Genomic DNA, 57,671 nt, shown 5'->3' with positions numbered 1-57,671 from the left:
AATCTAACCAGCTCTGACGACGATTTTCTTCGCTATCATCAGTATTATTAAAATTAAATCCTGTCAAACCCATATCTTCTGCCACGGCTCGCAATGCAGTTAAACTCGCTGTCAACGGATGTATACCCACGAAGTCCATAAAAGCATCGACATAGCGATAATGACTCATCACAACAGAATGACCATAAAGCGCTTCTAACAACTCATTAAGTTCAGTTGCCATCTCGTCCAGACTATAATTAGGTTGATACCATTCAAGCATCGTAAATTCAATATTATGACGCGCGCCTATTTCGTTATCACGAAAGACAGGACAAATCTGATAAATAGGTACTTGCCAGCTGGCTAATAAACGCTTCATCGCAAATTCAGGCGAGGTATGCAAATAATAAGTGCGTGGACGGTCTTGATAGGTCACATGAGCTGCTACAGACTGCAAAAAAGTGTCTGTATTGCCTGCTTGGGATAATAGCGGTGTCTGCACTTCCAGTACTTGTCGACTGGTAAAAAACTGCCGAATACTACTGATAAATTGCGCGCGCTGTTGTGCCATTGCAAGTGTCATGGTTGGTGCGTAGCTAGGCTTAGAAGTAATAAGCTGCGAAAAAATGTTATTTGTTTGAGTCATTGGGCTCTACTGCGACTGATGAATAATTGGTTGCTCAGTATCTTGTTTAATTAAAACTGCCACTCACGGCGCAAGTTATAATCACGTCTCAGACCGTCGAAGTCAGCACCACTTACTTGCCCATCAACTGCTTTATTTCGTAACGAGGTATCATCTTGCATGATGTCATAAAACTTTGGCAGTCTGTCTGGATATGATTTTAATTCAGACCATAAGAACATATTTAGCGGTAGCAGATTGGACATAGATTGAGCTGGAGGTATCGCTAATTTTTCACACAGTGCATCATAAATAATTTGTGTGCCACGTAGCTTACCTTCTAGTGTATAGCCAGCGATATGCGGTGTGGCAATAGCGAGTTTGGATAATAAGCTTACTGCGACTTCTGGCTCATGCTCAAACACATCTAGCACCACTTGTCGTCCAGTACACTCAATATCTGCTTCAAGCGCGCTTTCCTCAATCACAGGCCCGCGCGCACTATTAATCAATATCGTATCCGCAGGCATCATTGCCAATGCAGCTGCATTAATCAGATGACGTGTTGGGTAATCACTACCTTTAGGATTCGTCGCATTCTTCTCATTAGTCAAAGGCACATGCAGACTGATCACGTCACTTTGGCTAAGCACCTGCTCCAAGCTAGCATTATTAGTTTTAGAGGCTGGTAACAAGGGATCATAACCTAGCACCTGCCAACCCAGATCATAGGCATATTGAGCAAGCGTACTGCCGATATTGCCAAGGCCAATGATACCTAATGTTAATGACGCCGACTGCTGCCAATACTGCGGACACAAAGTAAAAACAGCCGTCAACACATACTGAGCCACAGAATGCTTGCTACAACCGGCCGCATTGGCGAAAGTGATATTACGAGACGCTAGATAATCTTGATCTACATGGTCGGTACCAATAGTCGCAGACCCGACAAACTGCACGCTGTTATTATCAATCAATAGCGTTTCGTCTACTTTCGTCACCGACCGTATCAGCAATACATCTGACTGTACATCGGCAAGTAACGCTGCATCGATATCTCGACCAGCGACAGTAATGATATCAACCGTATGCTCAGTCAGCTGACCAAGCATAGAATCATTAAAAAAATCATTCAGACTGGCGATGTTACTGTCCGCTAAAATAGTGATATTTTTAATTGTGCTTAATTTATCGATCTTATTATTCGTCGATTCTGCCATATTCTCATTTGTCATTATTCATCGTCTCTATCGATAATTTTTTACATCGTATTTTCTAGGGCGTGTCTTCATTTCAAAAATGGAGATAAAAATGAGATAAATTGCCGTCAAACAAGAAAAATAGCGTAGATAATATCAGGATATTAAATAGCTATTTGACGATGTTTGGCAAAATTTAGCCATTTTTAGCCCATTTAGATGGCCATCGGGTGAATTGAAGACACGCCCTAATGACTCGTTATTCTGGTCCATGCACAGGATCTATCGCACGAGGGTCAGAAAGCATCACCTCCTGTTGAGCAAATATCTCATTCTTATGCTGCGATATCCACTCGCGCCATACTGCAAGCCCGATAGCCAGCACGACAGGCCCAATAAACAAACCAACAAAACCAAATGCTGTAAGACCACCTAATACCCCAATAAAAATAATGATAAAAGGAATTTTGGTCGCGCCGCTAATGACGATAGGACGAATCAAGTTATCCACCCAGCTAATCACCAATACACCCCATAGTGCCAAGCCAATACCTTCTGCAGTATGGCCTTGGCTCAATAGCCAAATCGATACACTGCCCCAAACGAATGGCGTGCCAAACGGAATCAAGGCAATAATAAAAGTAACAATGGTCAATAAAATAGGACTTGGTGCACCAGCGAAGTAATAGCCGATACCTGCCAGTGTCGCCTGTGCCAACGCTGTTAAACCAATACCGTAGACTACGGCACGTGTGGTTGTACCTACAGAATCGATGTAACCGTCGATGCGATTGCCGATGATGTTACGCAGCGCTTGACGAATCTGCCGAACCAGACTGGTGCCATCTCGGTAAAAGAAGAAGAGCGTCATTAATGCCATACCGAGTTTGGCCAAACTACTGAACACCACATCAAAGGCTATTTTGCCATAATATAAATGCGACTGAACCCAAATGCGAAAAGCTTCTAGCGTTCCTTCTGGGTTTTTATTGATACGCCACAGTACGTCTTTGACTTGCTGACCGATGATAGGCAAATCTTTGAGGGAGTCAGGCACATCTAAGTAGCCCACCTTAATACGGTAAATCAAGTTACTAATTAAACTCAAAGCTTCTTGCTGCAAGATAAACACACCGATGACCACTGGCACGCCAATTATCAGTGAAATGCTCACCGTCATAATAGCGGCACTAAAATCTGGGCTTAGCTTCACCTTTTCATGGAAGAAATTATAAATAGGAAAAGTCACATAGGCCAAAATCGCTGCCCACAGCGCTGGTACAATAAAAAACTGCACCACTTGAAAACACAATACGAATAGCACCACTAGCAACGTAATTGCCAATAAGCGCTGAATAATAAATTCTTTTGTCCAGTTTTCAATCATAGCGTATAAACCAAAAGCGGACAGCAAACGATAGTTTTGCTGGCGAGTTTATAAATGTGTGATGAATATCAGCTCTTAGACACTGTCTGTAAGCCATATCCATTAGCGAGAATTGCGAATCATACAAAAAAGCATTGGGTCGGACTTATGAAGTCATATGAGGATTAAGTAACATGACCATTAAATAGTATGACTATGTCCAGTTCTATACTACAAATTCATAGCCATTTATTATTGTAGATAAAATAATAAAAATGCAGCTAGCACACTTTATTATGCAATAAAGCGTGTGAATTATATAACGCGTTGTTGTAATCTTTACTTACAACTTTGTCTATGCAAGCTTACTAGATGGCGACGATAATGACTAGCGCATAATGCATGAATTTAGTGTGTAAAAATGATGTATTGAAAACTGCTTTTATGTTCAGCTTTTAAACTGTTATCTTATAAGGGAATCCACTGGTGCGTTCTATTCGTCGCGACAATTGATGTTATACTAAAGCAATTATTTTAAGCTTTTCAGTGTAGTTAAGTTTATTTGCACATGTTTATTTACATCGTCGTACAGACATTGAATCCTTTGAGCCAGATTTCAACACCTGCTTATATCGTCTTCTTTTAGACTATCATAAGTTCTCATTTTAGGGTGTCGCTATCACTTAGAGTGAGTTACTTGAGCAAAATCATAAGTCTTTTATAAAGGCTTATATAAGATTTAGACTCAGCATATCAGCTCAATATTTGAGCTTGGTATGCCAGAGCGCAGTTTTGAGTTAATTTCGGATTTACTTTGATTTTATTTGAAATCAATGCAGACACACCAAATTTTAATAATATATCGATAGGAACAATAACAATGTCAAAAGACACTGATAACCCCAACTCTAACACCTCAAACGAAGCCAGTAAGACCAATAAACCACAAGATACTGTCACTTTTGCCTTAGCTCAATCACATTTTTTGGTCGGCGATATCTCAACCAACGTCGAAAAAATGCGTACCCTAGCATTACAAGCACGCGAACAGGGTGCTGACGTAATCGTATTCCCAGAGTTAGCGCTACTAGGCTACCCTCCACAAGATTTATTGCTACGCCCAAGCTTATCAGGCCGTGTGAAAAGCGCTTTATCTACTTTGAGTGATATTGATGATATCGTCATGATCGTCGGCTATCCGCATGTCGACCATCACGGTACTTTTAACTCTGCTGCCATCCTGCATAATGGTCATCAAAAAGGCTTTTATCATAAGCAAATTTTGCCAAATTATGGCGTGTTTGATGAGCGTCGCTACTTCGATAAAGGTCGTAATCAAGTTTTATTTGACTATAAAGGCATTACTATTGGTCTGCTTATCTGTGAAGATTTGTGGGAAAAAGGGCCTATCTCTGAGCTTAAAAAGCAAGGTGCTGATCTAATCGTAAGCTTAAATGCCTCACCTTTTGAGATTGAAAAGCAAGACAATCGCAAAACCATGCTTGCCAAGCGTAGCCGTGAAAACAAACTACCTATCGTCTATGTCAACGCAGTGGGCGGGCAAGACGATCTAGTGTTTGATGGTGGCTCTATGGCTGTACAAGCTGACGGTAGCATTGCTCATGAAGCGCCGCGCTTTATGAACCAGTTGCTACTGGCTACGTTAGACGTCAAAACTGCTAAATTCAACGAGCAGACCAAAGCGCCTCTAACCTTGAGCCGTGAATCTGAAATGTATCAAGCGTTAGTCGTCGGTCTACGCGACTATGTTAACCATTCAGGGTTCTCTGGCATTATTGTCGGGTTGTCAGGTGGTATTGACTCGGCATTGACGCTTTGTATTGCTGTTGACGCTCTAGGCGCTGATAAGGTATATGCGGTCATGATGCCATACGAGTATACCTCTCAAATCAGTCTAGAAGATGCTCAAGCACAGGCGCGCCGCTTAAATGTTTCTTACACCGTCTGCCCTATTTTTGACGCTGTCGAAGGCATCCGTCATACGCTAGCGCCGTTATTCAATAAGTCGCCAGCGGATACGACAGAAGAAAACATCCAAGCGCGCGCTCGCGGTGTGATTTTGATGGCATTGTCCAATAAATTCGGTCATTTAGTTATCACGACTGGTAACAAGTCAGAATTGGCTGTTGGTTACTCAACGCTATATGGCGACATGGCTGGCGGCTTTGACGTACTAAAAGACGTATATAAGTCTCAAGTCTATAAATTGGCGAGCTATCGTAACCGTTTAGAAGATACGCCGGTTATTCCTGAGCGCGTTATTACTCGTCCGCCATCGGCTGAACTACGTCCAGATCAAAAAGATCAAGACAGCTTGCCAGACTACGATGTGTTAGATGGTATCTTGACGTCATATATCGATGAAGATATGGGCTATCAAGAGATTATTGATAAAGGCTTTGATGCTGAGATGGTCGCCAAAGTCATCAAGATGGTAGACAACAGCGAATACAAACGCTTGCAATCTCCTATCGGTACTAAGATTAGCCACAAAGCTTTTGGACGTGAGCGCCGTTATCCATTAGTCAATAAGTGGTCAATCAAAGGTTAATTACTACACACCTTTCAACTTTCACTATCTATAAGTCGAGAGGTACTAGTTAACCAGTTTTACAAGATATCGAATTTTTTACTATTAGCTGGGTGCTTGCCCAGCTTTTTTGGTTTTTATCCACCAAAAATTTTTACATCTAACCCGATTCTTTTCCACACAGTTTCACCAACTATTTTGCCTCAATTATCTTTATTTCTTTTTCGAGTACGTCATGAGTTTGCTAACCGCTAGTGTTTTTCTTCTTTTACTGCTTGCCTTAAGCACCTTTGTCTCTGCTGCTGAGATTGCCATCGCCGCAGGACGCAAAATCAAGCTCCAAATTATGGCAAAAGAAGGCGATGTTCGCGCGCTTGATGTCCTTAATATGCAAGAGCACCCTGGTAGTTTTATCACCGTCGTACAAATAGTGCTAAATGCGGTCGCTATTTCAGCTGGTGCCGTGGGTGAATCAGCCATCAGCCCTTATCTCGAGCACTTATTGAATAGTGAAACGATAGCATCAGTTATATCGTTTGTACTTATCACGAGTTTGTTTTCACTACTTGCCGACCTAATGCCCAGACGTTTGGCCATGTCAAATGCAGAGACGATAGCGGTACGGCTCGTACGCCCGATGATGTTGTTAATATTTATACTAAAGCCCATTATATGGGTGTTCGATGGGGCTGCAAATATCCTGTTTAAGCTTTTTGGTATTTCAACCATACGTCAAGATGATATGACACCAGAAGATATTTATGCAGTGATGGATGCTGGTGCCGAAGCGGGTGTACTAAAGAAGCAAGAGCATCACTTGATTGAAAATATCTTTGATATGCAGGAGCGTACCGTCACCTCAGTGATGAATCCTCGAGAAAATATCGTTTACTTTGATACCAAGACAAGTACCGAAGAAGTCGTGAATATCATGATTGAGCAGCCACATAATAAGTTTTTGGTCTGCAATGATGACGATTTAGAGCATATCATTGGCTATGTGGAATCTCGTAGCTTTTTAGCTTTGGTTTTGAACCAACAAGAAGTTGGCCTGACAAACAAAACTCTATTAAAACCAGCACTTTTCGTGCCTGATACGTTGTCTTTGTTTGAAGTATTAGAGATGTTTAAATCTACTGGCGCTGATTTTGCAGTCATCGTGAATGAATATGCCCTAGTCGTTGGTGTTATCACCTTAAAGGACGTGATGAGTATTGTGATGGGTGAGTTGGTAACGCTAGAAGAACAACCTATTGTCCAGCGCACTGACAACTCGTGGTTAATCGATGGCATGACCCCTATCGAAGATGTGATTCGTGCATTAGATATCGTCGACTTACCACGAAGTCAAAATTACGAGACTATCAGTGGATTTATGATGTATATGCTTCGAAAAATCCCTAAAAAGACTGACACGATTGAGTATGCCAATTATCGATTTGAGATTATCGCAACTGATAATCTTAAAATCACACAGATGCTAGTCACCAAATTAGAAGATGTCATTTAATTTACTAGCTAGTTAAAGAATGCTTAATTAGCCTATTCACATTGTTTCAAGCACGTTGACCAAAGATAGCAGTACCGACACGTACCATCGTTGTACCTTTTTCTATCGCTTCTGCCATATCACTACTCATACCCATACTAAGCGTATCCCAACCACTTAACTCTGGATAGTCAGCTTTAATCTCTTCAAACAACTGCTTAGTTCGAGCAAAAGCATCCGTATTTGCTTTAGCAGGAATAATCATCAGACCACGTAGCTGCAAACGCTCATACCCTTTGATCGCTGTTATCAGCTCTGGCAACTGGGCTGGCAAACATCCGGATTTGCTATCTTCGTTATCGATATTTAATTGGATCAGCACATTCAATGGTGGCAGGTCAGCTGGTCGCTGGTCATTCAATCGTTTGGCGATGATATCGCGCTCAACCGTTTGCACCCAATCAAAGTGCTCTGCAATGTCACGTGTTTTATTACGTTGAATACTACCGATATAATGCCAAACGATGCTCTTGCCTACAGGTTGAGTTTTAAGTTCAGTAATTTTTTCGATGGCTTCTTGTAGATAGTTTTCACCAAAATCACGCTGTCCCTGCTTCGCTAAAATTGCAATCATATCGGCAGGTTTCGTTTTCGAAACAGCCAGCAGCATAACATTATCAGCCTGTCTGTCAGCATGATCACACGCTTGCTTCATCTGCTTACTAACTTGTTGCCAGTTATCGATAAGTGTCACTTCATCAATATTGCCATTCATTTCCTTCATGCTTTGTCCTTATTGCTTGATTAATTTTTTAAAGTTTTTTTCTGCAATTTTTATTATAAAAAAAACATAACTATCCGATTTTTAAAGTAAATCAGAAATAACTTCTATAAGAATTATTTTAAAACGATACAGTTCTGGTTTTTCTTAATTTAGTAGATGGTTAAATACTCACAGTCTTGTTATGATATTGTTACATGCTTTAACATATGCTGCTGAATATGCTAGTGATGGTAAAGACCTGTACTAGTGAGCTTCTTGCCATTTCTTATTATACTAAGGCTATCGATGAATAGTTTACCACGTACTTTTATAGTGTTTTGTCTTACCTAGACTAAGTGATAGGAATATCAAATTATGGCTGAAAAAAATAATCTTAATATCGAAGACTTGCTGCGCTTTACCGTTAAGCATAAGGCGTCAGATTTACATATTTCAGCGGGTATGCCGGCAATGATACGTGTTGATGGTGAAATGACCCGTATCAATATGCCAGAGATGACCCATCAGGTCGTGCATCAGCTTATTTATGACATCATGAATGATAAGCAACGTGCCGATTTTGAAGAGTTTTTTGAAACGGATTTTTCTTTTGAAATTCCTAATCTAGCACGCTTCCGTGTCAACGCTTTTAATCAAAATCGCGGTGCAGGCGCTGTATTTCGTACCATTCCTTCTAAAGTATTAACGATGGAAGACTTAGGTATGGGCGATGTCTTTAGACGCGTTTCAGACTTTAAGCGTGGTGTGGTATTGGTCACGGGCCCAACAGGCTCAGGTAAGTCAACAACACTTGCGGCGATGATTGACTATATTAACGAAAGCCGAAAAGAGCATATTTTAACTATCGAAGACCCGATTGAATTTGTGCATCAATCTAAGAAAAGCTTGATCAACCAGCGTGAAGTACACCGTGATACTTTGGGTTTTGAGCCAGCATTACGCTCTGCCCTACGTGAGGATCCTGATGTTATTTTGGTCGGTGAGCTGCGTGACCTTGAGACCATCCGCTTAGCACTTACAGCGGCAGAGACCGGTCACTTAGTGTTCGGTACCTTGCATACCAGCTCAGCGGCTAAGACAATTGACCGTGTTATTGATGTATTCCCTGCTGCTGAAAAAGACATGATCCGCGCGATGCTGTCAGAATCATTGCAAGCTGTTATTTCACAGACATTGCTACGTCGTCAAGCAGGTGGACGTATAGCCGCCCATGAAATCATGATAGGTACCCCTGCTATCCGTAACTTGATACGTGAGAACAAAATCGCTCAAATGTACTCTGCCATCCAAACAGGTGCAGGCGATGGCATGATCACCCTTGATCAGACGTTAAAGAACTTGGTAAGTAAGGGAACCATTAGTAAAGATGTTGCACGTCCTTATGCCAAGCAACCCGAGGCATTTTTATAGTATTGATAGATAGTACTAACAGATACCACTAAAAATAATAAACAACTTATGGTCTCTGTAATTACTCTCTTACTTTTTACTCACGTATTTAAAATATGATTTTAACTGACTTACATCTGTTACAGGTGCGATATGGACATTGATAAACTATTACAATTAATGATCAGCAAAAATGGCTCTGACCTTTTTATTACTGCTGACGTAGCACCTTCCATAAAAGTGAATGGAAAAATTTTACCTGTCGGTAGAACACCTTTGAGTGCTGAGCAAACCATGAGATTGGTCAAAGGTGTAATGACGCCAAGCCAGCAAAAAGAGTTTGAAGAAACAAACGAGTGTCAATTTGCCATCTCTGATGAAGCGCAGCAAGCACGCTTTCGAGTCAGTGCATTTATACAGCGTGATATGGCAGGAATGATTTTACGGAAAATTGAAAACAACATTCCAACGGTCGAAGAGTTACGTTTACCGCCAGCGCTAAAAGAATTGGCCATGAAAAAACGCGGTATTATTCTATTAGTTGGCGCAACAGGTACAGGTAAATCTACTACCCTTGCAGCAATGATAGGACATCGCAATCAAAACTCTCATGGTCATATCATTACGATAGAAGACCCTATTGAGTTTGTTCATAAACATCGCGGCTGTATTATTACCCAACGTGAAGTTGGTATCGATACTCATTCATTTGAAGCAGGCCTAAAAAACACGCTACGCCAAGCACCCGATGTCATCTTAATCGGTGAGATTCGTAACCGTGAAGTCATGAGCTATGCTATTCAGTACGCAGAAACTGGCCATCTAGTGTTTGCAACGCTGCACGCAAACAACGCTAACCAAGCAATTGATCGTATCATTCACTTCTTTGAAACCAATCGCCATAATCAGTTGTTTATGGATTTGTCGTTAAACCTGCAAGCTATTATCGCGCAGCAACTTATCCCAACACCTGATGGTAAAGGGCGACGCGCTGCTATTGAGATTTTGCTAAATTCGCAGCTGATCAGTGACTATATCCGTAAAGGGGAAGTCCATGAAATCAAAGATGTGATGACACGCTCACGAGACAGTGGCATGCAAACCTTTGATCAGGCACTTTTTGATTTGTACGAACAAGGAGAAATAACGTATAAAGAAGCGATTCTACATGCTGACTCTCCTAATGATCTACGCCTAAAAATTAAGCTCAGCAGCAAAAACGGCAAGGCTAATTTAGATGAAGGTGCTGATAGTTTATCATTAGATGTAAGCTAAATTATTGTGCTTTCTACGCATAATAGACATATGAAAAGAAACCCTCGTTATAAATGACGAGGGTTTCTTTACTGTTCAATATCGTAGTAAGTACTAGCAGAAATAAGCGTTTCTACTTATACGCTAGATAATTACTTTGCGCTGTCTCTACAGGCTTGATCCGCGCAGATACCATATAGCACGAGAGAATGCCCAGACAGTTTAAAGCCATGTTTTTCTGCTACTTTCAACTGTTCTTCTTCGATGACTTCATTATGAAACTCTATAATCTTGCCACACACATCACAAACTAGGTGATCGTGATGCTCTTCTTGGGTGATCTCAAATACAGATAGATTGTTTTCAAAGTTATGACGCTCAACAATACCTGCTTGCTCAAACTGTGTTAGTACACGATAGACAGTGGCAAGACCTACGTCTTCACCTTGCTCAATAAGCGCCTTGTACACTTCTTCTGCACTCATGTGATGCAGCTCTGCGCTTTCTAATAGCTCTAAAATTTTGATACGAGGTAACGTGATCTTGAGTCCTGCTCTACGTAAATCTTGATTGGTAAAAGAAGCCATAATATCCCTTTTGACTGTGACAGTCTTAACAAATAGAAAATAGAAAATAGAAAATATGAGATAAATAATCAACAAAGATTATTTTTATTTAATATAAAGTAAATGATTAATAATAAACTGATGAAAATTACACAGACATCTCTCTTATTATTTTCTAAATATCGAGATGCAAGCCTATGAATTTAAAATATAATTAATCTAACCATTCAGATTGTGTTTGGTAAATAATGTCGTAAGTGGTAGGCAATTGCAAGTAAATGACGTATCATTTGTCCAAGATTGTCGGTCAGACTGGTACGACCTAACGCTGGCCACACCTAATTCATTTCTTATGAGTCATCTTACCATGATAAAGACATTAAATTTCCGTCCTTTAAGCCACACCAGCGCATTACGTAAGATCGTTATCACCAGTATGCTTAGCGCTACTGTTGCTATGTCTGGCTGCTCATTATTGAGTGTTTATAAGATTGATTTGCCACAAGGCACAGCGATTACGCAAACCCAAGCTCAAAAGCTAAAAGTGGGGATGAATCAAAACCAAGTGCTTTATACTCTTGGCAGCCCTGCGATTCGAGATACGCTTGAGCCTAAACGCTGGGATTATATCTATGACTACAAAGCAGGCACTGAAGGTAGCCGTAAAGGCATCGCAGATGTTAAAAACGCTAGCCAGCATTTAGTTGTTTACTTTGATGATAATGGTTTGGTCACGCGCATCGAAGGTATTGAGAGTCTGCCAGCATCATAGTTAGCAAAACCTATTAGCTTAGATAATTAACGGTTTAGCTACGAGATTTATTTTTGCGCTGAGACATAGGATCAGCGCTTAAACTGCGATATACCTCGATACGGTCAAAAGGCTGTAGCAAATAGCTTAATGGCTGTTTCTGCGCATAAATCCCTACATGCCAACGTTTCGCAGTTGGCGTGGTGATATCTATTACTTGCTCACACCACGCTGATAGTTCTGCAAATTTTTCAAGCCATCCTGCTTGCGCCAATGCTTCATGCAAACTAGTACTTTGTTTGACCTGCAAAGCTAGATAATGTTGGCGCTGCTCATCTTCAGCATACGCCAGATATACGGTCATTAGATTGGCTTGCGTAGACTGTGGCACGCTGCTGTCACGACCTTCGACTGTTAGCTCAACCACTGCATCACCCAACCTATCAATGCTAGCAGCAATGCTAATGGTACGACTAAACGTATCGCCACTCGCCACAAGTTATAAACTGCTTCATTGCTAAAATTTAACGACTTGCGTAGATGGCTAATCTTCATCTGCCAACCCGCAAATACTGATAATAATAGTACAGCAATGCTACTAATAATGACCAAGATGCCAACTAACCATGCTGTTGGTATCGCAACCACTAATAATAACGCTACAGCAAAAGTGATTATCAAACTAACTAATAATCCAAACTTATGCGTTAACTGTTGAGTACTGTAATGGAGCAAGTAACTGGCTACAAATAACACCCCGCCCCAATATAAAAGCTGTCCAATCGGCGGTAGCGACATACCACTAGTAAATAAAGCCACTACTCCTATCAGCAGTTGCAATACCCAAATCGGTAACACTAGCTTGGTTGCACGGTACTCACGAGTAGCCGCTCTGTTTTTTGCTTGCTGATTGTTTGCTTCTACCGCTGTGACGGTCTGCTTACTCACCAAGTTCTGACCGAACCAGTATAATCCTGTACCTGCACCAACACTGACTAATGCTAACGCGACTGCGCGAGCCCATTCCGTCAAACTGATATCAGTCATGGCAAAACCAGCATTTGGCACACCGTTTGCGAATCCTAGCAGCAACCCTATTACCATCAATCCTAAACCAATAGGTAGAGGCGCAACACCCAGCAAGCTTAAGAGTACTGCAATGACCATCAGACCTGCAGCAACTGCGAAGTTCGGTACATCGGGTACACTATTTAGCTCAGTTAATGCAGACAATATACCTGTACTTGCACCAGATATGACCAACGCTGCAATCACAATAGAGACTAATGCCGCTAACCAACCAAAGCTACGCCATATCGGACTGACATCTGCTTCACGAGTGAGCTTTTGCATACCCGCTAGAGGGCCTTCAACGCTACGATAGGCCAGTGCTATCTCAGCGTAAACAACTGGCAGCGCAACCAATACCATGGCTAATAGCCATAGTAACCAAAAGTCGATCTCACCAATTGACGCAGGTGCAAACCAACGAAATAGCAATAACGGTAGTAGCGCCGCGATAAAATAAGAAGCATAACGGATCATCATAATTTCAATCCAAACGATCTAATACCATTCACAAAAACTGGATTAGCAAACAAAACACGTGCAAGTACCACGCATAATAGACTGAACATGTTTGGCAAGGCTAATCGTATTTTGAAAATCGGTATAAAGTGAATAACGATAATTTATAATTATACAGAGCAACAACTGGCTTCTGTAAATGAATTCAGCTAAATACTATCTTAATATAAGGGACAAACAGTTATAAAAAAACCCCGAAATCGGGGTTTAGTCATTCAGATATCATCAATATGCGATTCAGTACTCAGTGGCTTTACTTAATGGTCTTCTATGCAACGCAAAGTATGTATCAGATATTGAATCAATGCTACTCAATTAGTGAATAGCACTTACATAATCTGACAAGATACGAATGTCACGATCTGATAGTTTCGATGCAACCGTTTGCATCATACCCATCTCGCCTTCTTTGGCTGCATCATTGACTCGTTTTTGATCATCGCTATCGATATCATCAACACGTCCAGCAGCACGGAATAGTTTTAGCTGAGTAGCAATATACTGAGCGTGCTGTCCGCCTAGCTTTGGAAATGCAGCCCAAGTATTACCTGCAGCATCTGGACCATGACAGCCGGCACAACCAATAACACCGCGTGACTTATCACCGCCCAAGAATAGCTTAGTCGCTTCTTGGTTGGTTGCAGGATTGCCGTAGCCAACGCCCCAAGGCGCTTGACTGGCGTAATAACCTGCTACGTTGGCTAGGTCTTGCTGAGATAGGTTAGCAACTTGTGACTGCATGATACCGTTTTTGCGATAACCTGCTTTAAAGTTGACTAGCTGTTTATATAGGTACTTTACGTTTTGGCCGCCAAGGTTTGGCTGTGCAGGAACAATGCTGACGCCATTAAGACCATGACAAGCGGCACAAACGGTTTCTGCAACTTTTTGACCTGCATTGACGTCATATTCAGGAACAACAATAGCAGCTTGTACGCTGAAACTTGCAACGCATAAGCTGGCAGCAGCGATTAACTTTTTCATTGATACAAATCCTACTAGCTCGGCGTAAGCATTATTTAGAGTGATTGCACTGGTAAGATACCTGATATAGCCGCCTCTTTAATCATGAGAATGGCGTATATTTTGAGGTCTTGGACACAAGCAGTCTGAAAGTACTTACTAACATCAGGGTTTATTTTCGATTATTATAGCAAGACTTTGTATCATTTGCCTACTTAATCATAGTATCCATCAGTTTTCTGGCAACACAATATACAATATACAATATACAATATGCAATATGATGCAAAAACAAAAAGCGCAGATAGGTTATTAGCCCAGCGCTTTATTTTATATGTTCAAATTATATTTATAAGTCGATTATTTGCTCATATATTCGATAAGTTTACGATAATCGTCATCACTACATTTGTCGCAAAGACCACCTGCTGGCATCTGTGGCATACCACCTTTGACGGACTTGATAAGCGTCGGCATACTTTTTTGTTTAATCAGCTGTTGCCATTTGGCACTATCACCTTTTTTAATGGCATTTAGCGCCCCACTATCGTGACAGGCTGCACATGAGTTATTATAGGTAGTGGCGATATCCGCCGCACCTGCGCTGCTAATCATAATGCCACTTAATAATAGTGCAGCACTGCTAGCCGTTATAGCGCGATAACTCGTGCTAAGAAGTTTACTGATTGAAAACATAGAGCACCTCCTCGTGATATTTCACGTGTCTCATCAATCGTTCTATTAAACGTCTCTCGTTAAACATTGTAACAATATATGTCATATAAACATAGATAATTTGGATATGGCTTTGTTAAAGCTGAGAACTTGTCTTAATGACAGGCCAACTTTAATGTTATCCTACTATTTATATGATGCTAATCGCAGTTATTTCAATAAGTAAGACGCGGAATAGTATAGAATAGCCAGTAATATTAAATAGCTACTTTTATGATTTGCACATAACTGTATTGATAAAGAACAGCCTTTTACCTTGGTTTACCTATTTCTTGACCAATTACTTGACCGCACCGATGACCTGAATCATCAGCTGACTAAAATTTTATAATCGCATCCAATTTTTTAAGATTAATGAGCCATTTATGAGTACCCCGTTTAACGATGTCGCCGCTGAACATGCCTTGTTCAATACCAAATCTCGTCAAAAAATTCAGCAAACTGAGTTTATGATGTCAGCACCTACCTTTCGTCTCTGTCCGCCTGATATGGGATTGGAAGTCGCTTTTGCAGGTCGTTCAAACGCTGGCAAATCATCAGCTATCAACGCCTTAACCAATCAGCGTCAATTGGCTCGCTCGTCTAAGACACCTGGACGCACGCAGATGATTAACTTTTTTAGTATCGGTGATACTGACAGACGTTTGGTTGATTTGCCTGGTTACGGCTATGCCGCTGTTCCCCTAGAGATGAAAAAAGAATGGCAGGTTGAGCTAGAAGAATATTTGGTATCACGTTCAAGCCTTGCAGGTCTAGTACTGATGACAGACATTCGTCATCCGCTTAAGTTTTTTGATGAGCAAATGCTGCACTGGGCAAATGATGGTGAGCTACCAGTACATATTCTGCTGACCAAAGCAGATAAACTGAAGTACGGTGCTTCTAAAAACGCCCTCCTTGAGACTCGTAAACGCCTGAAAAAACTGGGCTTAAACTGTACCATTCAGTTGTTTTCGGCTCTCAGAAAAGAAGGTCTCGATGAGTTGGCTGGAATAATGGGCAACTGGTATGAGTATCAGCTTGATGCAGACAAAATCATTGAGTCTTCTTTTGCGTTACTAGAAGGGGCTGAGTTAGAAGACGCTATTGAAAAGGAAAGCGTTGAAAAAGAGAGCATTGATAAAGAAAACAAATAAATATCGTTGTCTTTGATAAAAAGGGTTTATCGCTATTACGATAAACCCTTTTTTATTGCCTGTTTATTAACTCATTATCATCATCGGTGTGCTATTAAAACAATAAGAATTGTAAAAGTAGCTCTACCCGCATAACAAGTCTACTAGCGCTTGTGGAGTATCAACTTGATAGGTTGGGTTTTTCGCAGCAAGCTCTGCACTCGTTGCCGTACCATAGTTCACCGCTATACTGGTCATGCCTAACGCTGTTGCCATTTGAATGTCATAGATACTGTCACCGATAAACACAGCATCAGAAACCTGCTGCTGCGTATAATCTAAGATATCGGTCAACATCTGCGGATCAGGTTTTGAGCCTGACTCATCAGCACAACGCGTAATCGCAAAATAATCATGGCTATCGGAGGCATCTAGTACACGATCTAGCCCTTTTCTTTTTTTACCCGTTGCTACGGCGAGCGTTTTGCTTTGCTGTTGCAAAGTTTGCAACATATGCTCTATAGGCTCAAACAGCGGCGTACTATGACTGTTAGCAATATAGTACTCTGCATAGGTTTGCTGAATCTCAAGCAACTGCGCATCGTTTGCCTGCGGATATAAAATCTTAATGCCATTCATTAAACTCAGACCAATGATGTCTTTTACAGCTTTATCAGTCGTCTTAAACCCGTGTGTTTCCCCAGCCACATGCATAGAATCAACAATCAGGCCGATTGAATCCATTAGGGTGCCGTCCCAATCAAATATAATCAATGTCTTGTCAGACAGATTATCTTCTGCTGATGGTTGAGCATTTATGATGCGTTCTGAAGTTGTAGCTGGTTTGGTCATGAAGTTACCTTAACGAATAAAAGTAGTAAATAGCAGATACTAAAACGTCACGGTGGCTTATTCGTAAAAATAAGATATCGTGACGTTTAGGAAAATACAAAATAGTTGGGCTTAAGAATTTATTTTGAAAAACTATTTAGGCAATTTCGTTGTTTCTGGTAGCCAATCTGCCATATCGTCTGGCAATGGCGCAGTAATAGTCTTATAGCCTGGGATGTCTAAGCGCCATGCATGTAGACACAGACGATGGACGCCTGATTTATCATGAACGTTATATTTGTCATCACCTAAAATGGCATGACCGATATGCGCTAAATGCACGCGGATTTGATGCGTGCGACCCGTCAATGGCTTAGCTTCAATTAAGCTGACTGGTTGACTATTAATCGTAAAGCGATCATGAATAATAATATCAGTCTGGCTTTCTTTCGCTTGTGGGTCTTGGCTATCTACCTTCACTCGGCGCTCACCACTGGCAAGCGTATAACGTAGCAATGGTGCATTGATACGCTGCTCATTAAGCGCAGGTTGTCCTTTGGCAAGACATAGATAGTGCTTTTGAATGGTCTTGTCTACCAAATGCTGCTGCAACACTTTGAGCGTTGAGCGTTTCTTGGAAATCATCAGTAGCCCTGATGTGTCTTTATCAATGCGATGGATTAGCTCTAGGTATTTTTTACCCGTCACTTCACGCATGGCTTCGATAACCCCAAAGTCCAAGCCGCTACCGCCATGCACAGCGATACCAGAAGGTTTATTTAGCACTAGCAAACCGTCATCTTCATAGACCACGCGCGCCAGCAAGCTTTTGGCGAACTCGGTACTAATAATTGGTTTTTCGCGCGTTGCTAGCTCTACAGGGGCGATACGTACCACATCTTCACGCTGCACTCTATCGTGTGCTTTGCAGCGTTTATTGTTGACGCGTATCTCATCTGAGCGAATCATTTTATAGATATGTGATTTTGGCAAACCTTTTAAACGGTTTAACAAAAAGTTATCCAAACGCTGGTCGTGTTGATGGCGCGTTACTTCGAGGTAGTTCACCTTACCGAAGTTGCTAATCTCATCGTCAGCGCTTTGTGGGCGTGTTTTGCTATTAAAAATAGCAGGGGCTTCATGGGTAGTAGCGTCGTCATTCATTTTTGAGTTTGTCATTTTTAGTTAGGTATTTACACAAAGATTTGCTATAGTTTAGCATGTTGAGCGACAATTAAGCAGAGGTGACAGCAATAATCATTGTTGTTACAAATAGTTGACCACCATTTTATTGCTTGTCAGTTTTCCACTACTTGCCAGTAAAGAGGTTGACACTATTTATCCTGCTGACCTGACACGTTTCATCTGATTTTAGGGCGCGTTATTTATTTAGAGGTATTACTTACCAAATATAGCCCTACAAATTAAAAATACTGTACTGAATCTTATTCGGTACCATAAAATAAATAGTGACACTAAATACCATCGCGTTAATAACGCTGATAATAAATCAGCTTATTAACCGATTACAACACAACACTGACTCACTAATTGCATGACAACGACCGTATTCGATAATCAATCATTATTTAATGACTATTTATCTGATGGTTCTTTATGCCAGCATAGTTGAGCAAGTATGGGTAGTTTAGCGTTAGGATCGAAAAGTATATCGATAGCTGCCTAAGTATTGGTGGTCAAACAGATGACGATAACAATGTAAATACGATACCACGCTGACAAGCTGGTCCATTACTCTGTTTGCCAAGTACGCCCCGCTGATAACAAAAGCTGCGACACCTAACCTTGAGACACCCAAGATATTATTGACGTTATACAAAGAACGATAAACAAAGAGTAACCAATTGCTTCGCCTGAAAAACAACCGCCGAATGACGCCACTATATAGTAGCAATCATGACCGCGATATTATTGTTAGACTTTGATGGATGAATGGCAACAGCACCACGCCTTTTTAATATCAGTATTTTTTAGAACTGTAACTGACCCTCGCCCACGCTTACAACGTGCGCTGAAATCACTACCAATAGAACGTACTGAGAATAAGAGCGCTTTGACTCGCTGACCCAATCATATATGTACCAAGTTTACTGATGATAAAATATAAGTACCATAGCCTTACACCCTATATTACTGATATTAACGTGAGCACCGCTCATTACTTCAGGTAAAAAAGAAGCCATTGAAAAAGCCCATGTGCTTTATGAAACCCACGATTTACGTTCTACCGTTAATGAACATCTACACACGCTAATCACAATATTAGCCACACTTGCCACACTTGCCACTATGTCCTAAAGACTGTCTTATCGTTGTCATGCGTACTCATAGGATACAAATATGAAACGCATTTTGATCAACGCCACTCAAAACGAAGAGATTCGTGTCGCCTTATGTAAAGGCAACCACCTGTACGATTTCGACCTAGAAAACCGTACTCGCGAGCAAAAAAAATCTAACATCTATAAAGGTCATGTGACCCGTGTCGAGCCATCGCTCGAAGCAGTATTTGTCGAATATGGTTCTCAGCGCCAAGGCTTTTTACCAATTCGTGAAATCTCTGCTGAATACCTAAGCGGCAACCCACGTGACGAAAACATCAAAAAACTGATTAAAGAAGGCGACGAGCTAATCGTACAAGTCGAAAAAGAAGAGCGCGGCAATAAAGGCGCTGCCCTATCGACGTATGTGTCATTAGCCGGTCGCTATCTGGTATTGATGCCAAACAACCCTCGTGGCGGTGGTATCTCACGTCAAATCTCGGGCAAACTGCGCGAAGATATGAAGCGTATGCTGAGCAATCTTGATTTACCAAAAGGTATGAGCGTTATCATTCGTACCGCTGGTATTGGTAAAACTCAAGAAGACTTGCAACACGATTTAAACCACTTGCTCAATATTTGGCAAGCTATTCAAGAACAAAACCAAAAATACCCATCACCGCGCTTGGTTCACCAAGAAGCGGGCGTTGTCACTCGTGCTGTTCGTGATTATCTGCGTGATGATATCGCTGAGATTTGGATTGATAACGAAAACGCTTATATTGAAGCGGCTGGGTTCATCGATGCGGTAATGCCAAAACAAGCCGAAAAGCTACGCAAATATACCGATTATGAGCCGATGTTTTCGCGCTTTAATATCGAAAAGCAAATCGAAACCGCTTATCAGCGTGAAGTTCGTCTGCCATCAGGTGGTTCAATCGTTATTGACCAAACAGAAGCACTGGTCTCTATCGACATCAACTCAGCCAAATCAACCAAAGGTTCAGACGTTGCTGAGACCGCTTACCATACCAACTTAGAAGCAGCCGATGAGATTGCCCGTCAGCTTCGTTTGCGTGATATGGGTGGTTTGATCGTCATTGATTTCATTGATATGAATGACAATAAGCATCAAAAAGAAGTAGAAAAACGTCTAATCGACGCGACCAAATACGATCGTGCGCGCGTTCAGTTTGGTGATATCTCTAAGTTTGGTTTGATGGAAATGAGCCGTCAGCGTCTACGTCCTTCACTAGAAGAGTCAACTGGCTATATTTGCCCACGTTGTCACGGCAACGGTATGATTCGTGACTTGCGTTCACTGTCGCTATCTATCATGCGTCAAATTGAGCAAATCGCTCTTAAAGAACGTCAAGGTGAAGTACAAGCTGAAGTCCCGACAGACATCGCTGCATTCTTATTAAACGAAAAGCGCGATAGCTTGGTTTACCTTGAGCAAGACAGTGGCACGCGTATCACTATTTTGCCACACGCGCATTTAGAATCACCAAACTTCAAGCTCCATTTCAACCGTGATGGCTTTGCTCCATCGAGCTATGAGCGTATCACTGATACTCAGCAACAAGAGCATAGTGACCTTGGCTACAACGTTGACTGGCAGACTGCTGAAAAAGAACGTCCTGAACAGCAGCCTACTCGCCAGCCTCGTAAAACTGCAGATAATAAGCAGAGCCGCTCAAACACACAGCAGAATGCAGCCACGCAAACGCAGAATGATACGGTAAATCATAGCAATGATCGTCGTAATCATAAAAATACCAACGACGTGTCGCCTGCACCTGCACCGCAAGCTAATAAAACTGCTAGTGTTGCCGCTCCAGTAGCACCGCAGACACAGAGTGTCGAGGCTACTGCTCAACCGAAAGCCGTTGCGTGGTTATCAAATCTATTCGCTCAAGCGCCGCAAGCCACAACCACACCTAGTGTCAGTAGCCGAGATGCCGCTCAAGCAATCGAAGCGCTAGTAAACACTGGCGCGCAAAGCTTAGGCTCGTTTGGTCAAGTTGATAGCAATGCATTGAATAGTGCCGCTGTAACTAGTGAGCAGCCAACTCAACAAAACAACAGTCAGAAAAACGACGGCCAACAGTCAGATAACAATGCTAATCGTCAACAGGCGCGTCGCAATGACAGCGAGACTGACGACAGCAGCAATGAAGACAGAAGAAGACGTAAGCCGCGTAAGTCTAGATCTTCTAAGCCGCGTCAAAGAAAAGAGACAACTGACGAGACTGCTGGCAACGTAAACAGTAGCTCAGAAAGTACTGGCTCAAACAGTGCTGATGACAAGTCGTCTGATACTCAAGACCAAAGACAGCAAGACAAGCGTCAAAACGATAACAGACGCACGAACGATCGCAATCGTAATAACCGCCAAGATAGCAATCAACAGAACAGCAATCGTAACGCAAGCGAGCGCAGTGATGCTGATAACGAAAACAGCTCTAAAGCAGATGAGCAAACTCGGACTAAGCGTAAATCGCATAGCCAACGCGGCTCACGCGGTAAGCTAGAGCGCGGTGAGACACTAACGGCTGACAGCGTTAAGCACAGCAAACAGCAGAACGCTAGAAACAACGATGCTGCCAGTAGCAAAAATCAACATAGTACACGTCGCAATCAAGACCCTAACGAGGTCGTGCTACAGGTCAATGAAGCGCCAACTGAGCTAAAAGCTCCTGAAGTGGTTCATCTATCTTTAGATGATAGCAAATCTACACAGGCTAAAACTCAGCCTAGTGAGAAGCAAAGCGCGACGAATAACGTAGCAAAAGATGAGCGTTCAAACGAAACAGCTGCTCAAAAACCTACTGATAAGCATAGTAGCAATGAGCAGAACACTGATAACCAAAACACCAGTGCTCCGAATGCTAACAAGAAAAGCGATAACGAAAAAAGTACGGTGGAAGCAAATGCCAATCAGGTAAATGACGATAAGCGTGCAACTACTGAACAAGCTAAGGTGCAAAACGATACTCCTAAGCATGAGCAGGCTGCTGAAGAGAAAAAAGCACCTGTAGCTGTAGAGGCACCATCGACCTCTACGAGTAACACCGAAAGTAAAGCGGAAGTTCCAACGTCAGTAACTGCTGATGCTGAAAAAGCTACAGAAACTCCAAAACAGCAGGAAACCAAGACTGCTGAAAATGTGAGTAAGAGTGGTGAAGCTCAGAATACTCAGGCTGACAGTAATAGTGCAAGCACAAGTAATGTGAATAACTCAGCACTTGAGCTAACCCATGAAGCACTATTTGGCACACGTTACGTGACTGCTGAGAAATTTGGTCAAGCGAGTAACGATCCACGTGTAGTACTCGCTAAGCAAGCCACTCAAGCGGACAAGCCAGCTGCCACTAATGTGCCAGCAATACGTGGCACGGTTGGTGAGTTTATTCGTACCACGCTACCAGAAGCTCAAACGCGCTTAGCAGAAGAAGGCATTATCAACTGCTTTATCGCGACCATTGCGTTGCATAATGAGCAATCTCAGAATGCTAATAATAGTTCTGATGCTGCTAGCCAGAGCTTTGACTTTAGCAACTATGGCTATCAACCATTGGCTGCCGACTACCTCGCACGCTTTGAAGTGATGACCAAAGCTGTCAGTCAATTCGCAGCGGCACAAGGTAAGACAGACGTTGAACCACGTGCTATCACTAAGCGCGCTAGCAATGATCCACGCGGACAGCACCCTGATTATCAGGAACCCGCTGTATTGAGCATACCTGCTGAACAAGTAAGTGACGCGGAACCAACTATCACTGAGCAAACTGATAGCGAAGTCGATGCGCATGACGTTGAAGCAACTGCCCTCGCCAATCAGACACAGACAGAAAACGTCAGTGCTGATAGTGAGCACTTGCTAGAAGTCGAGCGTGCTCAGTCAGAAGCTAAGGATGCAGAAATCGAAACCTCTACAGAGCAAACTGTCAATAAGATAGAAGATGCTGCAGAAAACATAGCTGCAGAGACTGAGCAGACGACGGAATCGGCAGTAGAAGAAACTACTAAAGAAGCTAGCAAAGAAGACAGTCAGGCAGCTAAATCTAAGACGACTATAGCCAGCTATAAAAACATGATCGAAAATGTGGCTGAGCAATTGCTACCACAGACCGGTATGTTCAATCTGACTACGCCAAAAGTACCAAAGGCGCGCAGTCGTAAGCCTAAGACGGAGCATAAGAAGCCGACGCAAATAGAAAAAACGGAAGCTGACAATACCAGTGATGACAGCTAGAACGTTGTAATATAAAAATCGTATAGTTACAAAAGTAAAAGCCCCGATACTTATGAGTATCGGGGCTTTCTGTATTTTCTCAATTTGGTTTTTTTAGCTGTTTTTTTTAGCTTGGTAAGCAGCTAGTAATGCGATGACCTACTTAGTGCGCGGTAGAATCACCGCCACGCATTTTGCCAATAGTAGTAACAATAGCTACTACAATAGCGCCAACAATCAGTCCGACTAATCCATTTAACAATGACGCGGTTAATCCTTCAAATACCCCAGTAAGATGGGCAATGTCTTCTACACTGTGATGCAAAAAGCCGATACCGTGAACGATAATACCGCCGCCCACCAAGAACATCGCAATTGTGCCCGCTATGGATAAAAACTTCATAAGCTTTGGCGCAGCTGCAAGCATAAACTCGCCAAACTTGCGCTTACTATCACCTGCTTGTGAGTTTTCAATCAAATGCAGACCCGCATCATCAATCTTTACGATGCCTGCAACTAAGCCGTAAATACCGACAGTCACGACAGCAGCCACTATCGAAAGTACGATGCCTTTTTGGACGATATCGCCACCAGCTGCTGTAATTGCACCTAAAGAGATAACAATAATCTCAGCTGACAATATAAAATCGGTACGTATCGCACCTTTGATTTTGTCCTTTTCAAACGCGACCAAATCTACCGACTCATCTGCATTGGCTTTTAAACGGGCATTTTGCTCTTCATCATGAGGCAACAATTTCGGCCAAAACTTGTGAATGACCTTCTCAGCCCCTTCATAACTCAGGTATAACCCTCCGATCATCAATAGCGGAGTAATCAACCACGGTATAAAATAACTAATCAATAGTGCCGCTGGTACTAAAATCACTTTGTTCACGGCAGAGCCTTTGGCAACTGCCCAAATGACGGGGAGCTCACGATTTGGCTTAACCCCTGTGACCTGCTCGGCGTTGAGTGCTAAATCATCACCAACTAAGCCCGCGGTTTTTTTGGCAGCGACTTTGGTCATGACGCTTACATCATCCATTAAAACACTGATGTCATCGAGTAAGGTTAATAAACTGGCACCTGCCATGTGTGCTCCTTAAAGCAAATTTGTTAAAGTAAGTCGTTCTCAAATGGTTCATACAATGCACTTTATACAGATTTTTATAGAAACAATGCGATTAGCCATAGATTACAAGTTCAAGCAACTATGTTAAATAGCACAAATGTATCTTGTTTTTTGAATTTATGTTGATAGCTATTCTTTAAAGTTGGCTTCGTTGATACTTCTTGGCTGCCTTCCGTTCGCTATTATTTGGCGTAAATATGGTAATATGAAGGATATTACTACCTATCTTTTATTATCAATAAGTTATAAGAACTTCTTCAATGTTAGACCTTTAAAACACTGCCAAGACACATTACTATATAGAAAAGTTTATAGCGTTTTTATAACGAACTCATGATTAGGCGCGACGCCTATAGGAAACCCGTATGCCGTTCCCCACTATCAAAAATACCACCTTGCGTAATCCTCTTTCTCGTACCGTTCTATCTCATTTTATGATGAGTGCGCTGTTAGTTGGTATCGCTGCTGGCTGCTCAAACAATGCCGCTGATGCAACCAGCAATACTAGCGTTGTAAACGCTGCCCAGACAAAAGCCACTACTAACCCCTCAGCTGGTAATGATGCAACCGTGGTGAAGGCATTACAGGCAAATCTAAAGAGTTCTGGTATCGAGGAAACTATTGTCTCGGCTGTACCGACAGATATGGATGGTATTTATTGGGTGACCGCTGAAGGTCTACCTTCTTTCTTTACTGATAAAGCTGGCAAGCATATTATTCAAGGTCAGATCATTGCTATGGGTGATGCCGCTCCGGTTGATATCAGTGCCGCCCTAGTTGCTACGACAGCACAAGAAGCGCTAAAAGCCGTCGATAAAAAAGACATGGTGATTTATCCAGCAAAAGGCGAAACCAAGGCCGTCATCTATGCCTTTACCGATGCAGACTGTGGCTACTGTCGCAAACTACATTCAGAAATGGATGATATCAATGCACGCGGTATCGAGGTTCGTTATCTGGCATGGCCACGCAGTCAAGAGTCTGTACCAAAAATGGAAGCGATCTGGTGTAGTCAGGATCGTAAAGCTGCAATGGATCAAGCAAAAATCGGTGCCAACGTACAGGCCCCTAGCTGTGCCAACCCTGTCCAAGAACATATGGCTCTAGGCTCAAGACTTGGTGTGCGTGGTACGCCTGCGGTATTTACCGAGACAGGACAACAAGTAGGTGGCTACTTGCCTGCAGCAGAATTGGCACAAGCAGTAGGTGCTAACTAATCATTTGAGTTACCAGTATTAGTTACTCATATTAACAACTAATATTGGCAATCAAGCATAAATGATATATACATATGCCAAACAAGATTGAAGCTACTGCTTTTTTATAATCGTAAGCTGATATAACCTTGATGACGTTGCCTTGGTGATATTGGCTTTATGACATTAACCTTCAAGACATTGGCTTTTATGGTATTAGCCTTTAGAACAGTGGCCTTTATGACATGAGCTTTTATAGCATTGTATAGACGTCACAATGCCTTGTCGGTATGATACGATAAAGCGCGATGCAAAATGAGCAACACCCTTTTTATTTGAGCTTTTTTTATTCAACTATGATGAAGTAGATAGGCAGGCAGTACTAGGCAATGCGCACAGACGTTATGTTTGATGTCGCAGACTCATTTGACACTGTCACCGCTTATACTGACTTCATTATATTTAACCTCTTGAGGATACTGTGAGTAATTCCATCAAACTAGCGATACTTGGTCTGGGCACCGTCGGAACGGGCGTGATCAATCTGATCAATGACAATTTAAATGAGCTAAAACGCCGTAGCGGACGCGACATTATTATTACCGAAGTCGGTACGCGTCGTCAGCGTGATGATATTGATGCCAATATCATGCAAAACAGCGATCTGATGGCAATTGCCGCAAGCGATAATGTCGATATTGTTATCGAAGTGATTGGTGGTACCACCTTAGCCAAAGACGTCATTATGCAAGCCATTAAAAACGGCAAACATGTGGTTACGGCAAACAAGGCTCTACTCGCTGAACACGGTAATGAGATTTTTGCCTTCGCTGAAGAAAACAATGTACATGTTGCTTATGAAGCAGCGGTAGCAGGCGGTATTCCTATTATCAAGGTAATGCGTGAAGCATTGGCTGCCAACAAAATTGACTGGCTCGCGGGTATCATCAACGGTACTGGTAACTTTATCATGACCGAAATGCGTGATAAGGGTCGCCCATTTGCCGACGTATTAAGCGAAGCACAAGAGTTAGGTTACGCAGAAGCAGATCCTACTTTTGATGTTGAAGGTATTGATGCCGCTCATAAATTGGCGCTACTCGCCTCTATCGCTTTCGGTATTCCGCTACAGTTTGATAAAGTCTACTGCGAAGGTATCACCGGTATTACCTTGCAAGACGTCAACTACGCCGAAGAGCTTGGCTACCGTATCAAGCATTTAGGGTTTGCAGTACGCCGCGATAGTGAAAATGATGGTGATGCAGGGGTTGAATTACGCGTACATCCAACACTTATTCCACAAGATGCGCTATTGGCTAACGTCAATGGTGTGAAAAATGCAGTACTGGTTAACTCACATCCACTTGGTCAGACACTCTATTGCGGTGATGGCGCTGGTGCTGGAGCAACGGCTTCTGCAGTCATGGCGGATGTCATGGATTTGGTTCGCGTTCTTGGTAGTAAAGATAACAACAATGAAAGCACTAACGGTCACCATGTGCCGCATCTAGCGTTTATCCCAGAGCAATTATCAGACACACCCATCTTGCGTGCTGAGCAAATGATTACCGGTTATTATTTACGTGTGCATGCTTATGATAGCCCAGGCGTACTGGCAGATATCACGCGCATCCTAAGTGATGCCGGTATCAACATCGATGCAATCTTGCAAAAGCCTGCGCATAAAGTAGGTCAAGTGCCGGTGATTATTCTGACGCTACCTGTGGTTGAGAGTCAGATGAATCTTGCTATAGAAAAAATTGAAAAGTTAGAGACCATTACTGATAAAGTAGTACGCATACGATTAGATGAGCTAGCATAAACCACATACTGAAGAAGACAGATGCTTATAATATAAGCAAAAGCTAGCCAATCGGCATCTGATTTCTTGGTAGATACTTAATCAAAACGCACAACAAGGAATAATAACGATGTCAAATGATGCAATTGTAATCCTAAACGGCGCACGTACACCAATGGGTGGCTTTCAAGGCGCACTAAAAGACATGAGTGCTACCGAGCTGGGCGCCGCCGCTATCAAAGCTGCTGTCGAACGCTCAGGTGTTAGCGCTGATAGTGTTGATGAGGTCATTATGGGTTGTATCTTGACGGCAGGTCTGGGTCAAGGCCCTGCTCGTCAAGCCATGCGTAAAGCAGGTCTACCGGATGCAACTGGTGCTGTCACAATCAATAAACTTTGTGGTTCAGGCCTAAAAGCAGTCATGCAAGCGCATGATGGTATCAAAGCGGGCAGCTTCAACGTCGCTGTTGCAGGCGGCATGGAATCAATGACCAATGCACCATATATCATGCCAGGTTCACGTGGCGGCTATCGTATGGGTCACAAAGAAGTCAAAGACCATATGTTCTTAGATGGCCTAGAAGATGCTGATACTGGTAAGCTAATGGGTATGTTTGCTCAAGAAATGGCTGATGAAAAAGGCTATACACGTGAGCAAATGGATGAGTTTGCTATTGAGTCATTGAACCGTGCACTGACTGCAATTAAAGACAACCATTTCAAAGATGAGATCGAGCCTGTCACGTTTGCCACTCGCAAAGGCGAGCAAACTGTTGATACCGATGAGCAACCTGCCCTTGCTAATGCTGATCGCATTCCTACTTTGCGTCCAGCGTTTGCTAAAGACGGTACAATCACTGCCGCAAACGCTAGCTCAATCTCAGACGGTGCTGCAGCTGTCGTCGTTATGAAAGAATCTCAAGCGAATGCTGAAGGTCTTGATTATCAAGCTCGCATTGTTGCTACTGCCTCAAACTCACGTCACCCAAGCGAGTTCACCATTGCGCCAATCGGCGCCATTGAAAAAGTATTAACAGGTGCTGGCTGGTCAGTAGATGATGTAGATCTGTGGGAAATTAACGAAGCCTTTGCGATGGTTACTATGGCTGCAATGGACGAGCTGAAACTTGACCATGCTAAAGTAAATATCGAAGGCGGTGCATGTGCCCTTGGTCATCCAGTAGGCTGTTCAGGTGCTCGTATTCTAATTACGCTTATCAACTCTCTAAAACGTACTGGTGGCAAAAAAGGTATCGCAACGCTATGTATCGGTGGTGGTGAAGCGGTAGCTGTTGCTATTGAACTTGCTTAAATAAAGCAGGTCTAACTGACTTAAAGTAAGTTAGCTGAATAATACTTAGATAATTATTGTTTATTGAGAAACCGCATTGCTAATGGTAATGCGGTTTTTTTGTGTCTGCTTTCTTTCGATGAATGTTGAATATTACTCTGTGTAAAGACTCGTTAACTTCTACCCCCTCCTATGTTATGCCACTTACAGCCTATTACACGCAATTACTGCAAGTGCACACTTTGCTACCTTGCTTATATATCTCATCAAAAATCACGGTGTTAGGATAGCTACAAGTTGATAGGGAAGCTATTCATTTGGCTTACCATTAACTGTAATAAATACGGTTCTACTAAAAATTAATAACAACATCAACCATTACATTATAAAAAATAAACTCGCAAAAAAGGAATATAACAATGAGTCAACTAATCCGTTTAAAAGATATCCAAGCTACTCATCAAGACTTAATTGGTGATGACTATTATGACCCAACGCACAAAACTGCTTACGGTATCAATGAAGAAAAAATTGGTAAGATCGAAGGCGCTTTAGTAGAAGATACCACTGGTCGTATTCGTTACTTAATCGTAGATGCAGGCGGCTGGTTTAGTTCAAAAGAAGTACTGGTACCAGCAGGTTTAGCCCGTATAGTTGGTGATGATGTCTTCTTTGATAGCTTGACCAAAACACAAGTAGAAGCCATGGAAGTATACGATCACGATTATCAATACAGCTATAAAGAGCAGTACGAAAGAGATCGTCAAGCATTTACTGCTGATACACTCCCTGTAGAAGATCGCGTCGATATTGCAGACCACTCTTATGATGCACCAAATACATTAGAGTTATTAGAAGAGCGTTTAACGGTAAACAAAGACCGTATCGTTGCTGGTCTAGTAAAAGTAGGTAAGCATGTCGTTACTGAAGAGCGCAATGTCGATGTAGATCTAGAAGAAGAACATGCCAATATCCAACGTACTAGCGTAGATCGCCCAACAGATCGTCGTATTGGTGATCTCGATGCTACTGAAACAGTTGAAATTGAGCTACAGGCCGAACGTGCTCGCGTCAGCAAAGAAACCTATGTTTCTGAAGAAGTAAATGTTGGCAAGACGACCGATCATCACACTGAAACTGTGGTTGAGACCATTCAACGCGAAGAGCTAGATGTTGATGGTGACGGCAACGTGGTTGACCGTGAAGGTAACTTAGTAGACCGTGATGGTATCACAGCAGAAGATGTACGCCGTGCTCGTGGCATGTAATATGCTAATAAGTCATAGTTTAACGACGTAAATTTCCTATATCGTCAGTTAAATATGATAGTAATAATCAGCTAAACTCATATGTTTGGCCATTAAGATCAGAGCATGTCTCTGGTCTTTTTTGTATTCATAACATGAGCGAATGGTTTATAGTATTAAATGTAGCTAGTTAATATATGTAGTTGGCATATAACGTTTTAGATTGTTGAAAACTCATCATTTTATAATTATAAAGGAACAACAATGACTACTGAAAATGGAAACAGCCTTTACCAAGATGACTTGGATAAAGAACAAAATATCTCAACGAAGCAGACGAATAATACCGTCAATGTTGGACACTTAGAGCTATTAGAAGAGCGTCCTGTAATTAACAAAGAACGCTTAGATGTGGGTAAAGTAACCGTCACCAAGCATTCACGTACTAAGACTGTTGAAGTGCCAATTGAGTTGGTAGAAGAATATATCACCATTCGTACTGAGTACCACGATGCAGAGAGCCAAGACTTACTCTCTGGCAATTACGATGAAAAAGACATATTGCGCCACGTCGAGCCTTCTTTGGATAGCAAAGCTGTAGTGACCATTAATGGTAAACAAATAGAGATTGGTGATGAACCAATTGATATTGTGCTATCTCGCCAAGTGGCTACCATTACCAAAGACACCTACGCTATTCAAGATATCGAAATTAACAAAAGCACCCATGTGCATACTGATAGCATTCAAGTAGAGCTCAAGCATGAAGAGTTAGATGTGACTGAAGAAGGTCTGTTGGCTCATGGTTCTGATCCAACTCCGTTAAAATAAGCGCTGATAGTTTAGCCACTACGAAATTGTATGATTGATAAAGATTATTTCACAACATAAAAAAGCAACGCTATCTTAGCGTTGCTTTTCTGATGCTTATCACTCGTTAAGTATGGAAGACAAATTATGAGGCTTCATTACACTCAAATGTATTAACATTCGACTCATCTGCACCAGCGGTACGCATGACGCCAGTTTTACGAGCTTCGTGCCCTACGCGCCATTGTGTGAAGCCTTGACCACCATCAATTGCGGTCGCCACTTCAAACACTTCAGGATTACTACCTTCATTGGTCTGGTTTAACGTTACTGTACCCATGTCGGTTGCGACAACAACTTGATTGGCATCTTCTTTATAAGTCGCCTCAACTTTCAATTCAGGTGTACATAGATACGACATCTGCTTGATGGCGCTGTTTACTGAAGCATTGGTATCACCTTCTACTTCGTTAAGCGAAGCGTCTTCAGTATCGACGACGACATCACTAGGTTCAGCAGGCTCCGCTGACATTGGAACGGACTCTTCTGTATTAGCACCCTCTGCCATACCCGACTCTGGCTCTGCCTGTTGCTGACAAGCACTGACCGTCAAGGCACCAGCCAACAAACTTGTTAAAACCACTGAGCTGCGTACTTTTTTTAAGAATTCTACACTCATGACACTCTCCCAAATAAATATGTTAAACACTATAGCGTGTCCATAAATTCACGCCTATGCTGAATTTGTAAGTAATCAATACAAAGTGTTTGTTGGTCTTAGTCTAGCAAGTTTTAAGTTTGCATAAGTTATTTAACAGATATAAAAAAGCCCCTATCTACTTAAGATAAGGGCTTTTTCAGATAAAGGCTGTCTTTAATAGCAGTTCAATACATAGCTAATGACTTGCTATGACTAACGACTAGATTTTACCATGACACTGCTTGTACTTAAGACCTGAGCCACAAGGACACGCTGCATTACGACTGATATTCATACCTGCATATGGGTTTGGTTCATTAGCATTACTACCGTTACCTGCTATAGCAGCACCAACGCCAGCTGCCGCAGCGCCGCTGTTTATATTGCGGCTTTGTGGTTGCGGCTGAGCAGCTGAACCACTCGCATTGCTATCCAAGTTATCTACATCGTCATGCTCAAACTGCATTTGCATATGGGCAGCGTTCTCACGTTGCTGAATTTCTAATGCTTCTAGTTCTTCCTTGGTTGGGATATGAACACGTGACAAGTCTTGTACGGTCTCAGACTTAATCGCACCAAGCATCATCTGGAACAATTCAAACGACTCACGCTTATATTCTTGCTCAGGGTTTTTCTGTGCATAACCACGTAAATGAATCCCTTTACGTAGCTGATCCATCTGAGTTAAATGCTCTTTCCAATGCTTATCTAGACTCTGTAGCATGAAATGACGCTCAAGCTGAGCGGCGTCTTTTTCACCCATCTGCTCACGGCGACTGTGATAACGATCTATCGCCGTTTGAACGATTTTCTCACGCAGCCCTTCTTCATCCAGACGGCGATCTTCATCTAACCAATCATTAATCGGCATCGAGATTTTGAATTCGTCTTCTAACTCGTCTTCTAAGCCGTCAATATTCCACTGATCATCAATGGAGCCAGGCGGAATAAACTGATTTATCATCGCGTTATATACTTCATGATGCATCACTTCGATGGCTTCTAATAAGTCCATCTCTGCTAATAAATCATCACGCTGACCATAGATAACTTTACGCTGCTCATTGGCAACATCATCGTATTTCAGTAGGTTTTTACGAGCATCAAAATCGCGACTCTCAACTTTACCTTGCGCGTTTTCGATCGATTTAGAGACCATTTTATGTTCGATGGCCTCATCTTCTTTGAGGCCCATCGCACGCATCATATTGACCACGCGATCGCCTGCGAAGATACGCATGAGATCATCTTCGAGCGATAAGAAAAAGCGTGACATACCAGGGTCACCCTGACGACCAGCACGACCACGTAGCTGGTTATCGATACGGCGTGACTCATGACGTTCAGAGCCGATGATATGTAAACCACCAGCTGCTACGACTTGGTCATGTTTGACTTGCCATTGAGACTTTAGACGCTGCATCTCTTCTGGGCTCACCGCATCGATATCTTCGATAAACGACTGCCAGTTACCACCAAGGATAATATCCGTACCACGGCCTGCCATGTTGGTGGCAATCGTGACTGATTTTGGACTACCTGCCTGTGCGATAATTTCTGCTTCACGCTCATGCTGCTTGGCGTTTAGAACGTTATGCTTAACACCTTCTTGGTCAAGCAAGTAAGACAATTCTTCACTGGCCTCAATCGTCGCTGTACCAACCAGTACAGGCGCGCCCTTGGCTTGAATTTCTTTAATTTCGCGAATGATACCTTTGTATTTGCCTAACTTAGTTAAGAAAATCTGGTCATCCATATCGATACGAGCAATCGGCTCATGCGTTGGAATCACAATGACATCTAGATCGTAAGTAGATTTGAACTCGGCAGCTTCGGTATCAGCGGTACCCGTCATACCAGACAATTTGTCATATAGACGGAAGTAGTTCTGGAAGGTCGTGGTTGCAAGCGTTTGGTTTTCTGCCTGAATTTCAACGTTTTCTTTCGCTTCTACTGCTTGATGCAAGCCTTCTGACCAGCGACGACCAGGCATAGTACGGCCTGTATTTTCATCAACGATGACCACTTCGCCTTCATCGACGATATAGTGAACATTTTTGACAAATACGTGATGCGCACGAATGGCCGCTTGAACGTGAGCCAAAAGTGGCAAACGACTTGGGCTATATAAGCTTTCGTTTTCACCCAGCTCGCCCACTTCGATTAAGAAGCGCTCGATTTTTTCATAGCCTTTTTCGCTGATCTCAATCTGGCGATTCTTTTCATCAATCCAGAAATCTTCTTCTTCGTTATTCTTGTTTGCTTCTTCATCTTTTGAACGAATCAGCACAGGAATAATCGTATTAATCAACGCGTACATGCGTGAAGAATCTTCAGCTTGACCCGAAATGATAAGCGGCGTACGAGCCTCATCAATTAAGATTGAGTCAATTTCATCGATAATACAAAAGTTTAGCGGGCGCTGTTTTTTCTCAGCAAGACTAAAGACCATGTTATCGCGCAGATAATCGAAACCGTATTCGTTATTGGTACCATAGGTAATGTCGGCTTGATAAGCTTCGATTTTTTCTTGTGGTGGCTGCTGTGAGTAAATCACACCAACAGTCATACCCAAAAACCCAAACAACGGACGGTTTAGCTCAGCATCACGTGCGGCCAAATAATCGTTGACCGTGACCAGATGAACCCCTTTACCACTGATCGCGTTCAGATACATAGCCAAGGTTCCCATTAGGGTTTTACCTTCACCAGTTTTCATCTCAGCGATTTTACCTTCGTGCAAGGTGATACCACCAATCAGCTGCACGTCGTAGTGACGCATGCCGTTGACACGTAATGATGCTTCGCGGCAGACGGCAAATGCTTCTGGCAATAATGCATCTAAGCTTTCGCCTTTTTGATGTCTGGCTTTAAATTCTTCAGTTTTTTGTTGTAGTTGCTCATCAGACAGGGCTTGTATTTCAGCCTCTCGTGCGTTGATCTTGCTGACCACTTTACGCATGCGTTTTAATTCGCGGTCATTTTTGGTGCCAACCACACTGCCTATAATCTTTGATAACATAATTTTTTGACCTATGGAATATTCGATAATTAGTGCGCATTAGCCAAAGCTTAGCTCTCTGCCTTGTCATCACCCGACTAAGTACTACCTAATTTAGTATCGCCCAATTAAGTGTGCCGTTATTATATATGGTTATGACGCTGATGGATACAAGGGCAGCGAGTAGATATTTGCCACAGTAAAAACCTAGTAGGACGTGTTAAAATAGCGAATACCTTCTTAAATTTCTTAGCTTTTTTAGCGACTTTATTTGTTTGTCACGGTTTGATTTCTATACAACTGCTATCGCTGCATCTTGGCTCAAAATTTGTCGTTAAGCCATTTATCTATAAGTAACTGGCTTATTGATAAAGCCAAAGCTATATATCAAGCTCATATATAAGACAAATAACCCTTAGCACCCCTATCACAAAATACTCATTACAACCCATTAAAGCACTATAAGAGACTCTGCATGACCGTAAAACCATCTGGACAAAATCAGTCGTCAAATCCTAATTCATCAGAAAAACCCTTATCAAAACAAGAGAACTCTGCCTGCTTAAATATAGGCGATGCCGTCTATAACCTAGCAGACCATACGCCGATGATGGTGCAATATCTAACCATGAAAGCCAACTATCCACAAGCATTGCTCTTGTACCGGATGGGTGACTTCTATGAGTTGTTCTTCGATGATGCCAAGCGTGCCGCGCAGATATTAGACATTACCTTGACACGCCGTGGTACGGACAAATCAGGTAATACTATTGCTATGGCAGGCGTGCCTTTTCATGCTGCCGATAGTTATATGGCACGCCTGATTGCTGCTGGGCAGACAGTTGTCGTCTGTGAGCAGATAGATGAATCAGCTACTGGTAATAATGCCAATGACAATACATCCAGTCTGACAAATATGGGTGACAAACAGAAAAAGGATAAGGGCAAATCATCAGCTGGTAGTATCATGCGCCGCGAAGTGGTCAAAACCCTCACCGCAGGAACCATTACTGACGATGCATTGATTGCTCCTAATCATACGCCAACTGTGGTCGCCATCGATATTGCGACTATGAAAACGCCAGACCATAGCCAGACGTTACAAGCAGCCGTTAGCCAGATGGATTTGGCTGCAGGTACACTGACTACCCAGACACTGATAGCAGATAAAAACGATATCGATAATCTGCAAACTCAAATGCTGACTGTCTTGGCGCGTTTTGCGCCCAGTGAATGCATCGTTAGTGAAGCGCTTATTGATGGCGTTGGCGGCAGCATTGGAAGCAATGATACAGAGTGGCTACTGTGGTTACGACAAAATCTGGACTGCCCTATTATAGAAGTTGCTGCCAATGACTTTCATCGTGAGCACGCCAGCGATACGCTTTGTCAACAGTTCGAAGTGCAGCGTCTCGACGGGTTGGGTATTGCTGAGGCTCCACTTGCGCAAACCAGTTGTGCTGCGCTTATCCACTATGCGCGTCAAACTCAGCAACGTCATGTGCCTCAAGTGAACCAACTCATTGTTGAGTACAGCGATGACTACCTAATTATCGATGCCAATAGCCAGCAAAACCTTGAGCTATTTACCCCTGTTAGTAGCAACGGCACTTCTTTGATATCTGTGCTAAACCACTGTCAGACCCCGATGGGCAAGCGTTTACTCGTGCAGCAAATGAAACGTCCACTGCGTCAACATTCACGTATCAATATGCGTCTAAATGCGATAACTTGTTTGCTAAACCCAAAGAGTGACTCAATTGGATCAAACCAAGATGTAAAAGATAGCTTACTGGTTACACGTTTACGAGAGACGCTGAATACTATTGGCGATATTGAACGAATCAGCAGTCGAATCGGGCTAATGAGTGCTAAACCTCGTGACTTACGCAAGCTTGCAGATGGTATCGCTAGTAGCGCCCAGCTTACTACCTTATTAATAGCATCGGGAATCAGTCCTGAAGACGCTGGCCTATTACCAATGTTGATGCAGCAATTGCCAGATCAACTACCTGCTGTTCAATCCGTCGCCGAATTAATCGAACGCGCTATTGTCATTGAACCGCCTGCGCATATCCGCGATGGAGGAATGCTAGCAGCGGGCTTTGATGAAGAGTTTGATCGCCTTACTCATTTGCATGACAATATTCAATCGACGCTAGACGAGATGGTCGAGCGTGCCCGTCAAGACAATCAATTACCGAGTCTAAAAGTTGGCTTTAATAAAGTTAGCGGCTTCTATTTTGAATTGCCCAAAATGCAGGCGAAGAATGCCCCTGCCCACTTTATCCGTCGGCAAACGCTCAAGAGTAGTGAGCGATTTATCACGGATGAACTAAAAGACGTCGAGACAGAATATCTGAGCGCGCAGTCTTTGGCATTGGCTCGTGAGAAGCAGCTGTATCAAGAGCTACTAAACCAATTAAATAAGCATTTGGCTGAGCTACAACAGCTGAGTGCTGCTATCGCTCAAATAGACATATTGAGCAATTGGGCGCAGCTTGCTACGACTTATCATTGGCAACGTCCGATCATGGGTCATCATCCAAAAAACCAAGGCGAATTAGTGGTCAAAAACCAGAGCAATATCGATATCCATCAAGGTCGCCACGTCGTCGTCGAGGCTGCATTGAATCAAACAAATGCGAATAGTAGGAACGGTAATTCATCAAGTACAAACCATTTTGTTGCCAATGACTGTGCACTAGGTAGTAACGAGCATCCCGAAAGGCTGCTTCTGATTACCGGTCCTAATATGGGTGGCAAATCTACCTATATGCGCCAGACCGCGCTGATTGTACTGCTCGCGCATTGCGGCAGCTTTGTGCCAGCAGCTAGTGCTCATATTGGTGATATCGACCGCATCTTTACGCGTATTGGTTCAGCTGATGACTTGGCAGGTGGCAAATCGACCTTTATGGTAGAGATGATCGAGACGGCCAATATCTTAAATCAAGCAACGAATAAATCACTGGTATTAATGGACGAAGTCGGTCGAGGTACTGCCACCACTGACGGTTTGGCCATTGCCCATGCCTGTGTCAATCGCCTAGTCGAGATTGGCTGCCTGACATTATTTGCCACTCACTATTTTGAGCTAACCCAATTAACGAATGATATTGGCAAGCATCATGCTGATATCCGTAATGTCCATGTAGCAGCTAGTGAAGTCGATGGTCAGTTATTGCTATTGCACCAAATTAAAGATGGTGCAGCGAGTTCTAGCTTTGGATTGCATGTCGCAAAGATGGCTGGTATTCCCACCCAAGTGCTAGAGGATGCTAAGCGCTATCTAGCAGACAACTTACAGTTAGACGACTTAACCGTAGATAAAGCACAAACTATTGATGATAAAAATGAATTAGCTAAGTCAGTAAAGGATAAACGGCAGGAAAGTTATAATGATGCTACTCTAGATCAAGAAATAAATCATACTGCTCAAGCGACAGACATAACAGATAATCCAAAACAAAATCAGCTATTTAGCCTACAAGATGAGCTAAGTATGATTGATCCTGATAGCTTAACACCTAAGCAAGCGCATGATTTACTTTATCATCTGAAGAAAATCATTAGTCATTAAAGGGAATTGTCAAAGCGTAGTAAAGGCGCTAAAATACGCTTTATTTTCCAACTATTCTATGTAGCCCTTATAGTTGATTTAATTTAAAAGAATTACAATGCAGCTGAGCGCAGAGGTATAAATAATACTCCAGGCAAGGCTGACACAATAATTCTCTTGAAAGAGATTGACTATATCAGCCAATCCAATAACAGGTAGACCTCACTATGACCTTTGTCGTTACAGATAACTGCATTCTTTGCAAATACACCGACTGTGTAGAAGTCTGTCCTGTGGACTGCTTTTATGAAGGCCCAAACTTCCTAGTCATCGATCCTGATGAGTGCATCGACTGCGCGCTATGCGAGCCTGAATGTCCCGCCAATGCTATCTTCTCAGAAGATGAAGTACCGAAAGACCAAGAGATGTTTACTCAGCTAAATGAAGAGTTGGCGCAAAAATGGCCAAACATCACAGAGATGAAAGAGCAGATGCCAGAAGCCGAAAAGTGGGATGGCGTGGAAGGTAAGATTCAGTATTTAGAGAAGTAGGCAGCCTGATCGCACTTTGATGCGGGGATAAAACCCGTCAATAAAAAACCACCGAGCGGCAGAGGCTATTCGGTGGTTTTTCGTTGACGGGGCGAGTTATGCTAAATGGTACTAATGCTAGGTACAAAAAAGCCAAACGTACTGTTTGGCTTTTAGGTTAAATAAGATATTTCGTAGGCTGAGTATTTTTCTCAGTAAGGTAGTCTTTTTACAGAATTATGGAAAACGCTATTTAGAGCATTTCCCTTGCAAAGCTAAAATGGCAGTGCAACTTTCTGACGCTTCTCAGATTAGAGGTCCAGCCTATGTTTATTAGCCAGCAGTAATGTCATTACGACATTCAGCAGGAACGTATTTAAATGAACCTTGGTTGGTTTTACATACCCAAGAGATACCGGGATTATTTACAGGATCTGCATCATTATTAGGATCGGTGCTACCTGTAATTGCAGCAGTATCAGCAGTCGGAATTAAAACTAATGCTACGTTTTTACCCTTTTCATTCATGGTTGCAGTAATAGCACCGGTGTCATTATCACATGCAAGACTTTTAACATTCCCAACACCTTCCGCGCCGCCAGAGCCGTCAGAATCTGCTTCTACTGCAGTAAACGTATTTACTCCTGCACAAGCACTGCCTTTAGGAATAACACCACCATTAACAGTAATATTTTCTGCAACAGTTGTTTTAGCACCACCTGCTACCGTCATAGCTTCGGTAACACGAGCTCGCACTGTGTAGTCTTGATAGGCAGGTAGAGCAACCGCCGCCAAGATACCGATAATGGCGATAACGATCATTAGTTCGATTAGGGTAAAACCTTTTTGAACAGTGTTCATAAGAACTCCTTTTGGGTATATGAAGATAAGGTGGCTAATTGTTGATATTGGCGCATTTTATCTTTAGGGATATGATAAATTTCTTTCTTACTATAACTGTTGCAGGTAACATGCCAAAATATCACTATTATTGTTTTTATAGCTAAAATACGGCTATAACTCCTAATTTCGGCATCACTTAGACATTTATTGTTTATTTATCCTTACCTACCGTTACCAATGTTACCAATGTTACCAATGTTACTACCAACCTACTGAAAATTGTCAATTTGGATGTATTTCAGTAGTGAAAAGTAAACACATCTGACAATTTTTGTCACTTCTCTACAAAATTTGTAGGCTTTATCATTTATTCCATTCGCCATCTGTACCGCAAGTATTAACTGTTTTAATCACTCGACACTTTACGCCAACATAATTGAGTGTCATTCTGCCGTCATTGGCCATCTGAGTCCCTGTTATCGGAGTAGCCGTGACCGTCCACTGTGAGGTCAGTGGATTAGGTGTGAAACTAATCGTATAAAGCGCAGTGCCTTGACGTGGAAAGTTACCGCCCAGATTTGTCAGCAAATCATTACTATAGCTGCCTTGTGCTAGCTTGCGGCTCTCTATAATTGAAGCGATATTTTGCATTTCGCTCATCATATCGGCACGCTTGGTCTTGATGACATAACTTTGATAGCTGGGATAAGCGATAGCAGCGAGCACACCGATGATAGCGACGACTATCATGAGCTCTATTAATGTAAAACCGCGCTGATATTCTAGGGTTTTTTCCCGCTTATGATGATGTCTTACCATTACCACTCCTCCTGACCTGTACCGCAGGTATTCGCTGTAATCGCGATACTAGCTGTGTTTTGACAGCGTACACCTGTACTGGTCATCAGCATTTTATTCGCTTTCTGAAAAGTCCCTGTACTATTCGGAATGGCCAGCATTTTCCACGTTCTACCCGTCGCGTTATCGATACCTGTGCCAGTGGTCACCAGTGATTGAGTAGGGTCAACACCATCGACGAGGGTTATTTGATAGCGATGAGTAGTGGAATTACTACCTTGTGGCACATAGATGGTCGTGTTGTTCGCATCATAACCATAGCTTGCTTCGTTATTGGCGCTATTAATCACCTGTGGTCTAAAGCCTTTATAAGTCAATGCCGAGGAGCGCCACCGCTCTAGCTGTAACTCTAGCTGTAGCATTTTGGCTTGGACATCACGCTCAGCATTTTTTATCACATATTGCCGATAGCTAGGAATGGCAATAGCCGCCAGTACAGCGATAATCATCACGACCACCATTAGCTCTATGAGAGTAAAGCCTTGACTACCGCGACGGACTATATTGCTACCCTTGATATGCATTATTTACCCTCATACCATTGTGTTGGCTTTAGGACGAAGCGTTCTGTATTGACCAGATCAGGCATAGAGCCATCACCATAAGCTTGCTTTGGATCATTTGCTGGGTTGTTATCGCCATCCCCACTACCGCTAGGGCTAGTACCTTTATTGGTATCTGCTCCATACCCTACTCGCGCGGCATCTAGTGCGCGCTCATCAAGCGTTCGGTTACCGAGCAATACTGTCGCATTTAGATTGTCTTTATTAACGGCTCCAAGACTAAGCTCCTGGATACCTTTACCTGCTGGAGTAAAGCCACCAGTACCTGTTGTAGAAGTATCGTTCATACAGATGCCATATGGTAGGCAATACAGCTGATACTCTGAGCCACCTAGTGTCTGTGCATTACAGGTGTTGTCTTCGCCGTAGGACATATTAGGGTCATAGGCAGACATGTACAGATAATTGTTGATGACACGATAATCTCCCATCGCTTTGACATCTGGGACATTCTCAAAACCAGCAAAGCGTGTGAGTGGGTAGTACCAACCGTGTTTTTTATTACTGCCTGTACTGAGCATCATGTTGCTCGCTAGACCCAGCTTTTGCTTACAAAGAGTAGAGTAAACAAAGGCGCCGCTTGCGTCAGTCTTGTCGTTACCTGCTGTGTCTTTTTCTGGTCTGCAATATTTGCCAATCATATTTGCATCGGTGCTAGCAGTGGTAAGCTTGGCGCCACCGAGCTGTTCTAGATTGTCTTCATTCAAATCGTTTAACGCGAGTGTTGCATTCGCTTTGCCATCATCGCCGAGGTTTAGTATGTCTGCATGAGTGACATCTGTATCCATAATGCCATACAAGCGATTGGCAATTGCTTGAGTATCGCGGCGCTCAGATAGTGGCGAGCTACGATCGCCTGATGCGACATTGACTAGAGCAAATATTTTGTTTTGATTGTCTTTGTAGAAGCTGACTACTGGACGGTTATAGAAGCGATAAGACAGACCTTTTGTGGTATTGCCACGTACCTTACTTGATGCATCTAAGACTCTTACCACGCGTACTTCTTTAAACGCCTTGTCTTTTTCGTTGATAAAGTCAGCGCGGAAGACGTTGCCACCTAAATCAGCGAAATATAGGTGATCGAACAAACCATCATTGTTACGATCGAGCGGTGTGACACCAGCGACGATACTATGGTATTGATCGCTCTCCCATGCCCATAACTGTTCGCCAGTCTTGGCATCTGTGATATAGATAGAGCTGCCTTTGGCTTTAGCGGCTTTAGTTGGCACATACTCTGGGTCTTCATATTTCATGTCATAACCGCCACCAAATATGATGACATCTTTAAATTTGGTTTCACTTGCCCCTTCATTTAGACGAGCGGTGGTTACCTGATTCCATATTTGTCCGACATTGGCATAACTCTTACTGGCTGTATTGGCCACATTGGTTTGTACGCCAGATTTATTTTGATGCAATCGCGCAGTATCAGGGCTATCGACGTCTGGGGTAATACTGAACAATACTTTTGGTTTATCTTTATCAGCCAAATCTAGAGCGTATAGACCGTCACCGCCCATGCGAAAGCCACCATAAGCAGACATCGGCAAAAAGTTACTGGTATTGGTTGCACTATCCAAGTCAGCACCTGTTGGCTTATACAGCTCGACTTTGCGACTCTTGCTATCGCCTGTCCCAGTCGCTTGATAGCGATACTTTGCACTCACAAGCCAAGGGGCATCAACGCCAAAGCTTAAAGTGCCTTCAGCCCCTTTGATTAACGCTTTTGGCTGCTTGCGGAACATTTCCTGCAGTACGAGTGCCCACTTCTCTTCACCAGTATCTGCATCTACCATGTGCAGTGCGCCATCCATAGAGCCAAACAGCAGATAATCATCACGGTTATCAGCCGTTACTTTACCCATTTCGTCAACTTCGGCACCATAAGAAACCAAGGTAGGCTTTGAATGGATCACGCCGCCCACTTGACGAATGGCCTCAGTCGGTAAGTGGTTTTGCATTCTAAACTGAAAAATAAAGGTAGTATCTAACGGATCATTAAAAGGAATGTTATAACCTAGGAAATTTAACAGTAAACGCTTGTTTTGTAAAAGTGTGCGCCCACCAGTGCTATATACAGGATCATTGACTATAGGAAAGCCGAAAGGCTCACCACTATCGCCGACACCAATTTTGACAACACCCTCTGCAATAGCTGCTCCCGCAGAACCGATGTAGTTTTCAACAAACACATTACGTGTACTAGCAGGCGAGCTAAGATCTGGGGCTATCAACTTGGCATAGAACCCACCACTGTTGATGGCTGAGTTGGCTAGTCCAGGCACTGAGGTCTGCTGCCATATATCAGCTGTCGCATCTCTTAATGCACCGCTATTATCAGCATACAAGCGGCCATTTTTGCCGTATAAGGTACCGTTTTTGGTTTCATATTTTTTGAGGTTACCTGGCCATACCATTAGCGTATCACCAACTTTTGGCTCAAGCATCGGCAGATAGGCATAAGGTAAAGTGGTGCCGGTTTGATAAGGGTCTTCTGGAACGCTAATTGTACCCGCAGGCGTAGTATTAATAGTTTTTTCTAGATCAGCAATAAAGGTTTTTACGCTATGAGAAATATCATCCGAGCTATTTGTATAGAAAAAGCCACCATCACCATAGCCTTCACCTCCCCATAAGCAAGCATTTTTAGCATCATCATTGGGAGCTGCATTACAATTATAAGTACCATCTACATTTTTAGGAATACCAGCAAATGATGAGCCAAATCCTGCGACTGCTGTTTTTACAATTGCGCTTGCAGGGTTTTTAGTCTTATTATTTAGTCTTTTGGCATATTCACCAATATATTCCCAACCACCATTTTCGCCAGCAAACAGGTTCGATTGTAACGCTGGAGATACCAATCCATTAGCTGGCGGTGTGGTTGTCAGATTACCATTATTGCCTAATGATGAATTCATGATGGCACTAGCCATCTCAGGTTTAGTAGAGTTAGGTGCGCCATCAGTTAAGAAGAAAATTCCGTTTCCATCACACTGTCCAGTTGTTGCGATTCGTTTATAATTACTACCATTTTTAGAGTCGGCAACAGAATAATCAAAACCACCTTTTAAATTAATACTCCCATTAGTTTTCATTGAAAATGGACTGGTACGATACACAAATAAGCCTTTACCTGCTCCTTGATTACTCGCTCCTTCGGGCTGTCCCCAGACTTTTCCTGTAACAGGTTCAATATCTAGTGGTTCATATGCTACTTTTTGCCAACCACCCATTCGATATCCCACGGGAAGGTTATGCATAAATCCCCAATACCCTGCTATATTAAGTATTTGAGAGCTTGTTAAAGAGTTATTATCTTTATCCTTATATGAAATATACCCACCATTTACCTTACCTCCTTGCCATGCATTAGAACACTGAACTACGTTATTCGTCCTACCAAGCGCGTGAGTAGTTGATCCAGTACTTTGATTGGTACATATCCAATAGGTTTGTCTATTATTAATATCTCGCATAATTGCATAGCCGTCATAAACGAGGTCTGCAGTGTTACCAAATGATAGATAGGATTGAACGCTACCAGTTGTTGTACCAAGCATAGCGGCCCCTGCTTCAGCATAAGCCTGAGCTGTTGGTGTACCACCGGAAGCCTTGTATTCGTCAGGTTGGTTCCAACTTGAGATATAACGTTGGCTATTATTAGAACCATTTTCATTAGTGATTGGATCAACAGATTTGAACTCAGCCAGTTTCGATGCTAGCTTATATCGTTGCACGGCATTTAACTCTTTAGCTGCCACTAATATAGTACCTGAATGGCTATCCACGAGATTGTTTTGAGAAGCACCAACTTTGTATGGGGTTCTAGAAGAAAAATGGCCTAGACCCATCACAATATCATCTTTAATTCTGTTATCGCTAGTGGTATCAGCTAGTAATGGAATCATAGCATCCTTGAGTCGCGACAACCGATCATAGATAATATCTGCATCTCCTTTGGCTACCCCAATTTGTTGATTCGGCTTACCTGTGTTTTTGATATATTGGCCTTCAGCCGTTTTATTATAGCAACCACGCATATAGTAGGTAATTGTCTGACCATTAATAGTTACAGTCTTAGCCTGGGAAGGTGCGTCATAAGCAGATACGCTTATGACATCATTGGGTGTAGTACTATTACCACTAATTTCGTTACTGCTCTCTAACTTACATAATGATACAGTGACATCACCAGGGCTACCATAAGGATTTATTTTTGGTATGACTAGTGAGCTTAGACCCATCGAACCTGAGGTATCAATCATCATCATTAAATTAGTTTTAGCATTTGCTGCAGGTTGATAAATATTCAAATCACCAATACGGCTAGTAGACCCATCTTGATTGACTGCTGCTTGAGACATCGTCATGCACATCATACTCAGTACCGCTGCACTTAAGCTAGAGATGCGCCACCATGAGTTACGCACCTGCTGAGCATTAGATGGGGCAGCCGTCACTGCTGATGCATGATAACGATTGAGGCGTTTGAATTTCATAAGGTTATCTCCTGAGCACGGCTAAGATAGACGCGATGATATATAGGGTAATGCAAATATAATATAAAAATTAATTGTATATTTGGTATAAAGCAATAATAAAACGAAGTTATATTGTTGCCTTTAAATAAACATCTTCTGACTCATCGCAGTATTTGTAAGTCTTTGCTATTAGATATCATTACATAATGAGCTAGCACTGCCTGTGCCATTACTCTTGCCAAAATAGGTGCAGTACTCACTGCTCTTTGTATTAACTACGTCAACTTGCTCTACCACCATCTTATTGGGTATGTTGTTGTTAGTCATACACTCTGTCACACCACCACTATCTATCGAAGCATCTTTGGCAAAACAATCATAAATCTTGGTAGTATCTGCATTACCATAAGCAGGAAGAACTGACGTCGAGAACATCTCAAAGGTATGCATTTTTGATGTTTTGGCATCTGAATCTGAGCCTAAATCCATATGTTCAAATGCTTCAGAGTTTGCTGTACTGCTGACGTCTTTTATCATGACTTGCGTCATCGTGGTATTACGCGCGCTGGTATAGTCACCTGCGTTCTCTGGATTACAGTAGCCCTCATTATTCGACAACAACTTACCCGAACCACGGCGTATCACAGAATTATCGACATTAAAAAATGCTGAGCGCGGACGGTAGCAGAAATCAATAACATCATTATTGGCACCATCATTAAGAATATAATGCCCAAAAATGCCCGTAAAACCCATGATTTTTATGTGCTCATCACCGCTAGGAGGTCCATTTACCGTGACTTCAATCTTGTTATTTACACTGTCAGAAGACTGCAGCAAGATGGTGTTTATCTGATCGCTGGTCGCAAGCTTTAAGTCAGTGCTACTGTTGCGTACTGCAATGACACCCACAAGCATAATCAATACCAAAAACAGTAGCACTACAATCAAGACAGCGCCATGCTGATGAGATAACCCTATAGGGTATGAGCGATTCGTTTTCATAATTGATTACTGCCTTTATTTAGGTAGCTATAACGAGTATATGGTATTTAATGATATCGATAAATCAAACATTAACTGATGCGCCTTAGCCACTTGATGAAACTGACCGCTTGGTATTCATCGTTACTGTTATCCGCCTGTGCCTGTGCCTGTGCCTGTGCCTGTGCCTGTGCCTGTGCCTGTGCCTGTGCCTGTGCCTGTGCCTGTGCCTGTAGCATTGTCAATCACACGCATAACGCGAGCATTACGTAATAAAATATTAGACTCATAGACACGGCGTAGATATTTTGGTGCGTTAGTTTGTGCTTTTAGTGTTTGTGTAGTGCCTAATATACCAAAGGTTTCAGCACTAGTTTCAGGACTATTGGCAGTACTACGAGCGAGAATGGCCAGCTTTATATTGGTAATAGGTGGCTTGCCAGCACCTAAAGCCATATAGTCTTTAACCGTCATATCTGCATACTGCGCTGTCGTTACACCACCTACTACTAATGAGCGCTGTATGCCTAAGCGAATATTGAACTGGTCTATGTTTTCGATGATGGTCTGCCCTCCATCAGTGAAGCCAGAGACAGTGTCATCACTTGCTATACGTCCAGCATCACAATTGAGATTTAGGTTTTTTCTGGCACTGCCTGTCGGTACCGCACTGCCCTCTGTCACAAAATAACGGCTGATGACTCGTGCATCTACTGGAATTTCTGCACCCTCACAGTCAAATAATGGGCGTCCAGTTCTATTGATATATTGAATCGTTAACTGATCACTTTTCACATCCGTATTGGATAAAGTGCCGTTCCATTTATCATCACCGCTACCACTTGCATCCATGTCTTCACTACGGGTTAAATAGCCTACCCCCAAGTCATCTTTGGTGATTAGATTAACAGTAGCATTGGCATCTTTACTGCTTGTGAGCACTACACCGCCTAATGCCGTGGTATCATTGATCGCGATGCCAGCATTACCCAAATTGGCAAGCCTAATTTGAGGCTCAATCGCTTGTAAGCCAAATACCGCTTTGTCTTGTATGTCTGAGCCTGCCGTTTGAATACGATCGACACGCTGACTGGTGATAAACACCTGTATGACAGCTGCAGATATTAGCAAGCCTAATACCAGCGATATCATAAGCTCAATGAGCGTAAACCCTTGCTGAGCGATACTACTGCTTTGGTTAGCTGGTGAGTTATTACTCATAATCAATAAGCCTCAATTATGCTACAGGTGCTACCACTTTTATATATACCACTCTCTGTAGCGCATGCCTTGTCATCACTGTTACTCAGTAGAGGCTTGGTATCTCCCCATGCAGCAATAATACATTTTACTTCAGAAAAACTAACCGTTGCTGTGCCTGGACAGGTAACCATCTTGGCTTCTATACCATAACCCTTTAGCTTGTTCACTGCTATCTTGGCTTCTTTGGCTGCGATTTGCACATCGGTACAGCTGTCTGCCAAAGATAAGCAGCTGCCAACACCAATGGTGGGCTCGGTCGTTACAGGATCATTGACCGCGTCTTCATAAGTATCTAACTGCAAAGAGTTAGATCGCATATTTTCTGATAACCCTCGTATGACACTCATCGCCTGTGTGCGTACAAGACTTTCATCTGTTGCGCTGATTGCCCGTAGTTGCAAGGCACTAAATCCCAAAACGGCAACTGACAGCAGAAGGACAGCAACCAATACCTCTACCAGTCCAACGCCTCGCTGGGAACTTTTGATATTCATTAGCAACTCCCCCCAGACCTTATTGAGATATTAGCCAGTGCATTTACTTCAATCTGTTGAGGGCTAGCAGCGTCATTGCTATCACAAATGGTATAAGTACGTGCTGTGGTGACACGCTTACTGGGCTCAAAAACAGTTGTCACCGCTGTATCTGGTTTGATAGTGCTGCTGCTGTTATAGCTATAACTTGAGATAGCAGTAGAGCTAGGAGCAGTGATGGTGATTACTTTGGGTGTACTAGTATTGTTGTAGCTCAAAGTAATATTTTGACGGCGAATGATACTCTCCACTCTTGCTTCTTTTAATGCATTAGCAAGAGTAGCCGTAGTCGACTTTACGCGCTGATTGGCTAGTTGGGTACTGATACTAGGCGCTGCTATACCGACAATAATGGCAAGCACAGCAATCGTCACCATCAGCTCAATCAGGGTAAATCCTGAGCTGGTCATTCGCAATTGGTAGGGTAAAGTTTTCGCAGATGCGTTCACATCAAATCCTATTTATGGCTGTGTGCAGCTCTAATTTCTTAAGGGCAATACATACCTAATTTTTATAGTAATGAAGCTAGTATATCTCGCCTCATTTTTTGATTATCTATAAGACTTCTATACAATACTGTATTGCAATTTTTATTCCATTTGACTTGATAAACAGTGTTGTAGTAACGATTATGTCGAAAAGTACAGAGAAATAACAAATTTATCTACATTTTATTCATAATATAGCGGTAAGGTAACACATTAGCAACATAATAGTAGACACCAATAGATTAGTGATAATCTATCACTGGTTACCGTGCGCTAATGCATAGGCAAAAAGATGATATCCATGGGAGGGTTGATGCTGATCAAGCGGTGCAACGCCGAATGAGCTGTGCAGTGTACGTCCTAATGCTTGCAGGCTAGCACCAGTGGTGGCAACATCATCGAATAAGATAATACGCTTGACGGCTGGCTTTTCGATTAAGGCAAAGGCGTTATCTAAGTTGCTAAGACGTTCGGCACGAGAAAGTCCTTGCTGACTAACTGTATCGTCGATACGCTCGATGCCTTGCCATACAGGAATTTGCCAATGTTTAGACAATTGAGCAGATAGAATACTGACAGGATCGAACCCACGTTTGACCAATCTTTGACTTGTTGTTGGCATAGCAACAATCACGCTGTTATTACGATGACAACCGTGTGGACGCGGTAATTGACGTATGGCATGTAATAGTAACGGCAATTTCGTCATATCCTCCTGATGCTTAAATGCTCGGATAGCTTGACGTATTGGATACTCGTAGTAAGTAGAGGCTTGGATAGATAGAGATATACTAGGAGCGATATCCACTTCAAAAGGTCTTGGCAACCAAGTAATATCGTTGTGACAGTGAGCACAAAGTAAACCACTGCTCAAATAGCTGTTTGCTTGATTACGGATATTAGTGAGAAAAGAGTGTTGCTTTAAGGCTGTCCGTGTAGGCGGCACATTCGTTATATTATCTAGTCTAAATTGTGTTTGATGGTGCAGTAGTTGAGATTGTGGTGTACTACGATAAATACGGCATAGTTGGCAGCGCATATCCATATACTCTGCCAACCACAGTCCAGTTTGATAAGGCGCTAAGCGGCGCATAAACTATAACTTGTCATAACTTATCATAAATTTCACCTATATTAGAGCCTTTCTCAAATTAATGTCCTTTCTAAATTAGAGCCCTTTCCAATCGTTCAGTACGATACCAAAGCCGATAGAGGTATTTTCATGATTATAATCAATGATCGACTCACCATATCCTTGGAATAGCTGAACCATACCATTAACATTCTCTGAGATAGGATAAATATAGTCGATTTGCGCAGCACCTTTATTGGTACCTGGATTGTAGCGCAAGGTACCGCTAATGCTCTGATCAGCTGGCAAGTCGTACAAGAATTTGATATCACCGTAGCCCATGTAGTCTTCGATATCTGGATTATCGTCATCGCTACTACTTTCATTATTTACTCGAGCCCATAGGCGCGGTATGACTGAGAGTCTGCCCCACTCTGCGCCCGCCATGAGGTAGGCACGATTCCATGAACGTGATAATGGATCATCTTGTCCATTCGAGTGATGGACAGTACCTGCGCCCAACATACGCAGACGTCCACCAAAAGGCAGATCTGCTGTCACAGGTTGGGTTAAGAATATTTCAGGTTGATAATCGGTAGCACGGAATGGACGTGAGTTGTCTTCGTTATAAACTTGCCAATGTGATTCTTGAGTATAGCCAAACCATAGGTCAGCACTGGTATCAAACAAATCTTCTGCGACTTTTGTTTTTAAGGATAATTGGAACTTTAACTCAGTCTCACGTATGTCATTAGAATCAAAAGGATCTGTTTCTTGCGATGGTGTACTTGGATTTAAATTGGGATCAAAGGTATAAAATAATGGCAACAGATATGTCGGTCGATATGGTCTGACCGTCCAAGTACCACGCTCACTATTTTTGTCTAGGTCATAAGATAGACTGAGTGGCGAGAATTTTTCGATGTCTGTTTGAGTGACACCGACATTTTCTAAAATCTGTGCCTCACTATTCGTTTCAGCATCTACTTCTATGTTGCCATTTGCCTTCAATTTGCTGGCTGCTGTTTGCTGACTGGTCATTAAAATGGTGTCTGCATCTTCAACTGTCGTACCACTCATCGCCGTTTGAGACTCAGCCAATACCACTTTTGGATTACCTGAGACCGTACTTTGAAAGGTTTTTGCCAAATCAATTGGTTGTTTGGTTGAGGTATAGCTTGGCGTCTTACCTTGGTCAGCTACTTTATCAAAACAAGCGAGTCGAGCAGCACTAGACTGGACTTGAGTACATTCAGAAAACAGCTTGGCTTGCTGGGCAATAAATTCTTTGCTAATTATTTTGCCACTTTGTGTACTCATATCAGAAGATATCGCACTGTTATCGAGACTCTGTGATAGGTCAAGATCCTCATATTCAAACGCAGCTTCAGGTGCTGGCAGTTCGTTATAAGTCTGAGAATCATCAGCAGCTTGTACTTGTATCGCGGTACAACTCAACGCAAGAGCAACTGCAATACGAAGAGGCATATGCGCATTCTGGTAAGACGGCTGTTGGTGACGCTGAGTAATGGTATGGGCAAACATAAGTGTCCTTTATCTAACTAGCATTAGCGCTAGCAGAGTATATGAGGTAATTAATATGGCCATTAGCGTTATCGCTAAAATAGAATTGACTGAGACTATCAGCTAATCGCAGATATTAGGAGCGAAAAAAATGACAATTAGTGCCCCTGCTGCATTGTTTCTTTATTGTAATGAAAATATAAGCACGATACTAGCTTTATCGATAGTTAAAATAAGCGCCTATCAATATAATTACTTATATAACAAATACTTAATAAACATTCCATAGTATGAATTTAATGGCATCAAAAAAGCCAGCATACTTTCTTAGTATACTGGCCTTCTTAACATTCTTAAGAATTTTCGAAATATCACACTGGTTTCTTAAGTGTTGATTGTTAGATATTAGTTGTTCAACGCCGATAATGTTTGCTCAAATTCTGAACGACCAATCTCACCAACTTGCTGATTTACTAGCTGACCATCAATATAATATAGTAGCGCTGGTGGACCAAAGAGTTGGTAACGAGACAACACGGCTTTTGAGTCTGCTGTCGTCTCAGTGATATCGAGCTTCACTAATTGCCAATCTTGCATCTGCGCCGGACGATTATGAAACAGGTTCTTGTCCATAATCCGGCACTCAATACACCACTCTGCCGTTAGATCGACAATGACATTCGGATTGGCTGCGACAATGGTATCTAGCTCTGCAAGCGTCGTGATCGTCTTATCAGTGGTACTATCACTATTCACTGGTTGACCAGACGTTGACTGTACCATCATCGGTGCTGCACCCAATGACGCTAGTGGATGTAAGCTATCGTCATTGCCCAATGCAGCGCCAACTATTAGGCAAGCCGCCCAAATACCAGCGATAAGGCTTAGTGCTTGGGTCAGCATACGACCTTTACCTAGCCAACTCCATGCCCATGTTGCCACGACCATAAACCATAATGCCCATACCATAAGCATGACTGGCGATATAAAGACGCGCTCAATCAATAGCAGTGCCACAGCAAATAGTAGTAAAGCAAAGCCTTGCTTGACCCAATTCATCCACTCGCCTGCCTTTGGCATAATCTTGCCTTGAGTAGCACCGATTAGGATAAGCGGCGCTGATAAACCAAAACCCAGCATGAATAAAGCGGCAAAGCCGAGCAACGGACTACCAATGGTAGAGACCGCTAATAATGCCCCAAATAATGGCGCAGAAACACAAGGTGACACGACTAGTGCTGATAGAAACCCAGCGATTAAACTGCCGCCTGTACTACCAAGCTTACTGTCACCTGCTTGGCTTAAGCCTTGCATCTTTCGACTGATCGCTTGTGGTAATCGCACACTGAAAAGACCTAACATGTATAGTGCGAGAAGTATAAAAACAATAGCAAAGCTAATGAGAATAATTGGATTCTGCAGCCAACCAATAATACCTAAAGACTCACCGAATACTGCGATAACAGCGCCCAAAATACCATAAGCAGTCGCTACCCCAATCGCGTAACTGGTGGTCAAGATGACACCGCGTTTGACCGTTGGGTTTTGTTCGCGGGCTACAATGTTGGCCACGATAGGTAACATCGGTAACACACACGGCGTCAAAGCTAAGCCTAAGCCTGCTAAAAATAATAGTACTAATGCCAACCAAGGGTGAGAGGCCAAACCAAAAGGATCGCTATCAACGAAACTGTTGCTCAAGGTACTTTCGCTATTGGCCGTCTCGCCTGTTACGCTGCTATTTGCTGCAGAAATCGTATTCGTCGCTGCATTACTATCTAAAGAATCATACTCTACAGCGCTGTCATCAATGAGATCATAATCAATAGCCCCATCGTCTGTCAGTGCTTGCGCCTCATCAGGCAAAGTATTATCAAGAGCTATTGAGCTTGCTTCCTCTGGTGTCGCCGTAGCACTATTCTCTGAATCGGTCGAGCTCGCACTATCTGCTGATACCTGCGTCGATGCAGCTGCAATATCGACAGTCGTATTAATCTTTTCAGGTGGATAGCACAGTCCTGCTTTTGCACAGCCCTGCCAGCCAACGACGATAGTTCCGTCTTCTATATTCTTGCCACTATTGTTCGTCAATGTGGTGGTAGCGACCATATTTGCTTGGTCAAATACCAGTACTTTGCCAAATGTCGGATCATCTATCGAATATGGTGTCTGGCTAAAGGTAAAAGGTGCGGCCGTCACGCCAGCGGGTAGCGTAAGCTTAATTTGCTTTTTATAGACGTAATGTTCAGGAGTGATATCAAAATTAACAGATAACCGCGTACCCGCTTTGACACGGGTACTATCTGTACTCACCTGAAACGCTTGATCTACTGGCAAAAACTTTGACTTCGATGAGCTTTCACTACTACCGAAAAGGTCGCCTAACCCTGCCGCTTGTACCGTCGATGTCGTTGACAAGCCTATCAACAATGAGCCACTAGCGATGGCAAGCGCTAAGATATGGGATTTTTTCGAATGGGTAGATACGCTAAATGATGAAGACTTTGGTGATGTCTTGATGGACATGAATGGCTACCTATTATTACCGATATTTTAATCAATCTGCTCGCTATTTATCTGCGTGTCGCAGCAATGTCTATCTTGGTTTTAACTTTTTCTGGTGGATAGCATAGCCCAGCCGTTGCACACCCTTGCCAACCAATAATAATAGGCGCGTTTTTGGCTCCCTTACCATTACTGGTCGTCAGTGTCGTGGTTGCAATGACGCTTCTTTGTGTAAATACAGGAACCTGACCAAAGGTCGGATCATTGATTGATACTGGTGATTGATTAAAAGTGAACGGCGTAGCGTTTATTCCTTTAGGGAAGATCAGCGTAAGCTTATCCTTGTAGACATAATGCCCTGGTGTAATTTCAAAACTGATCGACAGCCGCGTGCCTTTGGAAGTCGCTTTGGTATTACTGACCACCTGAAAGGCTTCATCCACTGGTAAGAACTTTGATTTTGCCGAGGAGCTATTGTTAAATAAGTCATTTAACCCTGCTGCTTGTGCACTGACCGATGTCATTGACAGAACCGTTACTAATGAAGTGCTTGCAACAGTTAGGACCAATTTATAAAGATTTTTAGAAAAATATTTATTAGACTGTTGAATCGACATAGATGATTACCTTTAATTGCAGTTTGCGATGACTGTTTTGCTGAGCGCCTAGATATATTTATAGCACTGGCTATCAAACTTGTATTGAACAGTAGGCGATTTATCTACTGATAAAAAATATCAACCAATAAGGGAATATTGGTTGATATTTATAAATTGTTGAAAGTGCATGGATGAACGAATGTTTAATTCTACAAAGCTATATCAGTATCAGAATTTGTTCACTATACGTCTGTTATTAAGCCTTATAGCTGAGCATAAAGATCCGCATCTTGACCTTCACCACCTTGTTGACCATCAGCACCTAATGAAAACAAATCATAAGGACGGCCTTCACTACCTGGTGCAACATACTGCATCTCGTTTTCCCAACCATCGGTCGGATAGCCCCCTTTAATATACCCACCTTCAGGATAGTTTTTTGCATCAGCTGGCGGTGTCGTAAGCGCCTCTAACCCTTGAGCGGTCGTCGGATAGCGGGAGTTATCAACCTTATACATATCTAACGCATTTGAGACAGTGGCAAGCGCCGTTTCAGTTGTTTTCACACGGGCCTTATCACTTTGACCAACTACTTTTGGTACCACTAATCCAGCAAGAATGGCTAGGATCACAATAACGACCATAATCTCGATAAGAGTGAATCCTGATTGACCAGACTTTTTTGTCGCACTGCGCCGCATAGCTGAAGAAGCGGTCTTATGGTCAGTTACAATATTTGAATGGGATTGCATATTCTGAATAGCACTTTTTGGCGTCATATTTACTTGGAATTTGTCAGTCATAGTCATCGCTTTGGTCATCACAGTTATGTAAATAGTAAAAGTGGCGTTCTATCATAGCTCTCATCAATGATATATCAATGAGTTCTGAAACTATTGTCACTATAAACCATGGTTTTATTTTTATCCAGCGCTGTACCTAGTTTGGGTTTGGGTTTGCTATCTTAGCCAAAGCTAAATATTGAATGACACCAACTGTATGACTATTAAACCGTGCTTACTATAGCGCGGTGCTTGTGTTTGCCATAGCAAAAATAGCGTTCGTTCAACAATATACAACAGTAAGCAAACCTTAAGAAAGTTAGTCCAAGGTTTAGCAAGCAAGTTAGGTGATATGAATAGAGTAAAAGAGAACTAAATAGAGGTTTTGGAGATAGGAAGCTGTCTGTATGTGAATAGCATAATGAATCATAGGCTAGCGACTGAACCTAGCCTGCTAAATCGTTCATATTAACGATAGGTAGCATAACCGCCATTACAATAATCATAACTACTACGCCCATCAACACCAGCATTAAAGGCTCAAGTAATGATAATAAGGTGCTGATAAAATTGGTTGCTTCTGCCTCCTGCATATTGGCGGCACGGCTCAGCATATTTTCAAGCTCGCCTGAGTTTTCTCCGCTTTTTATCATCTGTACCATCATCGGTGGAAAGTAAGTAGATTTCTCTAGTTGACTAGACAAGCTGGAGCCTTCTGTGACCCTATCAGCCGCAGTAATAATCGTTTTTTGGATATGTAAATTGGTCGTGACCGCAGCCCCAATATGTAATGCCTCAATCAGTGGCACCCCTGATCGTACTAGTATCGCAAGGGTACTGGCAAACCGCGCGGCATTCAGACCTTTGGACAATCTAGCTAGTATCGGCAATCTAAGCACCACGCTATCGATAGTTAATTTACCTGCTTGCGTTTGGGCAAAACGGTAGAATAAAAATGCGGTACTTGCCAATACCAGTAATATTAACCACCACCACTGAGTAATGATATTCGATAGCGTGAGAACGATTTGAGTAATTAAAGGCAGTGCTTGCTCAGACTGTTCAAAGACTTTGACAATTTTGGGCACAACGAAGCTCATCAGCCCCATAATTACCGCAATTGCCATTACCATCAGGACAATTGGATAGACCATGGCCCCTTGGATTTTCTTTTGGAGGGCAAAACGGTTTTCGGTGTAGTCTGCTAGTTGATTGAGGATAAGATCAAGGTGACCAGATTTTTCGCCTGCAGCAATCGTAGCGATATATAATGGTGGAAAGCTAGCGGCTTGTTGCAGAGCACGTGCTAAGCTGAGTCCTTCCAAAACATGTGAGCGTACCGCAAGCATCAGGGATTTTATATGAGTCTTTGGGGATTGCTTAGCAACCGCTGCCAAGGTTTCCTCAAGTGGGATACCCGCTGCCAATAATACAGATAGCTGACGTGTCAGCAATGCCAACTCGTATGCAGACGGTTTTTTGTAGCGGTTTTTGCTCTGACTCTGTCTGTCATTGACCGGATTGACTTCAACGGGTGTCCATTGCTTATCACGCAGCTGCTGGCGAATTTGCCGCGCAGAATCCCCCTCTAGCAAGCCTTTTTGGACAACGCCATGGTCGTCAAGCGCTTTGAAATGATAGGCAGGCATGGCAGCAGATATCCTAAGAAGCTTACAGATAGACAGTTATAATTTATGACTTAATAGAAATTTATCAACTTGACACTCGACGCTTAGAACAGTGGCGTTGAGTCATTACTATCAGGCATCAAACCTTGTAATAATAAGACATCTAGATGCTGCTGCTGTAGCTTTTTATCAAAGTCATTAACCTCAGCGATTAGCATTCTTTCAATACGTTTATCACTCGCAAAAACACTCAAGCGCGCACAAATAACGGCCAACTGATAAATGCGTTTTTTGCAATAACCGTCAAGACCTTGTAATAATCTAACCATATGCGGGGTTTCAAGACTGGCGTAATCATAGTCAGCCACGACTTGCTGGCCAAGAGCTGTGACGCCATAAGTAATCGACAGATGGGCACAATAATAACAGCTGAATAAATAACCAACCACATGACCGATATAATAGCCTCGATCGTAAGTAAAACTACTCACGCCAAAGTGCCCAAGTACATAACTGTTGAGGCTACCTTGGTCGCGAATTGGCTTGCCGTGCTTTAA

The 57,671-nt window shown here is 42.5% G+C and carries 43 protein-coding genes (2 of these 43 cut by a window edge); 14 read left to right on the top strand and 29 right to left on the bottom strand.

The window, feature by feature from the left end; all coding sequences use genetic code 11:
- From epmA to I3254_RS03285, 3 genes are all read right to left on the bottom strand, one after another.
- Positions 1-628, bottom strand: the 5' portion of a protein-coding gene (gene epmA / locus I3254_RS03295) for an EF-P lysine aminoacylase EpmA (RefSeq protein ID WP_238051117.1). Its footprint begins 401 nt before the window's first position; 628 of the gene's 1,029 nt are visible here — the first part of the coding sequence; the start codon lies at positions 626-628; its stop codon lies beyond the left edge, outside the window.
- 50 nt (positions 629-678) lie between these two features.
- The gene (locus I3254_RS03290) at positions 679-1,788 is read right to left on the bottom strand and encodes a 4-phosphoerythronate dehydrogenase (RefSeq protein ID WP_238051168.1); all 1,110 of its coding nucleotides are present in this window, start codon (positions 1,786-1,788) and stop codon (positions 679-681) included.
- 280 nt (positions 1,789-2,068) lie between these two features.
- Positions 2,069-3,196 carry an AI-2E family transporter gene (locus I3254_RS03285; protein WP_238051116.1) on the bottom strand — a complete coding sequence of 376 codons (1,128 nt, stop codon included), beginning with the start codon at positions 3,194-3,196 and terminating at the stop codon, positions 2,069-2,071.
- Positions 3,197-4,055: 859 nt separating this feature from the next.
- On the opposite strand from I3254_RS03285, the gene I3254_RS03280 reads away from it, so the two are divergent.
- Both I3254_RS03280 and I3254_RS03275 read left to right on the top strand, forming a co-directional pair.
- The gene (locus tag I3254_RS03280) at positions 4,056-5,747 is read left to right on the top strand and encodes an NAD+ synthase (RefSeq protein ID WP_102078089.1); all 1,692 of its coding nucleotides are present in this window, start codon (positions 4,056-4,058) and stop codon (positions 5,745-5,747) included.
- 214 nt (positions 5,748-5,961) lie between these two features.
- Positions 5,962-7,236: a hemolysin family protein gene (locus I3254_RS03275; protein ID WP_238051115.1), complete on the top strand. Its 1,275-nt coding sequence runs from the start codon at positions 5,962-5,964 to the stop codon at positions 7,234-7,236.
- A gap of 46 nt (positions 7,237-7,282) precedes the next feature.
- On the opposite strand, the gene I3254_RS03270 is transcribed toward I3254_RS03275, so the two are convergent.
- Positions 7,283-7,999, bottom strand: coding sequence for a YggS family pyridoxal phosphate-dependent enzyme (locus I3254_RS03270; protein WP_269117495.1), 717 nt, complete (start codon positions 7,997-7,999; stop codon positions 7,283-7,285).
- A 354-nt stretch (positions 8,000-8,353) separates the two neighbouring features.
- On the opposite strand from I3254_RS03270, the gene I3254_RS03265 reads away from it, so the two are divergent.
- Together I3254_RS03265 and I3254_RS03260 are read left to right on the top strand one after the other, a co-directional pair.
- Entirely contained in the window at positions 8,354-9,409 is a 1,056-nt protein-coding gene (locus tag I3254_RS03265) for a type IV pilus twitching motility protein PilT (protein WP_057758253.1), read from the top strand.
- A gap of 132 nt (positions 9,410-9,541) precedes the next feature.
- Positions 9,542-10,663 (top strand): PilT/PilU family type 4a pilus ATPase, encoded by a 1,122-nt coding sequence (locus tag I3254_RS03260; protein ID WP_238051114.1) that lies wholly within the window; start codon positions 9,542-9,544, stop codon positions 10,661-10,663.
- A 131-nt stretch (positions 10,664-10,794) separates the two neighbouring features.
- Here the strand turns inward: I3254_RS03260 and fur are convergent, their stop codons facing one another.
- On the bottom strand, positions 10,795-11,229 hold the full coding sequence (fur, locus tag I3254_RS03255; protein ID WP_102090787.1) for a ferric iron uptake transcriptional regulator: 435 nt from the start codon (positions 11,227-11,229) through the stop codon (positions 10,795-10,797).
- Positions 11,230-11,560: 331 nt separating this feature from the next.
- On the opposite strand from fur, the gene bamE reads away from it, so the two are divergent.
- The gene (gene bamE / locus I3254_RS03250; RefSeq protein ID WP_057758247.1) at positions 11,561-11,980 is read left to right on the top strand and encodes an outer membrane protein assembly factor BamE; all 420 of its coding nucleotides are present in this window, start codon (positions 11,561-11,563) and stop codon (positions 11,978-11,980) included.
- A 34-nt stretch (positions 11,981-12,014) separates the two neighbouring features.
- Here bamE and I3254_RS03245 read toward each other — a convergent pair whose 3' ends face one another.
- The 4 genes from I3254_RS03245 to I3254_RS03230 all read right to left on the bottom strand — a co-directional run bounded on the left by I3254_RS03245 (position 12,015) and on the right by I3254_RS03230 (position 15,205).
- Entirely contained in the window at positions 12,015-12,386 is a 372-nt protein-coding gene (locus I3254_RS03245; RefSeq protein ID WP_238051113.1) for an RnfH family protein, read from the bottom strand.
- Positions 12,374-13,507 carry a hypothetical protein gene (locus I3254_RS03240; protein ID WP_238051112.1) on the bottom strand — a complete coding sequence of 378 codons (1,134 nt, stop codon included), beginning with the start codon at positions 13,505-13,507 and terminating at the stop codon, positions 12,374-12,376. Before I3254_RS03240 ends, I3254_RS03245 begins: the two co-directional genes overlap by 13 nt.
- Positions 13,508-13,861: 354 nt before the next feature.
- Positions 13,862-14,530 (bottom strand): c-type cytochrome, encoded by a 669-nt coding sequence (locus I3254_RS03235; protein ID WP_238051111.1) that lies wholly within the window; start codon positions 14,528-14,530, stop codon positions 13,862-13,864.
- Positions 14,531-14,869: 339 nt separating this feature from the next.
- Positions 14,870-15,205, bottom strand: a complete 336-nt coding sequence (locus I3254_RS03230) for a c-type cytochrome (RefSeq protein WP_057758239.1) — start codon at positions 15,203-15,205, stop codon at positions 14,870-14,872.
- Positions 15,206-15,609: 404 nt separating this feature from the next.
- Here I3254_RS03230 and yihA point away from each other — a divergent pair, with 404 nt between their 5' ends.
- On the top strand, positions 15,610-16,380 hold the full coding sequence (yihA, locus tag I3254_RS03225; protein ID WP_238051109.1) for a ribosome biogenesis GTP-binding protein YihA/YsxC: 771 nt from the start codon (positions 15,610-15,612) through the stop codon (positions 16,378-16,380).
- Between the two features lie 123 nt (positions 16,381-16,503).
- Here the strand turns inward: yihA and I3254_RS03220 are convergent, their stop codons facing one another.
- Both I3254_RS03220 and I3254_RS03215 read right to left on the bottom strand, forming a co-directional pair.
- Positions 16,504-17,211, bottom strand: a complete 708-nt coding sequence (locus I3254_RS03220; protein WP_238051107.1) for an HAD-IA family hydrolase — start codon at positions 17,209-17,211, stop codon at positions 16,504-16,506.
- 132 nt (positions 17,212-17,343) lie between these two features.
- On the bottom strand, positions 17,344-18,354 hold the full coding sequence (locus I3254_RS03215; RefSeq protein ID WP_238051105.1) for an RluA family pseudouridine synthase: 1,011 nt from the start codon (positions 18,352-18,354) through the stop codon (positions 17,344-17,346).
- Between the two features lie 1,197 nt (positions 18,355-19,551).
- Between I3254_RS03215 and I3254_RS03210 the strand changes: the two genes are divergently transcribed.
- On the top strand, positions 19,552-23,730 hold the full coding sequence (locus tag I3254_RS03210) for an Rne/Rng family ribonuclease (protein WP_238051103.1): 4,179 nt from the start codon (positions 19,552-19,554) through the stop codon (positions 23,728-23,730).
- 142 nt (positions 23,731-23,872) lie between these two features.
- Here I3254_RS03210 and I3254_RS03205 read toward each other — a convergent pair whose 3' ends face one another.
- Positions 23,873-24,805 (bottom strand): DUF808 domain-containing protein, encoded by a 933-nt coding sequence (locus tag I3254_RS03205; protein WP_238051101.1) that lies wholly within the window; start codon positions 24,803-24,805, stop codon positions 23,873-23,875.
- A 404-nt stretch (positions 24,806-25,209) separates the two neighbouring features.
- On the opposite strand from I3254_RS03205, the gene I3254_RS03200 reads away from it, so the two are divergent.
- From I3254_RS03200 to I3254_RS03180, 5 genes are all read left to right on the top strand, one after another.
- Positions 25,210-26,061, top strand: a complete 852-nt coding sequence (locus I3254_RS03200) for a DsbC family protein (protein WP_238051099.1) — start codon at positions 25,210-25,212, stop codon at positions 26,059-26,061.
- 460 nt (positions 26,062-26,521) lie between these two features.
- Positions 26,522-27,862 (top strand): homoserine dehydrogenase, encoded by a 1,341-nt coding sequence (locus I3254_RS03195; protein WP_238051097.1) that lies wholly within the window; start codon positions 26,522-26,524, stop codon positions 27,860-27,862.
- Between the two features lie 109 nt (positions 27,863-27,971).
- Entirely contained in the window at positions 27,972-29,153 is a 1,182-nt protein-coding gene (locus tag I3254_RS03190) for a thiolase family protein (RefSeq protein ID WP_238051095.1), read from the top strand.
- 398 nt (positions 29,154-29,551) lie between these two features.
- A complete protein-coding gene (locus I3254_RS03185) occupies positions 29,552-30,400 on the top strand; it encodes a PRC and DUF2382 domain-containing protein (protein ID WP_102078076.1) in 849 nt (282 codons plus the stop codon).
- A 243-nt stretch (positions 30,401-30,643) separates the two neighbouring features.
- On the top strand, positions 30,644-31,210 hold the full coding sequence (locus I3254_RS03180; protein WP_238051093.1) for a DUF2382 domain-containing protein: 567 nt from the start codon (positions 30,644-30,646) through the stop codon (positions 31,208-31,210).
- Between the two features lie 124 nt (positions 31,211-31,334).
- Here I3254_RS03180 and I3254_RS03175 read toward each other — a convergent pair whose 3' ends face one another.
- The gene (locus I3254_RS03175) at positions 31,335-31,868 is read right to left on the bottom strand and encodes a hypothetical protein (protein WP_238051091.1); all 534 of its coding nucleotides are present in this window, start codon (positions 31,866-31,868) and stop codon (positions 31,335-31,337) included.
- Between the two features lie 241 nt (positions 31,869-32,109).
- The gene (gene secA, locus I3254_RS03170) at positions 32,110-34,911 is read right to left on the bottom strand and encodes a preprotein translocase subunit SecA (protein ID WP_238051090.1); all 2,802 of its coding nucleotides are present in this window, start codon (positions 34,909-34,911) and stop codon (positions 32,110-32,112) included.
- A 454-nt stretch (positions 34,912-35,365) separates the two neighbouring features.
- Here secA and mutS point away from each other — a divergent pair, with 454 nt between their 5' ends.
- Both mutS and fdxA read left to right on the top strand, forming a co-directional pair.
- Positions 35,366-38,473, top strand: coding sequence for a DNA mismatch repair protein MutS (mutS, locus tag I3254_RS03165; protein WP_238051089.1), 3,108 nt, complete (start codon positions 35,366-35,368; stop codon positions 38,471-38,473).
- A gap of 206 nt (positions 38,474-38,679) precedes the next feature.
- Positions 38,680-39,003 carry a ferredoxin FdxA gene (fdxA, locus tag I3254_RS03160; protein WP_102090803.1) on the top strand — a complete coding sequence of 108 codons (324 nt, stop codon included), beginning with the start codon at positions 38,680-38,682 and terminating at the stop codon, positions 39,001-39,003.
- Positions 39,004-39,315: 312 nt separating this feature from the next.
- Here the strand turns inward: fdxA and I3254_RS03155 are convergent, their stop codons facing one another.
- The 15 genes from I3254_RS03155 to I3254_RS03080 form a co-directional block, all read right to left on the bottom strand.
- Positions 39,316-39,843, bottom strand: coding sequence for a pilin (locus I3254_RS03155; RefSeq protein ID WP_238051088.1), 528 nt, complete (start codon positions 39,841-39,843; stop codon positions 39,316-39,318).
- 345 nt (positions 39,844-40,188) lie between these two features.
- On the bottom strand, positions 40,189-40,644 hold the full coding sequence (locus I3254_RS03150; protein WP_238051087.1) for a type IV pilin protein: 456 nt from the start codon (positions 40,642-40,644) through the stop codon (positions 40,189-40,191).
- Complete coding sequence (locus I3254_RS03145) at positions 40,644-41,207, bottom strand: prepilin-type N-terminal cleavage/methylation domain-containing protein (protein WP_275949672.1); 564 nt, start codon at positions 41,205-41,207, stop codon at positions 40,644-40,646. The genes I3254_RS03150 and I3254_RS03145 overlap by 1 nt, the downstream gene beginning before the upstream one ends.
- A complete protein-coding gene (locus I3254_RS03135; RefSeq protein ID WP_238051086.1) occupies positions 41,207-45,754 on the bottom strand; it encodes a PilC/PilY family type IV pilus protein in 4,548 nt (1,515 codons plus the stop codon). The genes I3254_RS03145 and I3254_RS03135 overlap by 1 nt, the downstream gene beginning before the upstream one ends.
- A 171-nt stretch (positions 45,755-45,925) precedes the next feature.
- On the bottom strand, positions 45,926-46,741 hold the full coding sequence (locus tag I3254_RS03130; protein ID WP_238051085.1) for a PilX N-terminal domain-containing pilus assembly protein: 816 nt from the start codon (positions 46,739-46,741) through the stop codon (positions 45,926-45,928).
- 129 nt (positions 46,742-46,870) lie between these two features.
- The gene (locus tag I3254_RS03125) at positions 46,871-47,941 is read right to left on the bottom strand and encodes a PilW family protein (RefSeq protein ID WP_238051084.1); all 1,071 of its coding nucleotides are present in this window, start codon (positions 47,939-47,941) and stop codon (positions 46,871-46,873) included.
- A 2-nt stretch (positions 47,942-47,943) separates the two neighbouring features.
- The gene (gene pilV, locus I3254_RS03120; protein ID WP_238051083.1) at positions 47,944-48,477 is read right to left on the bottom strand and encodes a type IV pilus modification protein PilV; all 534 of its coding nucleotides are present in this window, start codon (positions 48,475-48,477) and stop codon (positions 47,944-47,946) included.
- A complete protein-coding gene (locus I3254_RS03115; protein WP_238051081.1) occupies positions 48,477-48,965 on the bottom strand; it encodes a GspH/FimT family pseudopilin in 489 nt (162 codons plus the stop codon). Before I3254_RS03115 ends, pilV begins: the two co-directional genes overlap by 1 nt.
- Before the next feature lie 295 nt (positions 48,966-49,260).
- A complete protein-coding gene (locus I3254_RS03110) occupies positions 49,261-50,097 on the bottom strand; it encodes a ComF family protein (protein WP_238051079.1) in 837 nt (278 codons plus the stop codon).
- Positions 50,098-50,172: 75 nt separating this feature from the next.
- A complete protein-coding gene (locus I3254_RS03105) occupies positions 50,173-51,621 on the bottom strand; it encodes a phospholipase A (protein WP_238051077.1) in 1,449 nt (482 codons plus the stop codon).
- 384 nt (positions 51,622-52,005) lie between these two features.
- The gene (dsbD, locus tag I3254_RS03100; RefSeq protein WP_238051075.1) at positions 52,006-54,126 is read right to left on the bottom strand and encodes a protein-disulfide reductase DsbD; all 2,121 of its coding nucleotides are present in this window, start codon (positions 54,124-54,126) and stop codon (positions 52,006-52,008) included.
- A 47-nt stretch (positions 54,127-54,173) separates the two neighbouring features.
- On the bottom strand, positions 54,174-54,629 hold the full coding sequence (locus I3254_RS03095) for a protein-disulfide reductase DsbD domain-containing protein (protein WP_238051073.1): 456 nt from the start codon (positions 54,627-54,629) through the stop codon (positions 54,174-54,176).
- A 338-nt stretch (positions 54,630-54,967) separates the two neighbouring features.
- Positions 54,968-55,405, bottom strand: coding sequence for a type II secretion system major pseudopilin GspG (gene gspG / locus I3254_RS03090; RefSeq protein WP_238051165.1), 438 nt, complete (start codon positions 55,403-55,405; stop codon positions 54,968-54,970).
- 527 nt (positions 55,406-55,932) lie between these two features.
- A complete protein-coding gene (gspF, locus tag I3254_RS03085; protein WP_057758190.1) occupies positions 55,933-57,135 on the bottom strand; it encodes a type II secretion system inner membrane protein GspF in 1,203 nt (400 codons plus the stop codon).
- 83 nt (positions 57,136-57,218) lie between these two features.
- Positions 57,219-57,671: the end of a hypothetical protein gene (locus tag I3254_RS03080; protein ID WP_238051071.1), read on the bottom strand. Its footprint extends 609 nt past the window's final position; the window shows 453 of its 1,062 coding nt (coding positions 610-1,062); the start codon falls outside the window, past its right edge; it ends in the stop codon at positions 57,219-57,221.

It is taken from the genome of Psychrobacter sp. Ps2 (assembly GCF_022129405.1).
Lineage (GTDB): Bacteria > Pseudomonadota > Gammaproteobacteria > Pseudomonadales > Moraxellaceae > Psychrobacter.
This window is presented reverse-complemented; position numbering and strand designations above follow the sequence as displayed.

Excerpts from the sequence above, each read along its gene's own strand:
- I3254_RS03180 (WP_238051093.1), top strand. The coding sequence starts at position 30,644 with ATGACTACTGAAAATGGAAACAGCCTTTACCAAGATGACTTGGATAAA.
- I3254_RS03125 (WP_238051084.1), bottom strand. The coding sequence starts at position 47,941 with ATGAGTAATAACTCACCAGCTAACCAAAGCAGTAGTATCGCTCAGCAA.
- I3254_RS03215 (WP_238051105.1), bottom strand. The coding sequence starts at position 18,354 with ATGAATGACGACGCTACTACCCATGAAGCCCCTGCTATTTTTAATAGC.
- I3254_RS03145 (WP_275949672.1), bottom strand. The coding sequence starts at position 41,207 with ATGCATATCAAGGGTAGCAATATAGTCCGTCGCGGTAGTCAAGGCTTT.
- I3254_RS03270 (WP_269117495.1), bottom strand. The coding sequence starts at position 7,999 with ATGAAGGAAATGAATGGCAATATTGATGAAGTGACACTTATCGATAAC.
- I3254_RS03155 (WP_238051088.1), bottom strand. The coding sequence starts at position 39,843 with ATGAACACTGTTCAAAAAGGTTTTACCCTAATCGAACTAATGATCGTT.
- I3254_RS03260 (WP_238051114.1), top strand. The coding sequence starts at position 9,542 with ATGGACATTGATAAACTATTACAATTAATGATCAGCAAAAATGGCTCT.
- fur (WP_102090787.1), bottom strand. The coding sequence starts at position 11,229 with ATGGCTTCTTTTACCAATCAAGATTTACGTAGAGCAGGACTCAAGATC.
- yihA (WP_238051109.1), top strand. The coding sequence starts at position 15,610 with ATGAGTACCCCGTTTAACGATGTCGCCGCTGAACATGCCTTGTTCAAT.
- secA (WP_238051090.1), bottom strand. The coding sequence starts at position 34,911 with ATGTTATCAAAGATTATAGGCAGTGTGGTTGGCACCAAAAATGACCGC.
- I3254_RS03130 (WP_238051085.1), bottom strand. The coding sequence starts at position 46,741 with ATGAAAACGAATCGCTCATACCCTATAGGGTTATCTCATCAGCATGGC.
- mutS (WP_238051089.1), top strand. The coding sequence starts at position 35,366 with ATGACCGTAAAACCATCTGGACAAAATCAGTCGTCAAATCCTAATTCA.
- I3254_RS03235 (WP_238051111.1), bottom strand. The coding sequence starts at position 14,530 with ATGAAAAAGTTAATCGCTGCTGCCAGCTTATGCGTTGCAAGTTTCAGC.
- I3254_RS03150 (WP_238051087.1), bottom strand. The coding sequence starts at position 40,644 with ATGGTAAGACATCATCATAAGCGGGAAAAAACCCTAGAATATCAGCGC.
- pilV (WP_238051083.1), bottom strand. The coding sequence starts at position 48,477 with ATGAATATCAAAAGTTCCCAGCGAGGCGTTGGACTGGTAGAGGTATTG.
- I3254_RS03240 (WP_238051112.1), bottom strand. The coding sequence starts at position 13,507 with ATGATGATCCGTTATGCTTCTTATTTTATCGCGGCGCTACTACCGTTA.
- gspG (WP_238051165.1), bottom strand. The coding sequence starts at position 55,405 with ATGCGGCGCAGTGCGACAAAAAAGTCTGGTCAATCAGGATTCACTCTT.
- I3254_RS03095 (WP_238051073.1), bottom strand. The coding sequence starts at position 54,629 with ATGACATCGGTCAGTGCACAAGCAGCAGGGTTAAATGACTTATTTAAC.
- bamE (WP_057758247.1), top strand. The coding sequence starts at position 11,561 with ATGAGTCATCTTACCATGATAAAGACATTAAATTTCCGTCCTTTAAGC.
- I3254_RS03110 (WP_238051079.1), bottom strand. The coding sequence starts at position 50,097 with ATGCGCCGCTTAGCGCCTTATCAAACTGGACTGTGGTTGGCAGAGTAT.
- I3254_RS03285 (WP_238051116.1), bottom strand. The coding sequence starts at position 3,196 with ATGATTGAAAACTGGACAAAAGAATTTATTATTCAGCGCTTATTGGCA.
- I3254_RS03220 (WP_238051107.1), bottom strand. The coding sequence starts at position 17,211 with ATGACCAAACCAGCTACAACTTCAGAACGCATCATAAATGCTCAACCA.
- I3254_RS03185 (WP_102078076.1), top strand. The coding sequence starts at position 29,552 with ATGAGTCAACTAATCCGTTTAAAAGATATCCAAGCTACTCATCAAGAC.
- I3254_RS03265 (WP_057758253.1), top strand. The coding sequence starts at position 8,354 with ATGGCTGAAAAAAATAATCTTAATATCGAAGACTTGCTGCGCTTTACC.
- I3254_RS03135 (WP_238051086.1), bottom strand. The coding sequence starts at position 45,754 with ATGAAATTCAAACGCCTCAATCGTTATCATGCATCAGCAGTGACGGCT.
- I3254_RS03275 (WP_238051115.1), top strand. The coding sequence starts at position 5,962 with ATGAGTTTGCTAACCGCTAGTGTTTTTCTTCTTTTACTGCTTGCCTTA.
- I3254_RS03105 (WP_238051077.1), bottom strand. The coding sequence starts at position 51,621 with ATGTTTGCCCATACCATTACTCAGCGTCACCAACAGCCGTCTTACCAG.
- fdxA (WP_102090803.1), top strand. The coding sequence starts at position 38,680 with ATGACCTTTGTCGTTACAGATAACTGCATTCTTTGCAAATACACCGAC.
- I3254_RS03200 (WP_238051099.1), top strand. The coding sequence starts at position 25,210 with ATGCCGTTCCCCACTATCAAAAATACCACCTTGCGTAATCCTCTTTCT.
- I3254_RS03210 (WP_238051103.1), top strand. The coding sequence starts at position 19,552 with ATGAAACGCATTTTGATCAACGCCACTCAAAACGAAGAGATTCGTGTC.
- I3254_RS03175 (WP_238051091.1), bottom strand. The coding sequence starts at position 31,868 with ATGAGTGTAGAATTCTTAAAAAAAGTACGCAGCTCAGTGGTTTTAACA.
- I3254_RS03280 (WP_102078089.1), top strand. The coding sequence starts at position 4,056 with ATGTCAAAAGACACTGATAACCCCAACTCTAACACCTCAAACGAAGCC.
- I3254_RS03190 (WP_238051095.1), top strand. The coding sequence starts at position 27,972 with ATGTCAAATGATGCAATTGTAATCCTAAACGGCGCACGTACACCAATG.
- I3254_RS03205 (WP_238051101.1), bottom strand. The coding sequence starts at position 24,805 with ATGGCAGGTGCCAGTTTATTAACCTTACTCGATGACATCAGTGTTTTA.
- gspF (WP_057758190.1), bottom strand. The coding sequence starts at position 57,135 with ATGCCTGCCTATCATTTCAAAGCGCTTGACGACCATGGCGTTGTCCAA.
- I3254_RS03230 (WP_057758239.1), bottom strand. The coding sequence starts at position 15,205 with ATGTTTTCAATCAGTAAACTTCTTAGCACGAGTTATCGCGCTATAACG.
- dsbD (WP_238051075.1), bottom strand. The coding sequence starts at position 54,126 with ATGTCCATCAAGACATCACCAAAGTCTTCATCATTTAGCGTATCTACC.